A 57,671-nucleotide genomic window follows, 5' to 3' on the forward strand; every position below is an offset into this window, starting at 1 on the left:
CGAACCAGCGATAGTCGAAGACCAAGAATTCACCGCTGAAGCAGCGTGAGTGACTCCAAACAGCTTGACACCCCGCGAAAATGTCCGTTTGCGACCACCGCTTGAGCAAGACGCTGTCCTCGATGCAGCTTCGAGCAGCGCAGACACGAAGAGCGGCCGCCGACCCGATGGCGTCGACGGCCGCTGCTGCGACTGCTGGGGACTCTGAACACCGCTTGCGTGCCGGGTCCAGTCCGCTGCGGCGACTGCTGCCGATTCTGAGCTCACCTCGCCGAGGCTGCTCACCCGTGGGACGGCGCATCCGCTCCGTCCCACAGGTCCGCCCAGCTCACTGATTCATGCTGGTGCCGGCGGAACCGAGGTTCTGGCAGGCTTCGACGACGCGCTCGGCCATGGCCTGCTCCGCGGCCTTGCCGTAGGATCGCGGGTCGTAGAGCTTCTTGTTGCCGACCTCGCCGTCGATCTTGAGCACGCCGTCGTAGTTGCGGAACATGTGCTCGACGATCGGGCGGGTGAAGGCGTACTGGGTGTCCGTGTCGATGTTCATCTTCACCACGCCGTGGCGGACCGCCTCGGCGATCTCGGCCGGGCTCGAGCCCGATCCGCCGTGGAAGACGAGGTCGAACGGGGACTCCTTGCCGACCTCCTTGCCGACCTCGGCCTGGATCTCACCGAGAAGCTCTGGACGCAGCCTGACGTTGCCGGGCTTGTAGACGCCGTGGACGTTGCCGAAGGTCAGGGCGGTGAGATAGCGGCCCTTCTCGCCCGTGCCGAGCGCCCGCGCGGTGGCCAGACCGTCGGCGGCGGTGGTGTAGAGCTTCTCATTGATCTCGTTCTCGACACCGTCCTCTTCGCCGCCGACGACCCCGACCTCGATCTCGAGGATCGAGTGCGCGGCCGCCGAGAGCTCGAGCAGCTCCTCGGCGAGGACGAGGTTCTCCTCCAACGGAACAGCGGAGCCGTCCCACATATGCGACTGGAAGTAGGGTTCGCCGCCGTTCTTCACCCGCTCGGTCGAGGCGGCCAGGAGCGGCTTGACCCATTCCTCGACCTCCTTCTTCGGCGCGTGGTCGGTGTGCAGGGCGATATTGACGTCATAGCTCTTGGCCACCTCGGCGGCGAAGAGAGAGAAGGCGATGGCTCCGCGTACACGGTCCTTGACCGTCGGGCCGGAGATGTATTCGGCACCGCCGGTGGAGATCTGGACGATGCCGTCGGAACCGGCTTCGGCGAATCCGCGGATGGCGGCATTGATCGTCTGCGAGGACGTGCAGTTGATCGCCGGATACGCAAAGCCCTGGGTCTTTGCGCGGTCGATCATCTCGGCATACACTTCAGGGCTGGCGATGGGCATATGAGCTCCTTGGTCGTGGGGTCGGCCGTATCTGCTGTCACCAGCCTACTCGTTCGACCCCGGTCGCAGAAGCATGCCCGTGGTCTGCCATCCGGCCTCGTCACAGCTCGCGCCAGACGTGCACGAACGAGAGCAGGGGCGCCGCCGTCCGGATCATCCGAACAGCGGCGCCCCTGATGACGGCGAAACCGGATCAGTCGTCAGTGTCCGTGGGACCGTCGGCGCGCGAGGAGCCTTCGGTCGTCGACTGCGTCTGGGCAGTCGAGCCCTTGCGGCGGGCGGCCTTCGCCCTCTGCTTGCCCAGGATCCCCTGGCTGGCGGTGAGCCGGTAGTCGATGCGCTCGTCGACCTTCTCGCCGAGGTACTCGTCGAAGTCATCGGCCAGATGCTCACCGACCTGACGGAACCGGGCGGCCCGTTCGATCGCGGCAGTGCGCTTGGCCTCCTTGCCGAAGGCCTTGAGCGTGGAGACGCAGATGAGGATGAGCACGATGCTGAACGGCAGCGCGGTCATCAGCGATCCCGCCTGCAGGGCATCGAGCCCGCCGGCGACGAGGAGAGCGATGGCGATGGCGCCTTCGAGCAGGGCCCAGAGCACACGTGACCACATCGGCGGATTCGGATGGCCTCCGGAGGCGAGCATATCGACCACGAGCGAACCGGAGTCCGAGGACGTGATGAAGAAGATCGCCACGAGGATGATCGCGAGGACCGAGAGGATCGAGCCCAGCGGCAGCGCGCCGAGGACGTCGAAGAGGACCCGTTCGGCCACGACTCCCTCGTCCGGGTCGACGAGATCGCCGGCACCGAAGAGCTGGCGGTGGATGCCCGTGCCGCCGAGTACGGAGAACCAGAAGAATCCGACGATCGAGGGCACGAGCAGGACGCCGGCGATGAATTCGCGCACGGAGCGTCCGCGGGAGATGCGGGCGATGAAGACACCGACGAAGGGGGCCCAGGAGATCCACCAACCCCAGTAGAACAGGGTCCAGGTCGAGTTCCATTCATTGCCCTCGCTGCCTGAGTAGGCACCAATGTCGAAGGTCATGTTGAGCACATTGGCCAGCCAGACGCCGAGCGATTCGACGAAGTTCTGGAACAGGAAGAGCGTCGGCCCGAGCACGAGGACGGTGACGAGGAGGACACCGGCCATCGTGAGGTTGATGTTCGACAGCCACTTGATGCCTGCGCCCACACCCGAGACCACCGAGGCGGTGGCGAGGAAGGTGATGATGACGATGAGGATGATGAGGAAGGTGTTGTCGTAGTCGCCGACGACGCCGATGTGCTTGAGGCCGGCCGAGATCTGCTGCACACCGAGGCCCAGCGAGGTGGCGATGCCGAAGACGGTGCCGAAGATCGCGATGATGTCGATGAGGTCACCGGCCCAGCCCTTGACCTTGTTGCCCAGCAGCGGCTCGAGAGCCCAGCGGATCGACAGGGGGCGTCCGCGACGGTGGATGGCATAGGCAAGGGCCATGCCGAGGACAGCATAGAGGGCCCAGGGGTGCAGTCCCCAGTGGACGAAGGTCTGGGCCATACCCATCTGAGCGTTCTCGACCTCGCCGCCGGACCAGCCGGGCTTCGGCCCGGTAGTGGCGTAGGTCAGCGGTTCCGCCACTCCGTAGAAGACCAGGCCGATGCCCATGCCTGCGGCGAAGAGCATCGCGAACCACGACAGGACCCCGAACTCGGGCTCGTCGTCGTCCTTGCCGAGCTTGATCTTGCCGAACTTCGAGAAGCCGATGACGATCGCGAAGGCCACGAAGAGGCCGACCACGAGCATGTAGTACCAGCCGAGGTTGTCGACGATCCAGTTCTGGATGTTCGAGATGACGCTGCCCGTCCCCTCGGGGATCGCGACCGAGAGGACGACGATGCCGACGATGACGATGAGGGCCGGCCAGAAGACGCGCGGGGCGATCAGGCCCTTGCCGAGGTGCACGCCTTGGCGGCGCAGCTTCTCGGTGATCGCGTCATCAGAATCGCTCTCGCCGATGTGCAGCTTCTCCGGCAGGTGGAGCTCAACGGGGTCGGGCTCGCCGAACAGAAGCTGTTCGTCCGGCCCCAGCCCGAGGTCGCTCGTGGAGCTCTCGTCGGTGTGGGGGTCGCTCATTGCGTCTCCTCATCGGGTACAGATCCAGCTATCCACTCTGCCGCATTCCTCAGGCACCTTCAAACCGATTCCCAGCTCCACAGTTCCCCGACACCGGCAACCGGAGCTCTCCGGCCACCGGATTCAGTACAGTGAGCCTATGCCCTCACCGACGACGCAACAGCGCCTTCCAGGCCGGCTCCGCATCCTCAGCTGGGCCCTGTGGGACTGGGGTTCAGCTGCCTTCAACGCCGTCATCATCACCTTCGTCTTCGCCCCGTACCTGACGAAGTCCGTGGCCGCCACCGAGGAGGCCGGGTCCTCTGCCCTGGGCTGGGCGATGGCCGCGGCCGGCTTCATCATCGCCGTCATCGCCCCCGCCGCCGGCACCCGTGCCGATGCCGGAGGACGTCACCGGCTGTGGCTGGGTGTGCACACCTCCATCGTCGTGCTCACCATGTTCGGCCTCTTCTTCGTCCGCGACTCCCCCGACCATCTGTGGCTGGGTCTGCTGTTGCTCGCCGCAGGCAGCGTGTTCTTCGAATTCGCCGAGGTCTCCTACAACGGCATCATGGTGCGCATCACCCGCCCGGACAATGTCGGCAAGGTCTCCGGCTTCGGTTGGGGCATGGGCTATGTGGGCGGGCTGGTGCTCCTCGTCCTCCTGCTCGTGCTCGTCATCGAGCCCGAGGTCGGCTTCCTCGGCGCCAGCGATGAGGGCGGGCTGCGTTTCCGGATCGTCGCCGTGCTGGCCGCGGTGTGGTTCGCGATCTTCGCCCTCCCGGTCCTGTTCGCCGCGCCCGGAGCGAAGGTCAGGGGCACCTCGGGCGGTCATCCGATCAGGGCCTTCATCGCCGACTATGCGGGGCTCGTGCGGCGCTTGGTGCGGATGTGGTCGACCGAGCATCAGACTCTGCGCTTCTTCATCGCCTCGGCGGTCTTCCGCGACGGCCTGGCCGCGATCTTCTCCTTCGCCGGAGTGCTCGCCGCCGGCAGCTACGGCTTCTCCCCCTCGCAGATCATCGTCCTCGGCGTGGCCGCGAACGTCGCCGCCGGCGCCGGCGCGATGATCGCCGGCTGGTTCGACGACCGGCTCGGGCCGAAGCCCGTCATCATCGCCGGGCTCGTCATCATCATCGTCGGCGGACTGCCGATCCTCTTCAGCGCCGAGGCGGCCGTGTTCTGGGTCTGCGCCCTGATCCTGAGCTTCTGCGTCGGACCGGTGCAGTCCTCGAGCCGGTCCTTCCTCGCCCGGATCACCCCGCCCGAGTCCGCCGGGGAGAACTTCGGCCTCTACGCCACGACCGGTCGCGCGGTGAGCTTCCTGGGACCGGCCATGTTCGCCTTGGCCATCACGATCTTCGGCTTCCAGCGGGCCGGCACGCTCGGCATCCTGCTGGTGCTCGCCATCGGTCTCGTCCTCATCATCCCCGTCAGGCCCGACGCCCCGCGCCACTCCATGCAGGGATAGATGCCACCGCCGGCTTCCCATCAGCACCCCTTGACACCTACGATTGAACATGCGTTTAATATTAAACATGCGTTCAAAGAACTCGAGGCCGTCGCCCACCCGCTCACCGAACTCCTCGCCGGAGACGGCAGAGCGGATCCTCAGCGCGGCGGTGAGAGAATTCGCCGAACACGGCTTCACCAAGGCGACCGTGCGCGGCATCGCCACCGCTGCAGAGGTCTCCCCCGGTCTCGTCATCCATCATTTCGGGTCCAAGGAAGGACTGCGCAGCGCCTGCGATGACCACGTGTTCGAACTGATCACCGAGACGAAGGCACAGCACGCCGACTACGCCGTCGGGGCGATGCAGGTGATGTTCGACGACCCGAAGATGCGCACCGCCGTGGACTACCTCGTCAAATCACTGCTCGATCCCAGCGAGCACGGACAGCGCTACTTCGACCATTACGTCTCCCTTGTCGAGAGCTACATCACCGAGGGTTTCGCCGGCTACACCTTCCGCCAGAGCGAGGACACCCACGGTCAGGCCGCGACCATCGCGGTCATGGCCCTGGCGCCGTCGATCCTCGACCGCCGACTGCAGGCGCACCTCGGCACCGAGAACACCACCGGGACGATGACCAGGCTCGCCCCGCACCTGCTCGATCTCTACCTGCACGGTGTTCTCGAGACCGTACCGGAGACCGACTCCGCTCCGCCCGACCCGGACGACTCAGCACAATCTGGTCCAGGAGCCCCTGCTCAATCCGCCCCAGGAGAAGAGGAACCATGAGCACACTGACCCGCACCCGCCGTGCCCACGACCAGGGCGCACCCGGCTCACCGGCGATCTCGATGCGCGATGTCGTGAAGTCCTATGGCCGCGCCCGCGCCCTCGACGGTCTCGATCTCGAAGTCGCCCGGGGCGAGGTCCATGGCTTCCTCGGCCCCAACGGGGCCGGCAAGTCTACGACGATCCGGATCCTGCTCGGCATCCTGCGCCATGACGCGGGAATGGTGCGTCTCCTCGGCGAGGATCCCTGGGCGAAAGCGGTGCCCCTGCACCGCCGTCTGGCCTATGTCCCCGGCGATGTGGAACTGTGGCCGGGGCTGACCGGCGGCGAGGCGATCGACCTGTTCGCCCGGCTGCGCGGAGGGGTCGACAGACGCCGCCGCGATGAGCTCATCGAAGCCTTCGACCTCGATCCGCGGAAGAAGGGCCGGACCTATTCGAAGGGCAACCGGCAGAAGGTCGCGCTCATCTCCGCACTCGCCTCGGACGTCGAGCTGCTGCTCCTTGACGAACCGACGGCGGGCCTCGATCCGCTCATGGAAGCGGTGTTCCAGGACTGCATCCGAGAAGCGAAGGACGCCGGACGCACGGTGCTGCTCTCGAGCCATATCCTCGCCCAGGTGGAGGCGCTGGCCGACCGTGTGTCGATCATCCGCTCCGGGCGCATCGTCGAGACGGGGACCCTGTCCGAGCTGCGGCATTTGTCGCGGACGACGATCACCGTCGGACTCGAACACGATGTGCCCGCTCTGTCCGAGATGGCAGGAGTCCACGACCTCGTGCGCGAGGGTTCGCGGCTGCATTTCAGCGCTGACACCGCTCAGCTGCCCCAGATCATGCGGGTGCTCGGCGAACATGATGTCGAATCGCTCACGGCGACACCGCCGACGCTCGAACAGCTGCTGCTGCGCCACTACGGCAAGGAGGAATGAGCCATGAATCTGCTGGCTGCGCACACGGCAGACGGGGACGGCCCAGTTCGAGGCGGCGTTCCGCGAGCGCCGCGGGCCTGGCGACATGCACATGAACGACAACGGCGCGGCCGCCTCGGCGAGGGGAACCTGACGGGACTGGGCCATCTGCTGGTGTTCATGCTGCGGCGGGATCGGCTGTGGCTGCCGATCTGGCTGCTCAGCCTCAGCGCGCTCACCGCATATTTCGCGAATGCGATCGCCCTGGTCATGGACGGCGGCTCCCTGCAGGCGATGACGGTGCTGGCGAAGAATCCCGTCATGGCGCTCATCACCGGTCCGGGATACGGACTCGACGAGGTGACCGTTCCGAGGTTCATCGTCGGAATGTACGGGGTCTTCCTCATGCTGGGTGCGGCCCTGATGTCGATCCTCACGGTCTCACGCCACACTCGCGCCGAGGAGGAGACCGGTCGGGCCGAGCTCATCAGGGCCGGGGTGACCGGACGGCACACTCAGCTCATCGCCGCTCTGATCCTCACCGTGCTCATGAACGTGCTGCTCAGCTGCGGTATGGCCGCGGCATTCCAGTTCTCGCGGGCCGAGCCTGCTCCGCTGTCCTCGACTATGCTGTTCGCGATCAGCATCGGCGCCGTAGGCTGTGTCTTCGCCGCGGTCACCGCGGTGACGGCACAGCTGAGCGCGTTCGCCAGGGCAGCCTCGTCGATGGCCGGCGCGGTGCTCGGGCTCAGCTTCGTCCTGCGCGGCATCGGCGATATGTCGGACGTGTCCGGCGGCGGCCTCGCGTGGCTGTCGTGGCTCTCTCCTCTGGGGTGGGCGCAGCAGACGGCTGCGTTCACGCTCGATCGGTGGTGGCCGCTGCTGAACTCGGCCGGGCTGTTCGCTGTCCTCATCGTCGTAGCTCTGCTCCTGCAGTCGCGACGCGACCTCGGCGCCGGCATCGTCGCCGAACGACTCGGGCGGGCGAATGCGGGCCCGCTGCTGGCGACGCCTTTGGGTCTGGTGCTGAGGCTGCAGTCGAGGAACCTCGCGTGGTGGTCGGTGAGCATGCTCGTCATGGGCGCCGTGTTCGGTTCGTTCACCGGGGCGATGGATGAGAGCGCAGCCGATATGCCCGAGGAGATCCTGCAGATCATGGGCGGACGGTCCGGCATCGTCGACGGCTACCTCGGCTATATGGCTCTGTACTTCGCGATCATCGTTGCCGCGTATGCGGTCATCGCCGCAGGTGGGCTGCGGGCCGAGGAGACCGCATTCCACACGGAGCCGGTGCTCGCGACCGCGGTCTCCCGATCCGGTTGGCTGGCCTCATGGGCGGCGGTGACGCTGGTCGGTGCAGTCTGGCTGATGGCGATGGCCGGCCTCGGCGAGGGCCTCGGCGCTGCGGTATCGATGAACGATCGGTCCCTGCTGTGGCCGACGGTCCTCGGGCATCTCGCGCAGACGCCTGCCCTGTGGGCACTGCTCGGCTTCACATATCTGCTCTATGGGCTCGCCCCGCGTCTGATGAGCTTGAGCTGGGTCGTCTTCGCCGCCTCCGCGGTGCTCGCGCTCTTCGGTCAGCTGCTCGAACTCGACGATGCGGTGCTCGATCTGTCCCTGTTCACCCACGTCGGCCAATACCCGGCGCAGGATCTGTCCGCCGAGGCGATCGTATGGTTCGTCGTGACTGCTGCCGTTCTCGTCGGAGTCGGGATGATCGCGTTCCGGAGGCGGGATCTGGTGACGGCATGAAGGTGGGTGGGGCTGCGAAACCCGATGACGGCTTGAGGCGTCGCGGCGGGCTGGGTCATGTACGGAGCGAGGAATCGGAATGGATTCGTCACCTGAAATGACTCCGCGAAGAACTACGCTGGATACAGCTCGGGCCGTCCTCGACGGCTTCTCCCCCGTCGCATGAAATCCCTCGCATGCACTCGCACGCATGCGCTCTGCCGAATGCACCCCACCGAAGAGGCGCCCACCATGATGAGCAACTCAATCCCCTACATGACAGATATCGCGATCCTCGGCTCCGGTGCATCGGGGACTCACGGTCTCCTGGAGATCCTCTCGAGTCTGTCCGCCGAGAGAACAGCACTCCTCGAACCTGTGCGCATCACCGTCATCGATCGTGACGAGCAGTTCCACTCAGGCCTCCCCTACGGGCACCGCTCGGGACGCTCTTCGCTCCTGATCTCTGATCTCGAGCATTTCCTCCCCGACCCCGAACGCAGCGATTTCATCAACTGGCTGGAGGAACGGCGTGAGGCGATGCTGCTGTGGGCTGCAGATGGCAGGGCCCCTGATTCCCCTCTCTCCGAAGCCATGGAACTCGACTGGATCCTCCGCCACGAGCAGGACATACGAGAGAGCCGTTGGGAGCACCTCTACCTTCCCCGGCGTCTTTATGGCCAGCATCTTGCCGGCCTTGTCTCCGAGGCCGTCGAGGAGGCCCACGACGTCGCCGAGGTCGAATTCGCCCACGGAGACATCGACGAGATCACACACACCGTCGAGGACGGCGTCCTTCTGCGGGAGCACGACGACGCAGGCGGGGCTCGGTTCGAGCTGCGCGCTCGCTCTCTGCTCCTGGCGATCGGCTCGCCTCCTGTCAAAGAGCTCACCGTGATCGGCGGCGAGCGCGGCACGGCGACCGGCGGCACGGAGGAAGAGCTGAACTCAGGCATCATCGGAGACCTCCACGCACCGAATCTCGAACATGTGATAGAGCGGACCTGGGCACGGCTCGAGTCTCTGCCGATGGACCAGCGCGACATCCTCCTCGTCGGCGGCAACGCCGACGCCTTGGAATTCGTCCTCGCCTCGCAACGGCTCCGCCGCTCCACCGCGGCTCGCCTCCACATCCTGTGCTCTCACGGACGACCGCACTACTGGCACCACGACCGCCCAGGGGAAAGCGCCTCGACACCGCTCCTCGACCGACTGTTCGCCGCCGCCGAGGCGGGTGAACCGCTGCGCGCATCGGAGCTCAGCCGCACGGTCAAGGCAGAGCTTGCCGCCGCGATCCGGAAAGGCAACGTCAATTCGACGATTACGGTGCTCATCGGTGCAGTCGGCTCCTCTCTCGCCTATATGGACGACTACGAGAGATGCTCGATGGCCACCGAGCACGGTCTGATCATCAATGACCTGCTGCGCCGCGCAGGCGGCGATTCTCTCGACCTCCTCGTCGAGGGCATCGATGACAGCACCATCGATTTCGTCCCCGGACGCTTCCGCGAGGTCCGAATCTCTGCGGGCCGACTGGTCGTCACCGTGGATCCGCCGGCAGGCTCGTCCGGGGCAGCGGAGTCCTCGTCGACATCGACGGATCGAGACTATGCGGTCGTCGTCAACGGAACGGGGTTCGAACGTGTGACCGAGACCAGGTCCGCCCTGCTGCGACAGATGCTCGGATCCGGCATCGCCCGCGCCTCCGCTTCACGAACGGGCCTCGTCCTGGACTCGTCGTTCCGGGCCGCTTCGGGAATCTTCGTCCTCGGACCGCTCGTCGCCGGCCACACTCAGGGGGCAGCCGCCTACTGGCACATCGAGAGCGTGATCCGAATCCTCTCGCTGGCCCGTCAGGTCGCCGAGAAGCTCGTAGTCGACCTGCTCGATCGACAGACGATGGAAGCGCGTGTGCAGATCTCGGCACTGTGATCGCGGAAGAGTCGGTTCCTCCGCTAGACACCGCCGGCGTCGAGATAGCCGAGGCTCCGGGCACGGGCGACTGCCGCATCCCGGCTGTTGACGCCGAGCTTGCGATAGAGGGACGAGAGATTGTTCTTGACCGTGCCCTGAACCAACCTGAGATCGTGGGCGATTTCGGCAACGCTCGCTCCCCGTCCGAGACTTTCGAGCAGGACCATCTCGCGGTGACCGAGCGTAGGAAAGTCCACCACTCCGACGACGGCCGCACCGAGGCTGCCCAATCGTCCGATCAAGGCTTCCGGTGTGCTTTCGACGTTGAGCTCGTCGCCGGCTGACGGGGATATGATTCTCGCGATCTTCTGCCACACGGGCTTGTCTGCACTGGCGCGGAGGAGTTCGCGTCGTTCGACGATGGGCATCTGAACGACTGGCAGCAGCGACCCTACCAACACCGAGAGTTCCAGCAGTTCCGCGAAAGAATTCAGTGCCTCCTCCTTGTCGCCGAGGCGAAGCAGTGCGGCGGCTTTGATTCCCGTGAGCTCAGCCCTGTCCCGAGTGCAGATATGATTCTCGTAGTACTGTGCCTCAGCGATTCGGACAGCCGCTCCATTGCGTCCTGCCGCCAATTCGCCGCGAGCCTGGAGCACCTGCCCGATGCCATGAGGTCCGGAGACCGACTCCAGCAGAGTCTCCGCTCGATGCAGCTGTCCGAGACTGATGAGCATACCGATGCGTGAGGCGACCAGAGACTCGATCCGTCTGTCGGAAGCGGCCCTGTACGCGTGGACATTGATCGACTCCTCTGACCGCAGCAGAGCGGACCTTGAGGTTGCCACCAGCTGAAAGAGTTTCCGCTCGATGATCGGCACGTGATACCAGAGTTCGCCCATGTCCGGATAATCGCGCATCCGACGCACCACCGCTTCGACATCGACCAGATTCAAGGCGTCGAGACTGCGGTAGGCCTGAACGACGAGCGCCGCGGACCGGAAGGTCTGCTCCTGCACGAACGGAGGGTCGTCGAACAGCGCGAACTCAGCGAGCTCTGCATCGGCACGCTCTTGATCTCCCGCGAGATACGACGCCAGAGCAGACCACGCGATGACGGCCGGCGGAAGAAAGTCCCCCGGCGCAGCCTCCTCCTTCACCTCGTCCTCGATCGACCGCAGCAGTGCCAGAGCGCGACCGGGTTCCTCGGCCAATACGCTGTGAATCGATGCCTGCAGGCGGACGACTCGGCGGGAACGCCGAGCCACTCCGCTTGCGGTCCAGGAGGCTCCCGACTCGGCTGCGGTGCGGTGTTCCCCTGCGTTGCCGAGGCGTGCCATCTCATTCATCACTGCATGGAATCTCATGGAAGTTCCGATCTCTTCGATTTGCTGGGATTCGTCTTCTGAGTCGCCTTGATCCGGTTGCACCGTGTATTTGACGTGCGATGCCCCCGGCGCGGTCAAACGGGCCACGCAAGCACGGGCCGTTTCCGGGAAGCCCACTTCGGAGCCAGGGTCTCGGCTGAGCAGGGCGTCGTGTGCCATGGTCGCCACCGCTGTGATCTCTTCGAGCTCCGGAACAGCTCGCAGAGCCGGCGCCGGCAGGCGGGCGAACGCCGGGATGCTGGACCGGGGAAAGAGATAGAAGATCGGGTACCCGCAGGTGAGGAATAAACGATCGAGCAGCCTCCATTGACGTGTCCTGCGGGCTAAGACAACCGCGTTGTCCAACAGCAGAGCGTCCGTAGACCCCGACAGTTCCACCTGTGCGGTGAGAGCCTCGGCCAGAGAGCTTTCGGCTGTCTCAGCCTCGCCATCCGGCGTGCTCTCGGTGAGAGCTTTGCGGGCCCACGCCGCGACGAGGACGGGCACGTGCCATGGGGTGCCCCCCGGCCCAGAGATAACCGCCCCCGAGATCTGCAGGCGCAGAAGCACCGTGGGAACATCGGCCCGGAGTGGCTCCGGCCATTGTTCGAAAGCCACTTCCAGAGCGATCTCGGCCACATCGTCGTCGAATCCGTCGAGCAGCGACAGCACTCCGAGCGCACGTTGGTCCGCAGGTGAGAGTGACAGCGAGAACTCGTCCGTGTGCGCCACCACAAAATCTGCCAGAGCTGAGGAGCTCACGATTTCGAGCAGTCCCCGCCCACTGGACTCGACGGCGTCGATGGCCGCTCTGGCGAAGGACACCCAGCCACCGCTGGCGATCTGCAGCGCCGCAGCCTCGTCTTCGGCGAGATCGAACTGGTCCCGCATCTGAGCTGCGGTCAGTCGCAGTGCGGCTTGGTCGATCATCGGAGTCGCACCGTCGCTTCGGCAGCGTAGTCGCCGACGGAATCGGCAGCGATCGATCGTTTCAACTCTTCCACGTCATATCTGGCCGCTCGAAGCCGTCCGTCGTCCGTGGCATCATCGCCTGCGGCCGGTAAGGTGATGAAGTCGATATCGTCCTCACTGATTGCCCTCAGCTGCGAGCCGAGTCCCACGAGCGTGCTGGCGTCGAGCCCTGAGTCCACGCTCAGATAGGGACTGATCTCGGTGATGACGGCAGACATCTTCAATGGCTCGGACAGATGGCCCGTCGCCACCAGCTGAGAGCCGGCGGCACGGATGAATTCCTGTCGATTGTGTGTGCGCTGCAGCTTCCCTTCCGGCAACGCACCATGTCCGCTGAAGAAGGCGAGCGCGGAGGAGCTGTCGAGCAGGTTCGGCCCCGAGGTGAAATTGTGTCCATCGGATTCGAAGGCCACCGTCGACTCGACCTCGATTCCTCCGAGGAGCTCCGCCACGGTGTCGAGCATGGCCAGGTCGACGAGGACCACATGATCGATCCCCGTTCCGAGGAGATTCGACACGGTTCGCACTGCCATCGGCAGGCCGAGTGAGACAGCGGCCTCGATCGTGTCGTGGCCGCCTCCCGGCACACTCACCGAGGCATCATCCGGAATCGAGACGAGCTGGATTCCGCTCCGATCCGCGGGGATGTGGGCGAGCATTACGAGATCGGCGGCGATCTCGCTGGCAGCGGCGACTCCCGCTTCGTTCCGCGGCTCCCCGGTGCCGATGAGGAGTATGTCGACGGCCGAGGATTCCGCAGATGTCTCGGTCTCGGTCGGCACACTCAGCTGCGCCGCGAGATCGGAGTCGTCGATTGTCGTCACGCCCCTGTCCCAGGCCATTGCGAGATACCCGTTGTAGGCGCCGAGCCCTGCTCCGAGAACAAGCAGTGCGACGACCGTGAGCCCCGCGCAGAGGACTGCAGCCCGCTTTCTCATACCGTGACCGCCTCTCCGATGGCAGCACCGATCTCGGCAGCGACCATGTTTCTGTCGTCCGCAGTCAGGTCTGTGCTCGACGGCAATGCCAGACCGGTGCCGTACAGCGCTTCGGCGCGTCCGGTGATATAGCGCAGATCGCAACCGGTGTGGACGGGCTGCAAGTGCATCGGCTTGAACACCGGACGTGTTTCTATGCCGCGGTGCAGCAGGGTCTCTCCCAACGTCCACGCATCTGTGCCCGACTCCGGGCCGACGATGAGGACACTCATCCAGCAGTTGCCGTCAGCGGCGGAGAGCAGGTCCAGTCCTGCGATGCGGGCCAACGCCTGAGCATAGCCGTGGTGATGTTCGCGTTTCCTTTCCACGATCGCTTCGAGCCGCTCAAGCTGCGCAGTGCCCAGAGCAGCGAGGAGATTGGACAGGCGGTAGTTGTACCCCACCTCGGTGTGCTCATAGTGGAGCACCGGCTGCCTCGCCTGTGTCGAGAGATAGCGCACCCGTTCGGCAGTCTCCAGATCGGAACACAGAACCGCCCCACCCGAGGAGGTCGTGATGATCTTATTGCCGTTGAAAGACACCGCCGCGACGGCTCCGAAGGATCCGGCCGGGGCGTCGCAGGTTCCGGCGCCCAGCGATTCTGCAGCGTCGGAGATGACGACGGCTCCGTATGTCTCGGCGATTCGGACGATGCGCTGATAGTCGGCCGGCCTGCCGTAGAGATCGACAGGCAGCACCGCCCGGATCGGTCGGTCCGAGGGCAGCGCCTCAGAGCATGCAGCTTCGAGGACAGATGAGTCCATCAGACCCGCCTCGTCGCAGTCGATGAAGACCGGTTCGGCGCCTACATAGTGGACGGCGTTGACCGTCGCTGCGAAGGTGAGCGTCGGTACCGCCACACGGTCGCCGCGCCCGATCCCCTGCGAGAGCAGGGCGAGGTGCAGCGCCGCGGTTCCGGAGCTCACCGCCACCGCATGTTTACGGCCCGTGACGGCTGCCAGCCGCGACTCGAACTCGGCGAGCTGAGGTCCGGCCGGGGCGACCCAGCCTGAACGCAGAGCAGAGACGATCGCCTGTTCTTCCAGCTCTCCCACGGAGGGGAGGCAGAGGGGAATCCGTATCTCCATCATGCCCGTCCCTGTGCGGTCAGTCCGAGGGCCGCTGCGTCGCGGTCGTCGGCATCGATGCTGGGTTTCTCCCGGGAGGCGGGAGCCGCCGCTGCTGGTTCCCCGACGTCTGCGTCATCCGCCCGACCGGTTGCCGAAGCCGCTGCCAGAGGTGATTCCGCGGCATCGACCGTGAGGTGGTAGCAGCTCCGAATGTCCTCGAGCGACGCCGCCGCGTCAGGCACCGCATCAGGGTCCAGAGGCGGCACGTCGACGGTCCACGACACCCCATTTGCCGAGGTTCGGTCAAGCTCCTCCGGGGAGAAGAGCTCTTCATTCAGCTTCTCTCCAGCGCGCAGCCCTGTGTAGACGATGGGGCACGTTCGCCCCGTCACCGCCATCAGCCGCTTGGCGAGTTCGACGATGCGCACAGGTTCGCCCATGTCCAGCACCTGCGTCTGCCCGCTGCTGCCCAGAGCGGCGGCGCGCAGAACCAGCAGGCAAGCCTCGGGAATGGTCATGAAGAAACGTGTGACATCGGGATGGGTCACGGTCAGCGGTCCGCCGCGTCGGATCTGGTCGGCGAATGAGATGAGCACCGATCCACGCGAGCCGAGGACGTTTCCGAACCGCACTGAGACGTAGGGAAGACCGGTTGCCGCAGCAAAGTGGGCAGTGAATCGCTCCGCGACGAACTTCGACCGCCCGAGCTCGCTGCTGGGGTTCGCGGCCTTATCCGTGGAGATGTTCACGAAGCGCCCCACGCCGTGTTTCTGGGCCGCACGCAGCACATTGAGCGAACCGTGCACGTTGGTCTTCCACCCTTCGGCAGGGTAGCTCTCGAGCATCGGCAGGTGTTTGAGAGCGGCCGCGTGTACGACGATGTCCGGTTTGAGCTCGGTGAAGGCACGGTCAAGAGCCGGAAAATCGCGGATATCGGCGAGGACGAGGTCCGGAGAGTCCATCAGAGCGCGTCCTTCGAGGCTCATGCACAGAGAGTGCAGCTCGGACTCGTCACGGTCGAGCATGATCAGGCGACGGGGAGCATGCCGGGAAATGATCCGACACAGTTCCGAGCCGATCGATCCGCCTGCGCCGGTGACGAGGACGGTGCGTCCCTCGACGAGCCGGGAGATCTGCTCGCTCTCCGGCTCTGCCGCCGGTCTGCCGATGAGATCAGTGACGTCGAGGTCGCGGATGTCAGAGATGCCGACGTCTGAAGAGAGCATATCCAGCGGAGAGGGCACCGCCCTGACCCAGATCTGGTCCGAGTCGAGACGCCGCACCAGTGATGCGAACACCTTCGCAGGAGCGTCGGCGATGCCGACGATCACACCGGCTGCGTTGGAGGAAGCGACCACCTCGGCGATAGCGGAGGTCGTTCCTCGGACGGGGACCCCGTGGATGAGCTGCCGGAGCTTGCTGGAGTCATCGTCGACGATCGCCACGGGCCGATACGGACTGAGCGGGTCGGCCATCATCTGTGAGACCAGCGAAGCACCGAGGTCCCCGGCACCGACGATGACGACCGGTTCTCCGGACACGGGTACAAGGCGCAGTTGTCTGAGCACTCGGAGCAGCTGCCTGGCAAAGATCATAAGTGCCTGTGCGAAGAGGAGCGCCAGCAGCAGCCAGGGAATGTCCTCGCGGTATTCGGGGACTGCACCCGCCAGAGAAGTGCCGGCGAAGAGGATGGCCGCGACCATTCCCTGATTGCGCAGCTCGTGGTCGGACCCGAGCTGGTATCGGTTCCGGTAGAGCGAGAGCAGGTAGCCCAAGCCGAGCTGGCCGATGATCAGCATCGGCAGAAGCAGGAAGAACTCACCTCCCCAGACCCGCCCGAAGAGAGAGACGACGAGGAACCACGAAACGATGAGGGCTGCCGCGTCCATGCAGGCGAGCCCGACAGAGCTGGAGTAGAGCCGGCGGCGCTGGGTCTCACCGGGAGCTGACAGGGGTTCTGGGAGTTCATTGAGAGTTTTCACGAAGCCCAGAGTTCCCCAACGGAATCTCGGTCACTAGGGGGTCGACTCCGGACAGCTTCGCGTCATTACTCTGTCACCTTCAGGTCATCACTGGTACCCGATACTCAGCCACTCGGTTCGCTCGCGAGGTCAACCGAGGAGCAACGCAAAACAGCTGTTCAGAGACCTTCAGTCGGCTCTGTGGCCGGGCCCCGACGGTGAACCGCAGGGGGCTTGCGGGAATCCGTACTCCGCCCCGCTTCACCTGCTGCCTCCTGCTTCCGCCTCCTATTCTGAGGATGTCGATCAGTGCACAGACTCAAGGACGGTGGCACGAAGTGAGAATCGGACTGTTGGCCAGCACAGGCGGGATGTTGGACTCCTTCTTCATCGAGATCGCAGCATCATGGCGCTCACACGGTCATTACGTCAGCTTCGCAGCGGGATCGCCGATGGAGGCCGCCCGGGCGACAGTGATCCCCGGTCTCTCTCGTCGTCCCGACCTGCGGATGATCAAGGCTCTGACCGGACTGCGACGGTGGTCAGAACGCAAAGACCTCGACGTCGTCGTCACGAATTCGGCGACCGCCTCGGCGCTGGTGAGGCTGGCCGGCGGAACGGTCCCAGTCGTCTACTTCTGTCACGGTCTCCACTGGAATGACGCACGCTCGATCGGAGATCGTATCTGGCCCCTCGTCGAACGCGCACTCTTGGCGCGCACAGCCGGAGTCATCTCGCTGAACTCCGACGATCAGCGCTGGTTCGCTGCCCGGTTCGCCGGCCGTCCGCACCTGCATCTGCCGTCGGGAGTCGGACTCGATCTGCTCGACTACCCGGTGAGACCGTTGCCGGAGGGGCCCCTCCGTCTCTGCTGGATCGGAGAGTTCTCCTCTCGGAAACGCCCCCACCTCGCCCTCGACATCGCTGCTCATCTTCGCGAAAGCGGCGTCGTCTTCCGCTTGGAGATGCTCGGCGAAGGGGAATTCCGCAACGAGATCCGCGCAGATGTCGAGAGCCGGGGGCTGTCGGGCATCGTCACCGCGAACGGAGCCGGCGACGCCGCCGCCGCTCTGGAGCGCAGTCATGCCCTGGTGCACACCTCGCAATGGGAAGGGCTTCCCCGAGTCATGCTGGAGAGCCTGGCGATGGGATGCCCCAGTTATGCCTTCGATGTCAAAGGGGTGCGCGATATTCCCTTGGCACGTTTCGCCGCTGACGGCGAGGCTGGAGAACTGGCTGACCGGATCGCCGCTGACTGGACGTCAGGTCGGTTGCTGGAACCGATGTCTTTCGACCGCAGCACTCTCGACTACTCACATGCGGCCGATGGGATACGTCGTTTCCTGCCGTCCGTCAGCGGCAGTGAAACCGCCTCACCTGCAGCGGAGAAGAATCAGCATGTCGAATGAGCTGATCTCGGTCATCGTTCCCGTCTACAACGGAGAGAGATTCCTCGCGGACTGCCTCCGCTCGGTACTCGCCCAGTGCCATGAGGAACTCGAACTCATCGTCGTCGATGACGGCTCCACAGATTCCACGCCGGCGATCATCGAGGACTTCGCCATGGCCGATGACCGTGTGGTGCGTCTTCTCGCCGACCACGGCGGGGCGTCGAGGGCGCGCAACGCTGCGCTCGACGTCGCCCGAGGCGAATGGATCATGTTCGTCGATGCTGATGACGAGATTCTCAGTCCCTGTCTGCTCGCCGCCGTCGCCGGTGTCGACTGTTCAGGAGTCGATGTGGTCACGTTTGAGACCACTGGCGACTCGCTCGCCCTCGCCGAGGCGCGCGACCGGGCGTTGGTCCCCCGGCACCGGTGCACGAGCGAGAGGAGCATGGGCAGCCGACCCCGCCGAGTGCTCGATCCCGACTATCTGGTCCCGAGGATCGTCGACGAATCACTCAACACAGTCTGGAACAAGGCGTACCGCCGCCGGACCGTGGTGAGGTCCGGCGCACGTTTTCCCGCCGGAATCAGCCTCGGCGAAGATCTGCTGTTCAACCTCGCCGTCGCCCGCGGAGCAGTCTCCGCAGTCCATCTGCCTCTGCTCGGTTACTACTACCGGCAGGACAACTCGTCATCGGTGACTCTGCAGTTCCACCTCGGCAAACACGATGAGCTGATGAGCGTCAACGACGCACTCCAGGGATTCGCCGCCGAGTTGGGGTCGGCCAGATTGCGTGCCGCGGCCGGATACATCCGGGCCAAGAACGCTGTGTCCTCGACCAAGGACCTCCATCATCGGAAGTGTCCCCTCGCACTGCGGCAGAAGCTGACGACCGCCAGACGGTATCGAGAATCGGCACCTCATGTGAGCGTCAACGGTCTGGGCACGGTCCAGCAGACCTTCGGGACCGCCTACAATCTCGTCGGCCACCGCGCGCTGTTCGCCCTCACCTGGCTGCTGGCCGCGCAAGTTCGCCGAGCACGTACCACGGTGCGGTCGGACTGAGCCGCCACAAGGCGTGGGCCGCTGCACGGGCTGAGCCACAACGTTGTGAGACCGGCCCTGCAGGGGTGGATAATCGCGCTTCTCCCGCTCCTGCGAACGGCTTCAGACCCTGAGCAGGTTGTCCATGAGTCCGATGTACTCACTCCACCCGAGGAAGGCGGCCATGAGCGCCACACTGCTCCACCCCTGTTTCCACCCGGCGCGGGAGAGCGCCGGCACCGTCACGACCAGCGGGACGATCGACCAGGAATATGCCGCTATCCTGTCGCTGTAGTAGACGAATCCCAGTGCCAGATAGTACGCATTCAGCAGGATGAAAGTGTGAAACAAATGGCCGTACCAGACGGGCAGATTGTCGAATTTCCGCAGCACGACATAGCCGAACACCAGGACGCAGAAACCGAGGATCCAGAAGTCCAGCCTGTTCGTACCGCCTGTGTAGAGTTGGGCGTTCTCGGGGTCGGTGTAGGTCGCGAGCTCTTCGGATGACGATGCGAACGGCGCCAGCAGGGTCGCGTTCAACCCCGACAGGTACAGCAGTGAGAACAGCGCCCAGACTCCCAGGAGAAAGATTGTTCGCACCTTCGGCAGCAGGCGGACCACGAGGACGAGCAGCGCCGCAGGGATCGCCGACCAGTGAAAGAGCGACGCGACGACCAGAAGCACGAGTATCTTCCACAATCGGGCGTGCCGGTACAACGCGACGAGCCCGAGAATGATGAACACCAACGACAGCCCCTGCCGCAGGAGGTAGCTCGAATACCCGGTGAAGAAGCCGAAGCAGAAGGTGATGTAGTACACGAGCGTGACCTGCCACGCAGATCTGAGCAGCCACAGCAGCGCCAAGGCCATGATCGTCGATCCCAGCAGTGCGACGACGAAGAAATAGACCTTCGGATCATGGGTGAATAGGCCGATGAGCCAGTTGAGGAGAAGAAACGCCGGCTCCCGCCCCTCCGCCGCGTACGTGTATAGGACTTCGTCGGCCGGGGCGAAGCTGAGGATCTGAAACTCCGTCGAGTAGATCGACTTGTCAGAGATGTCGTAGTTGCTCACAGCAGCAACGATCGTGTTGATGAGCACGAGGGACACCAACGGAAGCAGCGCATTGCTCCAATGCCGCAGCTTCGGAATTCTCCAGCTGAGAACCAGCATGAGCACCCAGACCGTAGTCAGGGTGAACCAGATGGCGATCATGATGGGGAGACGCCGCCGTCGTCGCGGACCAACGGCATCGGGCTCGTCTCCAAGCCGTCCGACTCTTCCCCCGACGCCGGCACCGAGGTGAGCGGCCCACCCTGCTCGACCGGTTCTTCCGTCCCTTCCGGTCCGTCCGCCTCTTCCAGCTCTTCCGGAACCAGGGCGCGGATGCCGTAGGTTCTGTGGCGATCGATCTCTGCACTCGACATCTGCGACCTGTTGAGCACGAGCCCGATCGGGGCACCCAACTCATCGAGTGCTCGCACCGACTCGGCGACGGTCCGCGATTTCACTTGTCCGGCCGCAGCGACGAGGAGAGTCCTGTGGGCCAGTTTGGACAAGACGAGGCCGTCAGCAACCGGCAGCAGCGGGGGACCGTCGATGATGACGAGGTCGAATCTGCCGACGAGCTCGGAGACCAACTCAGTCATCGCCCGGGTCTCGAGCAGCTCCGTGGGATTGGGCGGAATCTCACCAGCGGCCAGCACGTGCAGCTCGTCATCGCCCCATGTCTGCAGCAGCTCATCGAGGCCCAGCCCGCTGACCAAGGCAGTCGTCAGTCCGACTGCGCCCTCGAGTCCCAGACGTGTTGCCACCGCGGGCCTGCGCAGGTCGGCATCGACGAGGACAACGCTCTGTCCTGCGCGCGCACTGGCGATGGCCAAGTCGATCCCGATCGTCGTCTTGCCTTCTCCCGGCCGCGACGACGAGACGAGCAGCACCGTGCTGACTTCGTCCACATGAGCGAAGCTGAGGTTGGTCCGCAGCCGCAGGATGGACTCGCCGCGGACACCGCAGATCGCGGGTCCATCCCTGTTCGAACGGTAGGTGATGTCGCGATCTGACGGAACAGCTGCCAAGAGAGGCGCCGAAGTGACCGCCGCCAGATCGTTCTTCGATCGAACCACATTGTCGTATGTCCCTCGCACCACTGCGGCGGCGATTCCCGCCGCCAGACCCAGCAGCGCACCGATGGGAATGAATAGCCCATGCGGAAGCCCGTCAGGTCGCGAAGGCGGCACCGCCTCGTTCGCCTCGATGAGGTCGATTGCCGAAGTATCGATCTTTCCTGGATTCTCCAGCATGCTGATCCGCTCCGTCAGGCTGCGGGAGACCGCAGTCGACAGCCGCGCCGCGCTGTCGGCATCCTCTGCACTGGCCTGGACGGTGATGAGCACTGTCTCCGGATCGCTGATCGCCTCCACTCGAGAGGCCAGCTCCCTCGGGGTCGTGTCGAGATCGAGGTCGGTGATCACCGGTTCGAGGACTGATTCACTGCCGACCATCCCCACATAGGTCTGAATCCTCTCCTTGATGAAGTCCGATGCCATGCGCATTTCATACGGATCACCCGAAGTCGGCACGGACACGAACAGTTCGGTCCGTGCCGAGTAGGACGGGGGCATCAAGGCAGAGATCCCGAATCCGGCTGCCCCACCGGCGATCAGCATGATGACGAGCAGGATGAGGTGCCTGCGGAGGATGCGGAAGAGCTGTGGGATTTTCATCAGACGTCATTTTCGGTCGGGCCGGAGAACCGGCAGGAGACGACATCGCAGCGATACTCGATGTCCAGGGCTCGTGCTCACGTACTCAGCCTAGTGAGAACCGATCTGTTCGTAACCGAGAATCGGAAGTCGCTACGGTTCTCCGCGCCGAATGCACGGTATGCCGCACTGCTCGCGCACACTCCCGCAAAGACGCTGCGCAGAGGGCCGATCGGCGGCTGACAGGCACCATACTGGAATTCGGTCCCGCCGATTCGGAGGGCCCCACCGTCGTGTACGGGCGGGAAGCAGGAGGTTACCGCAGGTGAATAGCTCTCGTTTGGCCTTCTTCCTGGTCACCGGGGGAAATATCGCCGTTGCCGGGGCGCAGTGGTACGTCGTCTGGCTCTTCGCCCAACAGAGCGGGCCCACCGCCGTCGGCCACTATTCCACTCTCATCGCGATGATGACTCCCGTCTTCATCGCCTCCCAGCTGGGGCTGCGCAATCTCTTCGTCACCCTGCAGCGGACGGTGCGGTGGCGGATCTATCTCGGCTGCCGCCTGTCGACTGTCGGGCTTTCCGTTCTCATCATCACCGGACTGGTCGTGTTCGGCCCGGATCAGATTCATGGTTCACTGGCGTGGCCTCTGCTGCTGATCAAGGTCAGCGACTCGATCGGAGACCTGTTCTACGCCCGGCTGCAGAAGACCGAACGCCTCTTCGTCTTCGGTCTCATTCTCATCAGCGTGGCTCTTGCCAGTACCGTCGCCGTGACCGTTGTGGTCCTGGCCACCGGATCACCGGTCGCGGCGTTGTGGGCAGCCGCCGTGGTCTCGGTCGGAGGAACGGCGGTCACGATGTGGATGGCCTCTGCCCGCCCCTCTGAGACGGCGGCCGAGCTGAAGTCGCGAACCACGGTCCGAGGTGAGATCACGATCCTCCTCTCCGCCGGTGTCCCGATGTCGCTGATGCAGGCAGTCTATTCCCTGCTGTCCTACGTCCCCCTGGCAGTCGTAGCCTGGTTCGGCTCACCGGAAGACGTCGGCCGCTATGCCTCGGCTGCCTACCTGGTCGTCTTCGCGAATCTTGTTGGGGCCTCGATCGAGACCGTCGTGCTGCCGCGCTTTCGCGGAATCTACGAATCCGACGGAGTTCTCTTCCTGCGCAGAAAGGTGAAGAGGCTGTGTGCGATCGGACTGCTCGCCCTCGTCCCATTCGTCATCCTCGCGCTCTTCATCGGCCCCTGGCTGCTGTCTGCCGTCTATGGCGCAGGCTTCGAGCTCACTCGAGTCTCCGTGCTCTATCTGAGCCTGGCGGCCATCTGCACCCTCCCGACATACTTGGCATCGGCGAACCTGCTGGTGCTCAACCGCTATTGGGCGACCTTCTTCGTCGGGGTCGCGGCTATCGCCGCAGTGCTGGCAGGAGGAGGTGTCGCCGGGACGATCGGGATGCCGGCGGTCGAGGCGGGCAGCCTCGCGGTGTTCCTCGGCTCGACGGTCCGACTGCTCGGCGAGATCTTCTGTTCTCGGTCCCGAGGCGATACGGCTCGTGTCGAGGTGTCTGCGAACGGTGCGCACCTCGGCAGCTGAACTCCGGGCACCGTGCATATGACGGGTACTCAGCTGTACGGTGAGCACACCGTGCTGCGGTACTCCCAATCGACGATGTCGAATACGCCCGGCACCATCTGTTCGATCATCGTCTCACACAGTCGCGACCAGTCTTGGTGCGGATCCACGACATCGTCGCATTCGGGCCGGTCGGCGTGCGGCATACGCGATCGCTGCGCCTGCGAGACCAGTTGCGTCCAACGCCTCCTCGAGGTGAGCCCTTCCGCAGCCGGCAACGGTCGGATGATCCTCGCGAACTCACGCAGGGTGAAGGACCGCTTGAGAGCGCTGGGCTCGAGGATCACGGCTTGACTGCGATGCCATCGTTCCATGCCGATGATGAGATCGGATTCGATGATGTCGGTGCTCTGCAGTCGTCTGGCCCGAAACCCGCTGAGGTCGAAACCCCATTCTGCTGCCAAAGACTTCACTTCATGCGTCACGGGCTCTGCGCTCACCCCTGCTGTTCCAGCGCTGTCGACGAGGAAACGGCCCGGCGCCACCTCGTCGAACCCCTGTTGGAGAAGGCCCGCAGCCAACGGCGAACGGAACAGGTTACCGGTGCAGATGACGAGGATCCTGAACTCAGGACGATCCTGATCAGCAGGTCTCAGCATCGGCTCGGTCGGTGATTCGGTCGAGATCCTCACGGCGCTCAGCTCCGAGTCCCGCGCCCGAACCGCCGATTCGACCTTCTGTCGGATCTTCTCGCGAGCGTCGCTGAGTGTTTGGGCGCCCTCTCGTCTTGCGTTCCTCCTGGTCCCGGGCCGGCTCCCGGCCAGGTCCGGGGAATATGGGCGGTTGACTCCGTGCCGTCCTGATCCGGCATCCAGCTGACTCGAGCTGCTCGCTCCGCAAGAATCAGATGTTCGTGCCTCAACCGGCCGCCGGCGGACACCAGTTGCGGCTCCGCCGGTGCTTCCTGAACAGCCGAGGTATAGGCCACCGAGTAACCGCTGAAGTCGGCGTGGGCGAGGGGGACCTTGTTGACGACGAGGCTGAGAGGGGTGTCGACTACGGACAGGTCCTGCAGAGCTTCGTCGAGTTCATTGCGGGAGACCTGGTTCACCGCAGCAACGTGGACGATCCGTCCGGCGGACTTCGCAAGCAGCAGACCGTCCGTGACCGGCAGCACCGGCGGGCAGTCGAGAAGGACCGTGTCGAAGTCATTGCCCAGGACCGCCATGAGTTTGGCCATCGACCTCGATTCGATGAGTTCGACGGGATTGGCAACGCTGTCTCCGGCGGTCAGCACATAGAGTTCGTCCTGGCCCCATGGCTGGAGCAGATCGTGGACGTCAGCGGCCCCGATCAAAGCCGTCGTCAGTCCGGCGGAGTTCTCCAGTCCGAGCCGATCCGCGACAGCCGGTTGACGCAGATCGACGTCGACGAGAGCGACCCGCTGCCCGGACTGAGCCAGAGATACAGCCAGCTCGATGCAGGTCGAGGTCTTCCCTTCGGACGGTATCGACGAGGTGACTGCCAGAATGTTGCTCGAGTCCTCGACCCGCGCGAAACGCAGATTCGTCCTCAGACGTCGTATCGCCTCGGCGTAGGGTGAGTCCTGATGATGTGCAGCCAGTTCCGTTCGGGGCGAGGAGTCGCTGCGCGTCGGCAACGACCCGAGGATCGGCGAGTTCGCAATCTCTCGGATGCCGGCGATATCGCGGATCTTCGAGTCCACAGCAGATCGGAACAGTGCGACAGCGATGCCGAATGCGGCCCCGAGCAGCATGCCGACGGCCACGTAGAGCCACCATGCAGGGCCATCAGGGGCAGCCGGGACGATCGCATCATTGGCGACCGCCAGACGAATGCCCGATTGTGCTTTGCCGTGTCGGGATTCGAGATCAGTGATCGTCTTCGTGAGATTGTTCGCCACCGACTCGGACAGCTGCGCCGCTCGGCCCGGCAAGGCGGCGGTCGCGTCGACTGTCAGCAGCACGGTCCCGTAATCGGATGAGGCTGAGACTTTCTCGGCCAGTTTCTCAGGGGTGACGTCGAGGCTCAGCTCGCGGATGACCGGTTCGAGCACTTTCCGGGAGTCCGCAAGGTCGACATAGGTGCGCAGCCGTTCTTGGACGAAAGCGGAGGCGATCTGCTTCTGGTCCGGATTCGCAGCTTCAGCTGTCGTGACGAACAGTTCGGTCTTCGACGTGTATTCACGCGACTGTACGAGGAACGCAGCCGCTGCACACAATCCGCCCGCCGCAATCAACACGATCAGCACAACGGCATTCTTGCGCAGGATCCGCACATAGTCGACGAAGCTCATCTCGGTTCCAATCGGGTCGAAGGACAGACAGCGGCGCTGCTGATCGTGCTCAACTCTACTTTCGCGAGGACGCGGACAGTCGGGGTCACGGCCGGGCTTGCGGCGTCCCGCAAGGAACCTGCGGCGGACGAATCCGCGGCTCGGCTGTCGGAGCTCAGCGTCGACTTCCGTGGACGAACTCCTGCGTTTCCCAATGGCCGATCACATCGACAGCCTTATCGATCTGAGCACCCATGCGTTCAAAAGTCCGCAAAGACCGATGCAGCGGGTCGATGACATCATCGCCGCTCCCGTCGCCACTCGGGGCGGTGCGATAGCGAGGAGCCAGCGCGGCCAGGGACTGCCACCTCCCGGCGGGAGTCGCCAGCTGCTCAGGACGGATCGTGGGGAGGACACGGGCGAATTCCCGCAGAGTGAACGTGATCCGCAAGACCTGGGGAACAAGATTGACGACTTCTCTGCGCACCGCCCGATCCATGACCAGAATGAGGTCTGCCTCGACGACAGCCGCCTCGTCGAGTTCACTGGCTACGCAGCCATGCAGTCTGATGTGGCGTCGTGCCGCCAATTCGAGCACCTCGACGGCCACAGGTCGTCCTGCGACAGCTTGTGTACCGGCGCTGGAGACGACGAACTCGCGTGGGGCTCTGTCGTCGAGTTCGTGCTGAAGAAGTCGCGCGGCCAAAGGAGAACGGCAGGTGTCTGTCGACCCGACCACGAGGATCCGAAACCCTGCGGGCATCACCCTCCAGTCTCCGTTCTTCTCTGTCCGTGTCATGAGGCCGTCTCCACAGCTGGGGCGGTCCGAGGCGTCCGCGTCCAACGCAGTATTCCGGTTGGTCTGCGCGAGTGCGGTGCGGCTCGGGGCGGAACGATTTCGTGTCCGGATTCTGGCCAAAGAGTGCACACGACGAAGAGCTGATCGGGGCTCGGGCTCTGCCCGAGTCTGGAAAGATCAGCAGGGTCGTCACAGTCTTCGAACCCGGCTTCGGTGAGAATCGCCTGGTCCTGACTGCCCATCGGCAGGATCCAGACCGCGAATGTCGCTTCGGTTGCCCGGGCACGATTCGTCATCAGTCGGATGACCTCGCGCCGGATCTCCACGTCGTTCTCGGCTTCCGAATGGGCATCGAATCGGATCACTACGGCATCATCAACGGCAGCCGAAATATCGCAGCGCCCAACCTCGTTGCCGGCAGTGCTTCTCACCGACCAGGTCTGCGCCCGCTTGGTGCGCACCTCGTCGGCGAACACCAGGAGGTCTGACTTCAGCGTTCCGCCGAAGTTGTCGGCGGTCGCCTCGCCGTCCTGACTGATCCCGTCGGCGGACAGCACGATGCCGATGGTTCGGAGGAAGATCCGCAGGTCGACAGCAGGACTCGCGGTGTCCACATATGCGACATCGAGATCGAACCTATCGTCCCAGCGCACTTGATTGCGGCCGTTGACCTGCGCCAACCCGGTCAGTCCACCACGGACCAGGTGCCTCCGCCGTTGCTGTGCAGAATAGTGTGGAAGGTAGCGAGTCGGCAGAGGCCGTGGGCCGATGAAGCTCATCTCCCCCCGCAGGATGTTCCACAAGCTCGGAAGTTCATCCAGACTGCTCGAGCGCAGCATTCGGCCGAACCGAGTCATTCTCTGGGCATCCGAGACCCTGCCGCGCGCAGGGTCGACACTGTGCATAGTACGAAACTTCCAGAGCCGAAAGACCTTTTCGCCCTTGGTCACTCTCTGCTGAGTGAAGAAGATCGGCCTTCCCAGAAAGACAAACACCAGCACGGCGACGACGAAGAAGACCGGCAGAAGAGCGACCAGAGCGACGAGGGCACCGACGAGGTCGAGAATCCTCTTGACTGTGTGATATCCGGTCATTGTCCGTTGTCCTCCGTTGAAACGACGATCCGAGTGGGGGTATCGGGTCGGAGGACACACGCATCGCTGCACCCATCCGTTTCGGTCGACGGCATAGTGACTCTCTCTCCTTCTGTCTCTGCTGATTCTCAGGCTAAGCACCCGTGCCCGCCTCGAACATCGGCATGCGGCGAACCTGCGGATTGCCGCTGATCTGATGTGGTTGTTCTCGGATTCATGCCACAGGGAGCTCGGGTTCCCTGGCCAGTCGGGCGATGAGTTCGGTGCGCGAGCTGACTTCGAGCTTGCGGTATACGGAAGTCAGCCTCAGCTCAACGGTGCGCAGGGAGACGAAGATCTGCGATGCGATCTCCCGATTCTTCAGTCCTTCGCTCACCAATCCGACCACTTCTCGCTCATCGGGGGTCAGCACGTCCAAGAGAGTGTTGCGCGCAGGCTGTGCGGGAGGTTCAGTGGGTTCGAGGCGCACTGCTGCGGCGAGAAGTTCGGATCCGACCTCCCGGAAAACGCCCACTGCCAAGCGGGATCTCTCCACGGCAGCCGCGGTGGCCCCTGATTCGGCAAGCTTTCGGACCATGACCAGCAGCGTCACCCCCTTCTCGAACTGAGAGTCTTCGGGACGCCATGAACCGAGCAGGCGTCCCATGGCTGCCAGCCCGTCGTCTGTGGGAAGCAGCAGGAAGCGGGACCGTTCCAGGGCCAGGGCGGCCCACCGTGACGGAGCCTTCTCGACCTTTCCGTGTAAGACTTGGACCAGCATTCCGGCGTGCTCCCGCCGACCGATCGCCAGTAGAGCTTCGATGAGATCGGGCTCGTACCGGATGATATTGGGATTGAGTTCATTCGAAGCGAGTTCTTCACATCGGTGGAGATGGCGCACCGCCTCGGCTGGGAGTCCGACACGAAGAAGATAGTTGCCCTGGAGCGCGTTGAGCTCAGCCAGCAGACTGCGATTCTGTGAAGCCATCGCATGAGCGGTGAGCTCGCACTCGACGCCCTCCGCGTCGCTGGCACGTCCTTGTGCAAGGAGGCTCCAACACCTTAGAAGCAGAAGCCGGTCACGGCGGATCGCCTGCTCGACGTCGACGGCTGAAGCACATCTGTCGATGAGCGCGATCGCAAGACCGATGTCACCGCGCCGAATCGCGATCTCGGCGCGCATGCACAGGGACTGAACGTCCCAGGCCTCTCCGCGGCCTTCACCGTCGTCAAGGCAGTCCAGGGTCGCCAGCGCAGAATCATAGTTCTCCGTCAGCATGAGCCCGAGGGACAGCAGAAGCAGACTGATGGGAGCAGCTTCGTCGGTGGCGTCGAGGTTCTGGAATGCCTCAATCGCACGTCCATCGAGTCCGCGCCCGCACTCGAGCAGAATGCCGAGGAAGACGGACAGCTCGCGAGACTGCTTGTCGAAATGGGCACCAAGGCTGCGCGCGGTCTCCAGCAACTCCTGGGCCTCGGCCGTTTCTCGTCGCAGCGCGTGGCACAGTCCGATGATCACCTGCAGGTGGGCGACCTCCATAGGCGCCTCTGCGACCTCGCTTCTGCTCCATTGATTCCGCAGACGAAGCGGAACCGACTGGTGGGAGAGGAACTCGGCCCAGATCCGAAGAGCCCGCGCTCGGAGCGAGTCCTTGACGGAGCCGCTGCGGGCGGCATAGTCGAGGTATCGAAGGGCGAAGCTGATCTGCCCGCGGTCTATCAGCCGCTCGGCCAGGTCGTTCAGAAGGGAGGAAGCACCCTCGGTCTCCGGGCCCAGGGCCATCGCCCGCTCCGCGAATTCGGCTCCCGCCCACACCATGCCCTGTTCCACCAGACGACGAGCATCGTCGATGAGGGTCAGCGGCGTCTCGTCGGTGGCTTCGAAGAAGGAACGGTGCCAATGCTGCAATTCCGGGTAGATTCCTTCGCAGCGCCGCGCCAGCAGCATATGCCCGCTCAGACGTGAATCTGCGTTCGACTGCCCGTGCCTGATGGCTCGAATCAGCTCCTGCGAACAGCGGCTGTATGCTCCGTCTCTTTCAACGAGGCCGCGAGATTCCAGTTCCGCGAACCACTCCAAGCTGTCGTGAGAGTTCACGAGAACGGCCGGCCGCGGAGACAGCGGGGCCAAAGACATCAGGCTCAAGAGTCCTTCCGCGCCTTCGCTGAGACCCCCCATCGCAGCTTTGACCATGCCCGCGGCGTCCGATCCGACTCGCAGAGGCAGGTCGAGAGCCTGGTCCCCCTCCATCTGGTTCCGCGGCAGACGCTCGATCATTCCATGCAGTGCGGAGGGACGGCCCGAAGCGGTGCGGACCACCGTCGCGGCGACTCCAGCGGCTATTCGACCACCCGTCAGTCTGTCCGCCAGAGCCGTCATCTGTCGATCGCTTGCGCGCTTGAGTGCCACGCTCGGGACGCCGGCAAGCAGGCTGCTCGGACTGAGCTCGCCGGTCGAAACCGCGAACCTCAGCCGACTTCCCGCGATGCGACGAAGCAGATGACCCAGAACCAGTTGTGACGACCGATCCATGGCGTCGGCATCGGGCACGATCGCCAGGGTCGTGTGCTCCAGATCCAGACTGCCGATCCGACGTGTTACCTCGTCGGCGATGTTCAGGACAGCTGTCGTGTCCTCGCCGGAGTCCATCCGCAGTCGGCTGTCGAGGAGGACAGACCCGAAGCTCTTCGGCTCCAGCGCTCTCAGTGCAGAGAAGATGATCTCCAGTCCCGCGTAGGGCCTCGCGTCTTCGGCCTGCCCGATCGGAACCCTGATGACGGGCCCATCGGCATCGGCCTCCAGTGTCGCGAGCATCTCTTCGCCGCCCATCCCCGGTGGACCGATGACGGCGACCGCACTATGCCTCTCCAACAGAGTGCGCATCTGATCGAGTTCGGCGCGACGGATCTGCACAGTCATCATGATCCCCGCTTCGTGTCCGAGTCTTCGTCGACGTGTGATCGCGCGCGCAGAGTCGTTGTGGTGTCCATGACCTCATGCTCGTGCGGCGGCCGAGCCGTGGACAGGTGGTCATGCCCGGACATGTTCGGGTCAGTACTCAGTAATGATCGGGACAGCACTGGCGCAGGTACTCAGTCACACTCAGCTGCTGGCCCGGACGTTCGTGCACCCGCACCTTGGGACCGCACAGTGAGAGTGATCAGCTCGCTGCGATTGCCGTCGATCCCGTCGAGGATGCCGGCAGGCTGTCCCTCCAGTGGTTCGACTGCAGGTAATCCTCGACCTCGCCGCGAGGCCGGATGAGTGAGAGCAGCCCATCATTGCGACGAAGGTACACGGCGGGAGGGTACTCGATGAATGAGGACCCGTAAGCCATGGTGTATGCCCCGACCCTTCGAAAGACGATGCGATCACCTTCGCTCAGAGTCGGATAGTCGGTGAGTACCATGAGCCGATCGTCTTCCATACAGGTGAAGCCGGCAATCACCTGCTCCGGATGAGTCTGCTGCACAGCCGCCTCAGCGCAGATGTCGAAAGGGGTGGACTTGCGGAAGAGCGGATCGAGATCAACCCTGCTTGTGTCGGTGATGACGAAGCGCTGCCGCCCGATGTCTTTGACGTCGAGCACCTTCGCGTGGAGTTCGACCGGAGCGGCGATCACCGACCCTCCCGGCTCAATGACTAACCGAATCTGCCCGGGATCGACGACACCGCTGAGGGTCGCACGGATGCTGGAGATGTACTGGTCGAACAGCTCGGTGTCATTCAGGCTGCCGAAGAATCCTCCACCGATGTCGAGCCAGTCCAGGTCGAGTCCAAGAGTTGAGATGATGTCAGAGGCGACTGCGGCAGAAGCCTGGAATACTTTCGGACTGCTCGTGCGGGAGTTGCGGTGCATATGGAGCCCGGCGACCCTCACACCGGCTTCGGTCAATTCGCCGATGGCCTCACCGAGGTTGCCGTTCTCGAAGTCGAAGCCGAAGCGACTCGCCTTATCGCCCACGGTGCTCTCCCCGGGACACAGCCGCTCAAGGTCCCAATTGACGCGCAGGCCCACTCGTACGTCCAAATCAGGTTTCTCTCTGGCCAGTTCTGCAGCCCACCTGACCTCCCTGCCGGAGTCCAGATTCGTCAGTGAGCCGCTGCACAGCGCACTGCGAAGAAGCGCGCGGCTTTTGACGGGACCGTTGTACACGATTCGTTCCGGCGCGAAGCCGAGGGCACGTGCCAGTTTGTATTCGGAATCGGAGACGACTTCTGCCCAGAGCCCCCGCTGCTTCATGTAGCTCAACAGCCACGGGAGCGAATTGGTCTTGACGGAATAGGACATGACGGAGTTCGGCCAATGCTGCGCCAATGCCTTTTGGAATCGCGTCACCAGAGTTCCGAGGGCAGCCTCATCGATGACGAAGGCAGGGGTCGGTGGGCCAGTGCTCGGTTGTTGTTCTGAGGAACTCATATCTGCCTTTCATCAATGCGCAGACGGGAGCTCACCGCCTCTGCGCTCTCCAGGGAGTCCGCGGTCTAAGCGACTTCGACGGCAGACCTTGTCGAATCGTCACTTTGCTGTCCACGAGCGGTCACACGGGTCTCCTGATATTTGGCAGCGACGACCCCGTATTCGTAGTCTCGCCAGGTCGAGTCGATCGTGAGCCCGAAGATCTGGCTCAGATAGTATCGAGGGACATCGGCCCCAGCGAGGTGCACGAAAGGGTAGCCTCCTCCGAACCGAGGATTGATGTCGATCACCGAAGCCATACCGACGTCGTCGAGGAAGATATCCATGTCGATGAGCCCAGACAATTCTGCAGCGCGAGCGATCTTCACCGCGGCTTCTGTGAAAGGTTCCGGGGCGACGGTCACGGCTTTGTCGGTCTCCCCCGCGCGCATCCGAAGCTTGCGTCGGGCGAACACCCCGGTCAGGCCTCCTTCGTCCACGAGACTCGCAACGATGTCCACTCCGTATTCGCTGCCCGGCACACGCGGCTGGACAATGACCTCATCGAGGGCATCAGCACCGTCAGCCCGGCGTCTGACGCTTCTCGCAGAACTGATGACCGCTTCCTCGAGGCGATTCGCGGTGACAACGGCCAACCCGGAGGAGCGAGAGCCGAATCGATGTTTGACCACGAACTCTCCGGATGAGCCCGTCATGTCCAGGAGCCGACCAAGTTCATTCCCCGTGACGGTTGTCGGGGTATTCACATCGATTTCTTCGAGCATGCGCGCCATGCGGAGCTTGTCTGCGCAACCCTTCTGCCAGGCGGGCGAGACCCCGGGGACGAAAATCCCCCTCTCCCGCAGACCAGTGGCGATATTCGTGTCCACGTGCAGATGCATCAGCTCGTAATCGTTCGCGGACAGGAAGAGCTTAGGTTCGAACTCATCGACGAGCCGTAGGAGCTCATCGGCGTAAGACGGATCGGTGTAGGGCGGCAGCAGACGCATCTCATCGCCGTAGGATGCCGCTGCGCTGGTGGGATCGTTCTCGGCGATGATGATTCGACCGTTGAGTCCGAGTGTCTCCAGCGCCGTTCGAAACCAGTCGATGAGATAGAGCCTTCGCCCGGCGGAGCCGATCACGATCGGCGCATCTTCAGCTCTCAATGATCTCTCCCGACACTCGCGGCTCCTGTTGGACGACTCATCGGGTACTCGCCTGCAGGTCGAAATCACCATGTCCGACAAGGAATTCTTCGACGAAGCACTCAGGCCATATCGCCTGGTATCAGCATTCGAAGCGGGAGTTCCCGATGCCTTTTCAGAATAGCTTCACAACAGCTCTCCACCGGCCGGTTGCAGGGATCTTTGCGGTTTACCGAAAGCACTGTGCGACGGCGTCTCCGCTTTCCAGTGAGCGCCACTCGCCTTCGAGGCACCGCTGAAGTGCCGGCTGCCCAGCTCACGCTGCGGCCGTGCGCCGAAACGCAGCAGATCACGAGCTGTCGGTCTTCTGCATCGTTCTTCCTGCGACGTCTATATTCAGCCGTGCAAAAGCCTCGGCGACTTGGTGTCGGCGAGTGATTCCCAACTTTCGGTAGAGGCGGTAGGCATGCCCTTCCACGGTACGAACGGCAGCTCCGAGCTGTTCGGCGATCTCGGCGTTCGATCGGCCCTTGACTATAAGTCCGCAGATCTCCCGTTCTCGTTCCGTCAGCTCGACCGGCAGCTCAGAGGAGACAATCGTCGACGGCACGCTGCCTCGATGTTTGAGACGGTCCTTCGCCAGTTGCACACATCGTGCGGCAACGTCAGGTGCCGACGAACGTTCCTCCTCGGCGATCTGCAGCAGGCTCGCCGCGTCTCTCTCCCGCAGCGCTGTTCCCACTGCTCCCAGGAATCGGAATTCCTGTCCCTCCCCCGATGCTGCGAGGCGACACATCGATTCCGAATCAGCCTCACCGAAGTGGCGAAAGAGCAGATAGCGGATCTGGGCGGCTATTCCGAAGACCTCTTCCCTCTCAGCATCTGCGAGCATCTGATTCAGCTCTCTCTCGGCTTCCGAATCGGAGTTGCGCAATCGGCGGGCGATGAGCGCATACACGGATGCTCGCCTGTATTCCATCTGGAAGCTGGGACGGACGAGGCGAACGAAGCGTACATCGAACTCAGCTGCCATCTGCGACTCTCCATTGAGCGTGGCGACGTACTGGGCCAGCCCCAGTGCGGCAGCGAGGACAGTCGACTGGTTCCAATAGTCCAGTGCCTCGACACCCGCGCGAGCGAATCGCAGCGACGATTCTATCTGGCCTTCACGCAGCAGAATCTCTGCTTGCATGATGTCGCCGGCCCCGCTCCGCGCTGCCAGCTGGGCGATGTCGTTCGTTCGCGGCGCCTGCAGTGAACGTCGGGCTGCGGCGAGGTCTCCCCGCTCCATCTGGGTGCGGGCGTCAAGCATTCCCAGGATCATGTTCTCCATACCCAATGAACGGAGCTCGCGCTTCACGAGGGTGAGCATCTCGACAGCTTTTCCAGGTCGGCCCCTCTCCAGCTCGAAGGAGCCGCAGACCAATCCCGCAGCCATTCGGTACATATCGGGAAGGGAATCGTCGAGAGCATGCCTGCGCAGCAGATCCCCGTCAGGGCGTCGAGAGAGCGACTCCTGATCATGTTGGCTGCCGGAGCCGACGACGGAACGAATCGTCTGGAGCAGACTTTTAGCTGCATCGGCGCTGAGACCATCGGCTGCGTACCATTTCGCCGCCTGGGTGCGCTCCGCGAAATGGGTGGCGCAGGTCCCTCCCGAGCAGCACTCACTCTCGTATCCGGCCATTCTGTCGAGTGCGGCTATGAAGTCCGTCGCTTCGAGAGCCACGGAACGATGCGTGGTCTGCCGGTTGCCCCAGACGACGGCAGCAGTGACCACGAGTCCAGGACAGCACGCTTTATGCAGGCAATGTGCGAGCAGGTCGAGTCCGAGCTCGACCTGCCCGACATTGCAGTAGAGGTACGCCAGCTCGAAGAGTTCCGCGGCGCTCAGGCTGCTCGTGGGGACATCGGCCATGATGCGCAGGGCACGATGCCACTCGGCTGATTCGATCGCGGTCGTCGCGGCAGCGATGATCTCCCGTTGGTCCAGGTCGATTCCGCAGCCCAATGCCCATTCTGTCCGGAGCATCTGAGATCTTTCGCTCGGACTGTCCGGATAGGCGCGGACGATGTCATACCACTTTCGGCTGCGTCCGATGGGAATGCTCACACGAATCGTCTCGGATGCGTGGTGCTCGCGCGCGACGTAGGCACGGCTGGTGTCACTGACGATCCGCAGGTCGCCGAGGTCGACGAGCCGATCGGCCGCCGCTCCGAGCCCGAGAGAAAGCATGAGTTCGATCTCGATCTCACCTGCCATGACCACAAGCTCGAGTGCGGTCCTCTCCTCGTCCGAGTACTCCTCCAGATCAATACGGGCGAAATCACGCGCCCGACTGTCGAAGTCCGTATCGAGTCCATCGAGTATGACGACGCCGTTCCGCAGCAGCAGTCGATTCTTCCGCTTGCAGTATGCGAGGAGTTCGAACAATTTGCCGGGATTGCATCCGGAGTGGAAATCGACGATGTCCAATACCGCCTGGGCTGCTATTCCTCCGAAGCTGTACTCGACCGCATTGCGCAGATCCTCAGCGGTCAGCGGGTCGAGAGTCATCTGGGCCATGGCCTGTTCGTCGACGAGTTCGGCGAATGGCCAAGAGTTCCTGACAGCGGAGTGGCGCGTCATCGCTACGATCCGAATCGTACCGTCAGAGGCCAGCTGCGTGAGGAGACGCAGACTGCGCGCATCGAGATGGTGGGCGTTGTCGACGAACACAGTCGGAGTCTGAGCACCTCCGGCCAACGCTTCGAGCACTCGCTTGGGCAGACCGACCGGATCGTCAAGGTCGACGATCATCGCAAACACGCCGAAGGGTGTCGCGCTCAGCACTCGATCCGCACGCAGCCAAGTCTCCTGCCCGCCTCGTCGCCGATGGATTTCCCTCGCCAAACGGGTCTTGCCCATTCCGGCATCACCGTTGATGAGGATGCCGACCACGGACGAGTCGGTCAACGACTGCTCGATGACCCGCAGCTCTTCCTCCCGACCCAGAAGAGGTGGGCGGTGCAGGTTCGCTTGACCGGTCATGTCGCCCTCCACGCAATCTGCTTGAGCTCCTGGCGATCGCTGACGTGCAGCCGCCGATAGATCCGACCGAGGTGCCATTCCACGGTGCGAACCGACAGATGCATCTGAGCACCGAGTTCTGCATTGCTGGATCCGTCGGCTACGCCGAGCACCAATCTCTTCTCAATATCAGTGAGCATTGCCGAGAGATCGGCACCGTCGGCGTCGAAGGTGATCGTGCGCAGACTGGAGTCCAACAGTGCGCGGGCACGCTTGACACCGACCGAGTCGCCTTTCTGAACCGCCTTGTCGCGCGCGTTGCGAGCGAGGTCTGCGGAGATCATGACCGCGCCGAAGTTCAGTGCCACTGCTGCAGCCTCGATCATCGCCGCGTCTCCCCCGTCGCCATATGCTCGTGCGACAGCTGCCGCCAATCGGCCCAGCTCTCCGTCGACGCAGCCGGCCACACGTTCGAGGTCCGGCTGTGCGGCCTTGCTGCCGTGCCGGATCGCCTCGGTCCAGGCGTAGACGGCGAGCGCGAGTGCGCCGAGTTCATCGGCTTCGGCGCCGAGCGCGTGGAGAGCATCAGCTGTATTCTCTGGGCTGGACAAGGCCAGCGCTTGGAGTTCGAGAAGATCAGTCGTGAACTCCTGCAGCCAGTTGTACTCGGAATTCGGCACACCGTGGACCGGTTCGGACTCTCTGCTGACCGAATGGAGACCGAATCGCACCCCACCGCTTCGACGCGAGTTTCGTCCTCCCTGCACCGTCTTCGTCGCACGGGACGACGACGCCTCACGAATTCGCAGATAGCCCTCTGCCAGGTGCAGTGCGGCGAGTCTGAGTGCCTGATCCGGCTCCGTCTCTTTCCGACCGCGGGGTGCTCTGTCCAAGCTCTGCTGGGCGCGCGTGATGTGTCCCGTCCACAGGTCGACGAGAGCCGCAGCCGTTGCGAGATCCATCCGCGGGGATGTGTACTTCAAAGCGGCCCTGGCTCCGTCCCAGGAGCCGGCAAGATAATGACCGGCGAAGATCTGGGGAGCCGAATCCTCGACTTCGAAACTTGTAGTGTCCGGAAGTCTGAACATCGCTTCGGCTTGGACCAGATATGTGAGTCCGCGTTCGACCCGCCCGTGTATCACCGACACACTCCCGAGGATCGAGCAGGCACGCTGTCGATGCCGAGGCAGGCAGCTGAAGTCGCGCAAGACGCGTTCAGAGATGATCTGTGCCTGTTCGAATCGCCCTCCCCGCATTTCGAACTGAGCTCTGGTGACGTCCAGCCGCCCGATGTCCACTGCATTGACGAGTCGATCCCGGACCCACTCAGTTCTCAGGCTCTGAGGTTCGCGGGGGTCGGTGACCCGCAATTCGAGACACGCCAGGCGTGAGAGGAACTCGTCGGATCTGTCTCCGTCAGTCGATGAGGAGATGAGACGATCGAGGATGACCTCGGCCTCGACGGTGTCTCCTCGGCCGTACTCCGCGCGCGCCAGTTCCAGCTGCAACTCTGGAATATCCGAATGCGAACTTCTCAGCAGTCCTGCTGCACCGGCAAAGTCCCCACGCCCATCGGCCCACAGTGCAGCTCGGAGAATTGTGTGTGGGTCGACGTGCACTCCCCACTGCTGCATCCAGCTGACTTTCCCGAAGAGCGCAGCGCCTTGGAGAGTCATGGTGGCCAACTCGGGGAGGACCTCCCGGAGCAGCTCCAGGGAGCGGGAAGACGGAACGCTGTCTCGCACAACCAGAGCCAAGGCCGGTTCGACCAACGACACTTCGGAGTATCTGTCCCTGCCGATGGCCAGAATCCCTCGCTCGACGAGGTTGTCAAGCAGATCGACGTCGCACATGGCCTGCAGAGCATCATACGGAAGCGCTCCGATCATGGCCACGAGTTCGAGTATCCGGCGCTGAGCCGGGAGAACGTTCCACAGGACTCGGTCTTCAGCACCTCGGCGCGCAAGCGGAGTCGACTTTCGGTCGACGAAGAGCCTGCTGAGAAGACGAGGATTGCCTCGTGACCTCGTGCGGAGATCGGCGATCACCTGTTCGTCGACTTCGTAACCGACTTCTCGGGCATAGGCCGCGATGGCCGAATTGTCCAGGCTCTCCAGGTCGAAACGGACGACCTTGCCGGAACCCCACAGAACGGCAAGGAGATCTACCGGGCGTCGGACCGATTCAGCGGCCGCCAAGACCTTGATACGACCTTCCGCTGCGAGTTGAGAGATGATCGACAGCGACTGTTCGTCTACCCGATCAGCGTTGTCGACAACGACAACGGGAGTATGCGCGCTCGCGGATCGCGCGAAGAACCGCGTCACGATCGAGAATGCGGCGCCCAATGAAATCTCATCGGGCGCTTCGCCCTCGGTGGTGAGTAGGATCTCAAAGATACCGAGATTCCTGTTAGCGATCAGGTTCGAGCCGCGGAACCGGAATACAGGGACTTCGGGCTCGAAGTTGGCCGCCACCGCATTGAGGACGGTGGTCTTTCCCATTCCCGTCGCTCCGATGACCAGCGCGCCGTCGGTAGTCGGATCTGCAAGGATAGTGGCGATATCAACGATTTCGGACCGCCGCGCCACTGCCGAGCCGACGACTGAAGAACGCATTGCTGCAGGGGTGGTCATTTCATCTCACCTACGCGTGCGGCTTCGTTCGCTCCGCCGAAGCAGCCTGAGGTGCCTCCGTTACACGATCGGGCTTTCGCAGTCCAGCACGCTCCGATCACGAAGCGGTTGAGCGCACCGACCTCGGCGCTCGCCTCAACCGATTCATCGCGGCGGCCGGTCCTGGCCGCGCGCGACACGTGATGTGCCGAAGCACGGATCTTGCAGGTTCCACAGCGGGGCGCTTCGCCACCCGCCGGAGAGCTCTGCTCCCGACGAGCCGAGCCGGCGCCGGATTCGAGGGGGTTCGTGCGCGCAATTTCACCAGCGATACGGCCGGTTTGGGATAGGGTAATCATCCCGTCCACTTCTCTCAGAGACTGCATTTCGAGCGACTTGGGGGGAATTCGCTTTTCCATGCTCCATATGTAGTTGCAATATCAGCCCCCTGGCCCGCAAGGGCGGAGGAGATTCTCCGATGGTAGGACGCAAACAGAGAGTTGAGCCCAGGGGAGATCGCAATGTTAAGAATTTGTAACTTGCAAAATGACCAAGTGTGACAAGATTGCAATACTTCACTTGTATTGCAAGTCGAGATAACAGATACTGCCTTCGGATGTCGGCGGCGCTCATTTATCGCCGGTCGCCTCCCGATGCATGCTTCTGCCCGCCGCCGACGCCAAATGCGATACTGTTCTATTCCCGGCCAGCACAAGCGTCCATCGCGCACCCTGCAGGCCCTCATCCACTTGTGACGCCGAACACCGGACCGTACCATTGGAGGTAAGTTACTGAACGATCTATAAGGAGTTCATATGGACACCCTACTGAATGCTGAAGAGCGCGAGTTCGCGCAGCAGATGCGTCAGTTCTACCGCACGGAGATCCCCGAGGAGCTGCGCTTCAAGGTCGCGACCGGCCAGGAGCTGAGCAAGGACGAAATGGTCACCTCGCAGCGGATCCTCAATCAGCACGGCTATGCGGTGCCGAACTGGCCCGTCGAGTGGGGCGGCCAGGATTGGACTCCGGTGCAGCGTCATATCTGGCTCGAGGAGATGCAGCTGGCCTGCGTCCCCCAGCCGCTGCCGTTCAACGTCTCGATGGTCGGCCCGGTCATCGCGACCTTCGGCAGCCAAGAGCTCAAGGAGCGTTTCCTGCCCGCGACCGCGAACATCGACATCTGGTGGTCGCAGGGCTTCTCCGAGCCCAATGCCGGCTCGGACCTCGCCTCGCTGAAGACCTCCGCCGTGCGTGACGGCGACAAATACATCGTCAATGGACAGAAGACCTGGACGACCCTCGGCCAGTACGGCGACTGGATGTTCAACCTGGTCCGCACTGATCCGAACGTGAAGAAGCAGGCCGGAATCTCCTTCCTCCTCATCGATATGAAGTCCCCGGGCGTCACCGTCCGCCCGATCCAGCTCATCGATGGCGGCCACGAGGTCAACGAGGTCTTCTTCGACAATGTCGAGGTCCCTGTCGAGAACCTCGTCGGCGAGGAGAACAAGGGCTGGACATACGCGAAGTTCCTGCTCGGCAACGAGCGCACGGGCATCGCCCGCATCGGCGGCTCGAAGGTCAACCTCGCCCGCGCCAAGGCCTACGCCGCGGTGACGAAGACTGCACGCGGCACACTGCTCGACGATCCCCTGTTCTCGGCCCGCCTGACGAAGATCGAAACCGAACTCACGGCGCTCGAGATGACCCAGCTGCGGATCCTGTCGACCCAAGCAGCGGGCTCGGACAAGCCCGACCCGCGCTCCTCCGTGCTCAAGCTCAAGGGCTCCCAGCTGCAGGAGGACATCTCCGAGCTCCTCGTCGATGTGCTCGGCCCGCAGGGACTCGACTTCGTCTCCGATCGGGTCCAGGGGCAGGGCCTGAGCGATCTGCCCCATGGTGCCGTCGACGCCCTCCCCGCCTACTTCAACACCCGCAAGGTCACGATCTACGGCGGTTCGTCCGAGGTGCAGCGCGGAATCATCTCGAAGGCACTGCTCGGTCTCTGAGATACCGACGCTCACACGATTTCTTAAAGAGGACAACAATGGATCTTGAACTCAACGACATTCAGCAGGAACTCGCCAGCACGCTCAGCAAGTACCTGCGCAGCGAATACGACGCCGCCAAGCGCGAAGAGATCCTTCGCAGCGAGGAAGGCATCTCCCGCGAGAAGTGGCAGGCGTTCGCCGAGATGGGCCTGCTGGGCCTGGCCGTGCCCGAGAGCTACGGCGGCGCGGATATGACCTTCAACGAGGTGGCCGTGGTCGCCGAGGCGTTCGGCCGCTCCCTGGTGCTCGAGCCCTTCCTCGCCAGCGCCGTGCTCGGGACGAACGCGGTTCTGCTCGCCGGCTCCGAAGAGCAGAAGCAGGCCATCCTGCCCGGCGTGTGCGAAGGCCAGACCTTCCTCGCCGTGGCCATGCTCGAGCCGAACCTCCGCTACGCCGTCGAAGCCCCTGAGACGACTGCCACGGCCGCGGCCGACGGCGGAGTCACCCTCAGCGGCGAGAAGAACAATGTGCTCGGAGGCGACGTCGCCGATCACTTCGTCGTCACCGCTGTCGAGAACGGCGATCTCGGACTGTACCTCGTCGCAGCCGATGCCGAGGGCCTGACTCGGGTCGCACAGCGTCAGGCCGATGGTCTCGGCAACGCGAACCTCAGGCTCGAGAACACTCCCGCTCAGCGGCTCGATGCCGCCGACGCCCGCGAGGTCCTCACCGAGGTCATCGACTTGGGCAACGCCGCGATCATGGCCGAGGCCGTGGGCGCTCTCGAGGCCTCCCTGACGATGACGGCCGACTACCTCAAGACACGTGAGCAGTTCGGTGCACCCATCGGCGTGAATCAGGCGCTTCAGCACCGTGCCGCGGACCTCTACGCCGAGCTCGAGTACGCCCGCAGCATGGCCCTGTACTCGCGTCTGGCCGTGACCTCCGAGGCCGTGGGCGCGGAGAAGGACCGGCACCGCGATGTCATCGCCGCGAAGATCGTCGTCGACCAGGCCGCCCGCAACATCAGCCAGGAGTCGATCCAGATGCACGGCGGCATCGGCATGACCATGGAGTACCCCATCGGTCACTACGCCAAGCGTCTGACGGTCATGACCCGCACCTTCGACGATGCGGACTCGCTGACCGCCGAGCTGGCCGAGCTCGGAGGACTCATCGAACCCCACGCAGCCGACCTCACCTGAGCTGCGGCCCGCGGCTGCTCGCCGAAATCGGGTGGGCCGCCTAAACGGGGTGGCCCGCCGAGGTGGGCCCGCGCGACGAGAAGCGCCGAGGCGGCACGAGATGATCGTGCCGCCTCGGCGCTTCTTCGTGTCCATGATATGGCGGCTTCCTCGTACCGGCCCCGTTGACAGCTGTGTCTCCTGCGGGTGGATCCATCGCGAAATCCGATCGCGAATCGTGGCGGATCCACCCGCAGGAGACAGAACGGGGACGAAAGCTCGGCCCCTTCAGCTCACCGTCTGGCCGTAGACGTGGCGGCGGATCCAGGAGTGCATGGTGATCGCGGCGGCGGCAGCGGCGTTCATCGACCTGGTCGAACCGTACTGGGCGATCGAGAGCACGTCACGGCTGGCCCGGTGCGCCTCCTCGCTCAGCCCCGGCCCCTCCTGCCCGAACAGCAGCAGACAGCGCTCGGGCAGATCATAGGTCTCCAGCGGCACGGAGTCGGGAAAGTTGTCGATGCCCAGCAGCGGCATCTCGTTGTCCGCGCACCAGGACAGCAGGTCGTCGACCGTGGGATGGTGGATGACGTGCTGGTACTTGTCGGTGACCATCGCCCCGCGCCGGTTCCAGCGGCGCTTGCCGACGATGTGCACGGCAGCGGCATTGAAGGCGTTGGCGGTGCGCACGACCGAACCGATGTTGAGATCGTGCTGCCAGTTCTCGACGCCGACGTGGAAGCCGTGCCGGCTGCAGTCGAGGTCGGCCACGATCGCGTCGTGCTTCCAGTACCGGTACCTGTCGACGACATTGCGCCGGTCGCCCTCGCGCAGCAGCTCCGGATCGAAGTGCTCCCCCACAGGCCAGGGGCCGGTCCAAGGACCGACCCCCACCTGCGGTTCAGCGCTGTCGGTCACTTCTCGTCGCGGGAATCATCCGCCGACTTCGCGTCCGTCTCATCCTGCGCGGCATCGGACCCCTTCACCGAGGCTGCCACCGACGCGGCATCGTCGTCCGCCTTCGAATCCGAACCGTCAGACTCCGCGTCGTCCGCATCCGCCGCAGAGCCCTTCTCGTCCTCGGCCGACGCGGCATCGTCCTTCTTCCCCTTCGCCGAGGCGGCGCCGACCTTCTTGGCCCGCTTGCTCATCTTCACGGTCTTGCCCGAGCGTCCGCCGCCGCTGAGCACCGAGCGCACATAGGCACCCGAAGCCAGAGCGTGGAGGACGACCGCGAGCACCAGGGCGATGCCGGCGGCGACGAGGCCCTCCCACCATTCGGTCTGGCCGGCGAAGGACCGTCCGGCGATGCCCAGCGGTGAGGTGAACGGAGTCCAGGACAGGACCTTCGCAGTCGTGCCCGAAGCTCCGATGATGACCGGAGCGAAGAAGCCGGCCACAGTGATGATCCCGATGATCGTGAGGAAGGTCGTCCGCGCCTTGGATCCGACCACGGTCGAAGCCCACACGAGAAGAGCGAAGACCGACCAGGCGGTCAGCAGCAGAGTCAGGGCGAACCAGCCCAGCCCCGGGAGCATGGCGAAGGCCAGAGAGGTCTTGCCCGACAGCGACAGCCCGAGCTCGGTCACGACTGCGGCCGCGACGATGTGGACGATCACCAAGGACAGAGTGCCGGTGATCCGGCCCGAGGCCGAAGCACGGGGCGGAATCGTGGCCGCGATGATCTCGGTGATCCGGTTGCGCTTCTCCAAGCGCAGGTTCTGATACATCGACGTGCCGAGGGTGGCCACGACGAGGAGCGCGAAGGCGACCATTCCCCACAGCAGGGGTGTGGCGACCGTGTCCTCGACGGCCGGCGTCTTGAGCAGCGTGGCCTCGGTCTTCGGTGCGAGCTTCTCCAGCAGCGCCTCCGGCTGCTCGTCGAGCGCGATGATCGTCGGCTGGCTCTGGCCGCTGGGGTCCTGGATGAACGCGGCGTCGACCTTGCCCTCGCGGACGAGCTTCTCGGCTTCGGTCGTGTCCTTGGCGTCGGTGATCTTCACACCCAGCTGCTGCTCGTACATCTGAGCCTGTTCGCCCACGCCGACCATGGCCATGCTCGGCGTGCCCGAGTCCTTCTGCGCCTCGCCGACGATGCCGGTGACGATCGCGGCGAGGACGCCGAGGATGATCACGGCGGCGGTGACGAGGAAGTAGGGGCTGCGCATCGCAGTGGTGCTCTCACGATTCGACACCAGCCATGCGGCCTGGCGGTTGCCGACATCGACGAACTCGGAGACCAGACCGGTCTCCGGCAGCTCATCGGGGTCAGGGGTGTCTTCGGCGAGCTCGAAAGGAACCTCGTCGAGGCCGGCGGTCGCGTCTGCCTTCGCAGACCCGTTCTTCGCCGACTCACTCTTCGCCGAGGCGGCCGAGTCCCTGGTCTTCCCCTCCGCGGTCTCGCCCTCGGCTGCCCCAGCCTCGGTGGCCGAGTCCTGACCGGTCTCGTCCTCGACCACGTTGAGGTCGTCGGCATCGGGGGCCCCGAGGTCGTCGATGCCCTCACCGGCCGTGCCCTTCGACACGAGCGGTTCCGGAGACTCCTCGTTCGCACCTTTGTCCTTGCGCGCCATTACAGAGCCTCCTTGTACTGCTCGGCCAGTGTCGGGCGGACACTTTCGAAGTTCTTCAATCCGTCGATCGCCGCCACACCGGCGGCGGCGGTCTTCGCGTCATCGGCGCGGAAGCTGATGACATCGCCAGCGCGGTCGGCCACGGTCACGGCGCTGATGCCGCTGCGGGACTCGAGCGCGCTTCTGGCCGCCTCGGCGTCGTTCGCCTCGACCCGGTAATGCGGGTCGCCGAGGAGTTCGTCGACGCTTCCCGAGGCGGTGACCCTGCCCTGGCTCAGGACGATGACGTCATCGGCGAAGGTCTGCGCGGCCTCCCAGTCATCGGTGGCCAGGATGACGGGCACTCCCGAGGACGCATGCGCACGCAGCAGGGACGTGACGAGCCTGAGCGAGGCGGCGTCGAGACCTGCGAAGGCGTCGTCGATGACCACGACATCGGGATCGGCGGCCAGGGTCGCGGCGATGTCGACGCGGGCGACCTCGGCGCCGGAGAGGTTCTTCAACGGCGCATAGCCGCGATCGGCGAGCTCGAGATGGGACAGCAGGGTCAGCGCGTTGCGTTCGGCAGCGCCCAGGGTGATCCCGTGCAGGCGCGCGAGGTAGACGATCTGATCGATCACGCGCATATTCGGGTACCCGCCGCGCTCAGCGGGGAGGTAGCCGAAGTTCTGGCGGTCACCGAAGTCGAGTTCGAAGTCCTCGAGTTCGACGGTGCCCTCATCTGCGGAGATCAGACCCATGATGACGCGGACAAGCTCAGTCCGGCCCGCCGAACGGGTCCCCACGATCGCGGTGATCCGGCCCGCCTCTGCGGTGAAACTCACCTCGTCCAGATACGTCCGCTTTCCCTTGCGCAGGGAAATCTCTTTCAGTGTGAGCACGCGTCATCCTTACTGTTGCATCAGGCAATACTGTGGGAGTGTCTCATCTATCGTGTTGAAATCAGAGACGTGTTTCAAACCACGGCCCTGGTTTCGACCGAATTGCCAGTCGAGTCCCAGGTCGTGATCGGTGGGCCCGGACCGCCGAGGCCGGGGACCGTCAGTCGAGTCCGAGATCGGCGGTCGTCAGCGCGGTCAGGTACGGGATCCCCGTAGCCTCGACCCTCTCCTTGGCGCCGGTGTCACGGTCCATGACCACGGCGACGGCGACCACCTCGGCGCCGGCTTCCTGGAGCGCCTCGACAGCGGTGAGCACGGAGCCTCCCGTCGTCGAGGTGTCCTCGACGGCGACGACCCGCTTGCCCTTGACGTCGGGACCTTCGACCCGGCGCGACATCCCGTGCTTCTTCGCCTCCTTGCGGACGACGAAGGAATCGAGCGGCGTCCCACGCACGACCGAGCGGTGCATGACCGCCGTGCCGACGGGATCGGCGCCCATGGTCAGTCCGCCGACGGCATCGATCCTCTCGAGCAGTCCCTCGGTTTCGAGGAGGTCGAGGACCACGTCGCCGATGAGCGGCGCCGAGCGATGGTCGAGGGTGACCCGGCGCAGGTCGAGATAGTAGTCGGCCTCCCTGCCGGAGGAGAGGGTCACCTTGCCGCGCACCACGGCAAGTTCGTCGATGAGGTCGAGCAGTTGTCGGCGAGTGTCTGCGCTGTCGGTCATGCTCTCCAGTCTAGTCGGAGGCAGCCGACCGGCCATTCAGCCCCGTCCCAGCTCTCCCCCATCCCGACGGGACCACAGTCGGCCACCCGCATCCGGGAACTTTCAACGTGGCTTGACCCAACTCCTGCCGGGCAAGCAGGGCGGGGGAATCTTCGCCACACTCATCCTCGGTGTCATCGGAGCCATGCTCGGCGGGTGGCTCGGAGGAGCCATCTTCGGCGCCGAGATGGACAAGTTCTTCTCATTGTCGACCTGGCTGTGCGCGATCGGCGGTTCGCTCATCGTGCTCATCGTCTGGGGCCTCATCACCGGACGATCGAAGAAGAAGGCCGACTGAGCCCTCGCCCTCGGACAGCAGGAAGCGGGTCCCCACCAGCGGTGCGGGCCCGCTTCTTCTGTCTGCTGTCGTGGTGCCTGGGCTCGCAGTCGGGCTCGGCTTCGGCCCGATCAGGTGTCAGCGACCACGGCTGACAACGCGCAGATCGATGTCGATCTCGCCGAGAGCCGCCTCGGTGCCGGCGCGGACATCGACCTCGATGACCGCGAAGAGCTCGTCGACGATCTCGGCCACCGCCCGGCTGTCATCGAGATGGGCCGCGACGCGCACACGGGCTCCGTCCCCGGCGCGACAGACGTCGACCGACAGCGGCTCCCCGCCGCCGCGGCGCAGCACTCGCGCCGCGGCCGTGGCCACCAGGTCGCGCAGTCCGGGCGCCAGAGCGGTGACGCCGGGAACCTCGAGAACCGATCGCGTGACCCGCGCCGAGGCGGCCTCGGCGTCGAACGCTCCCGGCGCGGTGCGAGAACTCAACCGCTCAGCCATCCTCAGTCTCCTCAGCTTCGTACACGTCTTCGACGGTGATGTCGATGGTCGTCGCGGGGATGCCCAGCTGCTCGATCAGCGCAGCGGCGACACTCTCACGGATCACCTCGGCGGTGGGGGCGAACGCGATGCCTGCGCGCATGGCCACGGTCACCTCCACCTCGGCGGCGGTGCCTTCGGGCTCTCCGGCAGGGGTGAGCGACACGCTGCGACCGCGGATCCCGTCGACGGCATCGACCGCATCGCGGACGATGGTCCGCACCGCGGCAGTTGCGATCGTGAACGGGTTGCCGCGTGGGGTGCTCAGCCGGGTGGAAGGGCCGCGGGCGAGATCCTCCCGGACGATGTCGAGGATGCGCTCCCGCAGGCCGACGGTCTCCGCGGGGTCGGGTTCGAAAGCGCCCATGTACTCATCGATGACCCCGCGCAGGTGGTCATCGGTCTCCCATGCCGCGTCGTCGCTCATACCCATCCTTGCATCCCTTCGGCGATGGCGGTCCGGGCACGGTGGATGCGACCGCGCACGCTGCCCTCGCTGATGCCGAGGGTCGTCGCGACCTCGGCGTAGCTCAGCCCCTCCATCTGATGGAGCACCCACGTTACACGCTGCTCCGAGGACAGTGTCTGCAGGACCTCTGTGAAATGGTCGAGTGCGGTGCGCGCCTCCACGGACCTCTCCACCGAGACGGCGCCGTCGGGATGATGTCCCATGTCGTCGGGATCGGAGGCATCGGAGGGGCGGGCCGCGCGCCTGCGCAGCACATCCGTGCAGCGGTTCGAGGCCATGCGGTAGATCCAGGTGCCGAACGCGGCGGGCTCGTTGAGAGCCGACAGCGACCTCCAGGCCTGCACGAGCGTGTCCTGGACGATGTCCTCGGCATCCTGCCGGTCGCCGAGTGTGCGCCATGCGAAGCGCAGCAGCTTGCGCTCGTACTCGTCGACGAGCGCTTCGAAAGCGGCGATGTCCCCTTCGCGGGCGCGCACCACCAGGGTGACGATGTCGAAGCGATCATCTCCCCTTGCCATATTCACATCGTAGGCCACCGGCGAGGATGCGAGCGCGAACCGCGTCCGGCCAGAGCCGTTCGGCGCCCGTTCGGGCAGGATCCGAGCGGGACGGCGATGATTCCCCAGATTTTCTGCGTCCCCGCGTGAGGATTGCCCGCAGCGTGCGTCTGTACCGGTGTCGGCATCCCCGAACGAAGAAGGAAGAGCAATGCCCGAACCCACGCAGTCCCCCTCGAACCCGCACCCTGCAGCCGATGACTCGGTCCGCAGCCCCCTCGTGACCGAACTGGGCACGACGACCATCGCCGAGAACGTCGTCGCGAAGCTCACCGGCATCGCCGCACGCGAAGTGCCCGGCGTCTTCGGCATGGGCAATGCCGCACGCCGAGCCTTCGATACGCTCACCGACCGCATCCCCGGCTCGCAGACGAACGTCTCCGGCGGAGTCTCCGTGGAGAAGGGCGAGAAGCAGACCGCCATCGATCTCACGATCGTCGTCGAATACGGCACCTCCATCGTCGAGGTCGCCGAGGCGATCCGCCGCAACGTCATCCGCGCCGTCGAGCAGGGCACCGGTCTCCAGGTCGTCGAGGTCAACATCGACGTCACCGACGTCCACCTGCCCGAGGACGACGAGGAGCAGCCGGCCAAGGACGCTCCCGAACTCAACTGATCCGCATCCACGCACCGCATCGGCGGAAGGACTGCCATGTCGAAAGCACTCATCGGACTCCTCGTCGGACTGACGCTGGGAATCATCGCCTACTTCGGCGGCTTCCTCGCGTTCCTGATCGTCGCGATCTGCGGCGGGCTCGGTCTGGTCGTTGGTCTCGTCCTCGACGGGCGAGTCGACCTGTCCGCGCTGAGCTCACGCTCGACCACGCGGAGGTAGCGCCGTGGCCCCGATACTCGACGACGCTCCAGCTCGCCGAGGCGGCCTGACGATCGCGGACAAGGTCGTGGAGCGCACCGCCGGGCAGGTGCTGAAAGACCTGCCCGGCGTCGGCGGCACGAGCTCGGGTCTCTTCGGAATCGGAGCGAGTTCCAGCTTGGGCACGCGCCCGTCCGTGGATGTCACCCTGTCCGGCCGCAGCTGCACGCTCGCCGTCCAGTTGGGCCTCGCCTACCCCACCCCCATCGCCGAGGCGACCGAACACGTCCGTTCCACCCTGAGTCACGAAGTGGAACGCCTCACCGGTGTCACCGTCCGCCAGGTCGACATCAGCGTGCGGTGGCTCGCCCCGGAATCCTCCGGTGCGAATCGAGGAAGGAATCGCCTGCAATGAGCACACGTCTGCTGCGCAAGCGGCCCTCCCGCATCGGTCCGGCCGTGGTCGTCGCTCTCATCCTGCTGCTCCTCGCCGTGGGGCTCGGTTGGGCCGGCATCGCCGCACTCGTCACTACCGGATCCGTCACTGCCGCTCTGACCGGGTCGTCCGGGGCACGCGTCACCGAGGCGGCCGGGAACCTGCATTGGAATTCCGCGGTCGTCATCGCGGTCGGCATCGTCTTGGCTCTGCTCGGACTCGTCGCCTTCATCCTCGGCATCTCCCCCGGGGCGCGCCGGATCCTCGGTGTGAGAGCCACAGGGTCAGAACACATCGGTGATCTCGAGGTCGCCCTGCCCACCTCGGCGCTGTCGCAGATCGCGGCCGCGGCCGCCGATGGGGTCGACGGTGTCAGCGGGGTCAAGGCCTCGTCGAACGCGAAGTCGACGATCGTGACGTTCTCAACGCCGATCCGCGACTTTGAGCCGATCCGCGCCGAGGTCGAAGCCGCCGTCAAGGACCGCTTCGCCTCGATCTCGTTCGGCCGCATCCCCACGGTGAAGGTCCAGGCCAGAAGGAGTCAGTCATGAGACGCACGGCCGCCGCTGCCAATCGCACGGGACTGATCATCCTCGGCCTCATCGCTCTGCTCGCCGGGCTGGCAGTGCTCGCCATCGGGTTCGGTGTCACCGCCTCGATCGGGCCTGCCGTGGAGGCGGGAGCGGATCTCGGTCCGGTCGCCTCGGTGCTGGCGCTGCCCTATTCGGCGCTCATCGCCGTGGTCGTGGCCCTCATCCTCGCGATCATCGGGCTCCGTTGGCTGAGCGTGCAGGTCCCGCGGAAGGACTTCGCGAAGCCCTTCCGAATGCAGGCCGATGCCCGCACGGGTCTGACCACGGTGAATGCGGAGGTCATCGCCGAGGCGGTCGCCGCCGACCTCGAGTCCACCGACGGAGTCTCCGATGCCCAGGTGATTCTGCGAGGCACCGCACGGAGTCCGGAGCTGCTCATCCACGTCGACGCCGATGAGCGCGCCGACATCGATGCTGTCATCGCCGAAGTCGCCGAGCGCGCCGCCGGCAATGCCTCAATGGCACTCGGTGGTCCGCTGAGCGCGGTGGCTCTGGAGATCGGCATCGCCCGCACTCGCTCACGACGCCAGCGCAGCGTCAGCATCCAATAGTGGTCCGCAGTCGGCAGAAGCCGGCAGCTTCAGTTTCAGCAGCAGGCAACGGCGGGCAGATTTGAGGTCACTTTCGGATACGGCCACCGAACATAGGTCACCATCGGATACTTTTCGCGCGCAGAAGTATCCGATAGTGACCTGGATTTGAGTTCGAATGTCCGATAGTGACCTGAAGTCAGACAGGCGTTCGCGAATCTCTCTGTGAATGACAAAGACCCCGGGGCGCGTGATCGCGACATCCCGGGGTCCTCGCAGCACTCCCCTCGAGTACCCGGACGCATCCCCATACGTCCGTTATGTTCACCCGATCCCCACCGGGCGAACATCATAATTTGACCACACTTCCGTGGCGCTTGTAAAGATTCTCACCAACCGTCTTAATTCCCGGGCAACCGTGTAGCACAGAATCGGCCGGAACAGAACCCCTGGTGACAGGCCCACAACAGGGTAATTCAACCGTCAACTGTCCGTGTCGGAGCCGTGGAAATTCCGTGGGTCGGATTCCGTCGCCGCGGTGGGTCAGCGCCCGCGTCGCCGTGCGAAGGAGAACCCGCTCGAACCCCAGCGCATGAACGGCCTGGGAACCAGCGGCGCGACGAGCGCGGCCAAGGAATAGAAGCAACCGGGCACCGAGACGACCTTGCCGGCTCGGGCATCGCGCAGCGACTCGCTCACGACCTGGTCGATGCTCAGCCAGATCCACCGCGGTCCGGGACGTTCCACGCCGAGGCGGTCGTGGAACTCCGTGCGGACGAAGCCCGGCAGGACCGCTGTGACGGTCACCGGACTGCCGCGCAACTCGCCGGCGAGCGCCTCGGTGAAGACCAGTGTCGAGGCCTTCGAGGCCGCGTACTGACCCATCGTCGTCACCGCGGCCAGGGATGAGACATTGACGATTCCGCCTCGGCCCCGCGCGTCCATCCTCTTTGCCGCCGCCAGCGACAGCTCTCGCACGGTCCCGGTGAGCACCTGGTCCTGGTCGTTGAGCTCGGCGATGTCCGTCTCGAGCAGAGACTCCCGCAGCCCGTAGCCGGCGTTGTTGATGAGCACATCGATCCGGTCGGTGTCGATGACTCCGAGGACGGCGTCGATTCCCTCACGGGCGGACAGATCCGCCGCGACCACCTCGGCGCGGGTGCCGTGAGAGGCATGCAGCTGCTCGGCCAGTTCCCGCAGACGCCTCTCGTCGCGGGCGACGAGCACGAGGTCGCAGCCATCGGCGGCGAGGGCGCGTGCATAGCCGCGCCCGAGGCCGGAGCTCGCCCCGGTGATGAGGGCTCGCGGCCGGGCGGTCGGGTCCTGCCTCGGCGAGACTCGGTCACGCGTGCGGGACCGAGCGGTTCGCTGTGAGGGCGGGACTCCGGAACTCATACGGCGCCGCGGCCCTTCCGCACCGTCAGCGACTGAGCTGCGGTGCCGATCGGGCCGTTCGCGTCACTGAGCACGCTGGTGGTCTCGCCCAGACCCGTCGGACCGAACGCGACCTTCGTGTCGAAGCCGATCCAGCCGGCCTCGGGCACGCGGGTGAGGTGGATGGACAGGTCGACGTTCGGGAAGAAGATCGTCCTCGGGTCCTCACGGACGGCCAGCCCGTTGGCGGTGTCGACGAATTTGACGAAGGCCGCGGTCGGGGGATCGATCTCCCCTTCGACGAGCGGGTAGGGGCTGCGCAGCCAGGACTGCGCGAAGCCGGGGCGGGCGTCAGCGCCCTGACGACCTTCGAGCGAGGCGATGTAGCCGCCGCCCCAGCGTTTCGTGAAGGGAGCCGCAGGCAGTTCGGACGCCGGCGGAAGCGACGCCCATTCGGAACCTGCGACGGACTCGGTGTCCGAGGCCTGCAGGCGCCACACCCGGGCGGTGACGCTCGTGCGGTCGGCGTGGCGCATATGCGCCTCGACGAGTTCGATGGTGCGGCCGGGACGGACGACTTCGACGTCGATGGTGAACTCACCGGAGTGGATGACGCCGAGGACGTCGAAGCTCGCCCGGGAGATGAGTTTGTCACTGGGCAGGCGACGTTCGATCTCGGCGAGCACCATGCCCGAGGCCGGGGCCAGGTGCTGCTCACCCGGCTGCCACGCTCCCTGGCTGTGCAGAGTCGAGACGAGGCGGTCCTCGGACAATCGCACGTAGTAGGAGTCGGGGCAGGCGGCGCCGTCGTGGCCGAGGTGGTTGTTGGGAGCGTCAGACATGTCCACCAGCCTAACGAGTCCATTCGGACGTGCGACGCCGGGGCGCGCTTTCTCCACCGGGGCCGACAGCTTAGGGTGGGAGGGTGAGAATCGCTACGTGGAATGTGAACTCGATCCGCGCCCGCCACGATCGCATCGGGGCCTGGCTGGATCGCTCAGATGTCGATGTCCTGGCCATCCAGGAGCTCAAGTGCAAGGACGCCCAGTTCCCCCAGGAGCTGTTCACCGAACGCGGCTATGAGGTGAGCTTCCATGGCCTCAACCAGTGGAACGGCGTGGCCATCGCCTCGCGCGTCGGCCTGTCCGACCCCGAGATCGGTTTCGCCGGCATTCCAGCATTCGGCGCGGATGAGCCCGTCGTCGAGGCCCGCGCGCTGTCGGCCACCTGCAATGGTGTGCGCGTCCACTCGCTCTACGTGCCCAACGGCCGCGAACTCGACCATCCCCACTATGACTACAAGCTCGAGTGGTATCGCGCGCTGACGGCCGAGATCGCCTCCCAGCTGGCCGCCGAACCGGAGAAGAAGCTCGTCCTCTGCGGGGACTTCAATGTCGCCCCTCTGGACGAGGACGTCTGGGACATGGCCGAGTTCGAGGGCGCCACACATGTCTCGGAGGCCGAGCGCAGGACCTTCGACGAGCTGCTCGGCGCGGGTCTGACCGAGGTCACTCGTCAGTTCACGCCCGGCCCCGGCGTCTTCACCTTCTGGGACTACCAGAAGCTGCGGTTCCCGAAGAAGCAGGGCATGCGCATCGACTTCCAGCTCGCCTCACAGGCGCTGGCGAAGACCGCGACCGCCGGGTCGATCGACCGGGAGGAGCGCAAGGGCAAGGGCGCATCCGACCACGCCCCGGTCATCGTCGACTACGACGTCTGAGGGCAACCGCCTCCGCGGAGCGCCCGAAGGGCCGGACGATGTCTCCCGAGCCGTCGGAGCGCCCGCTTTCGCCGCACCCGTCTCACCCTTCGTCGCTTCCCGGCAACATTAGCGTCGGAAGCATGGACATCTCCCCTCTCTTCTGGTGAAGTTGAATCAGGAGCTAGGAAGGTGACGAGGATGTCAGCAACTGTCCGTGAACTGGTCGACGAAGCCTACGATCGGCGGGAGTCCACGTGGAGGGCCGCCCTCGAGACGGTCAATGACTGGGTCGAGTCCGTCCGTGCCTCTTCCGCTCTGCTCTCCGGTGACCGCGTGCGGGTTGTCGATGGTCGGATCAAGGACCGGATGCGCACGGGCGAGAAGCTGCGCCGGAAGCTCGCCGACGCCAATGACGAGATCCACGACTCCGTCGAGGTCGAGAACCAGGTCATCGATGTCGTCGGCGCCCGCGTCGTGTGCCGCACCGAGCGCGAACAGACGGCCCTGTGGGACCTGCTCACCCAGGTCAGCGACAGCACGAACCTCTCCATCGCCGATGTCCGCGACTATTCCGCGACACCGAAGCCCTCCGGATACCGCGGCCGCCATCTCATCGTCGAGGTGCCCTTCGACTCCGAGCCCTCGGTCCTCGTCGAGCTCCAGCTGCGCACGATCATGCAGGACGCCTGGTGCGTGCTGGCCGAGGAGCACCTGTTCAAGCCGGGCCAGGCCCTGAAGTCCGATGCCCAGCAGGAGCGGCTCTCCGTGATCCTCGCCGGCCTCATGGCGCAGGCCGATTCGGTGGCCGGTTTCATCGCCGATGACGTCGGCGCCTACTTGGGCATGGGCAATGCCGCCCAGCCGCGTTCCTTCGCCGAGGTGGAGGAGCCGACCGATCCGGCCATCGAGGTGACGATCCGTGAGCTCAACCACTCCTATGTCCTTGCCGCCGACGAGGTGGGCCGGCACGGGATCATCCAGCTCGAGACCCTCGGACTGACCCCGGACAACCCGGAACGCTCGGCGCTGCCCCACCCCGGCGACAAGCTGCAGGTGCGTATGGACGAGTCGAACACCACCCGATACTTCATCCCGGTCTCCCGACAGGGGTGAACCGGTCCGCACCTGAAGGCGCCTCACCGACTAGACTTGCCTCCCATGGGAAAGAAGTCGAAGCGCTCCAAGGAAGAACTCATCGCCAAACGCCTCGCGCGGGCCCAGGCCACGGCCTTCGTCGCGCGTCCGTTCGCGGACCTGCCGTTCGAGGCCGACATCATCTGCCTGCGCGAACTCGTGCCCGCAGCCACGGCGACCGCGAAGCTGAGCGAAGCCTACGGCGGCCACGAGGTGACGATCGCCTCGCTCCTGCCCGCCGCCTGGCAGGCCTGGCGCCGCGACGACGGTGAGATCATGGCCGGCATGCAGGTGCCGGTGTCCTCGACCGACGCTTCCCGTGACGTCGCCCGTGGGATCCTCGCCGCCGCCGAGGCGGAGCCCGGCACTTCGATCGAAGCGACGACCGAACCCGGTGAGGGGCCGCGGCTGCAGGACATCCTCGACACCTCTCATCCCTTCGATGTCCGCGTGCTCGAGTCCTTCGACTACTGGGCGCTGCCCGAGGCCGAGACCGATCCCGACGTCGGCGCCGCCCTCCAGCAGGCCAACGACTCCGTCGCTCCGACGGAGAAGCTCGCCTCGGTCGACTCCGCCTACTGGACCGAGATGTCCGGCCGCACCTACGTCCGCTGGGCCCGCCCCGAGGGTGAGGACAGCATCGTCGACGCCATGGCCCGGCTGCAGGCCGAGAATGCCAACGACCTCGGCGGCATCGGCTACTTCCTCGGCTACTTCCGCGCCCACGGCATCATCATCCCGGTCTGGGAGCTCGAATTCGGCACCCGGCCCGACGACGTCGAAGAGCCCATCGCCGCCTTCGGCAAGCGCATGGACGAGGCGCTGAACACCACCGAGCCGATGAGCACCGAGGCCCGCCGCGTCCGCTCGGGCATCGTGTCCCGCCAGCTGACCATCCACTGACATCCGCGACTCGGCCGCCGGCGGAGCGGGCACGGTCCGGACCGTGCCCGCACCCGCCTCGGCGCCGGTGTCGGACAGGAGAATCCATGAGCGCACACCCGCACCCCGCCCCCGAGGCGATCGCCGCGATCATCCCCGCGATGAATGAGGCCCAGCGCATCGCTGCGACCGTCGCCGCGGCCAAGCAGATCCCCGGGGTCGACTTCGTCATGGTCGTCGACGACGGATCGGGCGATGACACGGGGGCCCTGGCCCGTCGGGCCGGGGCCGAGGTCATCACCCACCCGAAGAACAAGGGCAAGGCCGCGGCGATGATGACCGGGGCGTTCGCTCTGCGCAACCGGGAGATCTCCGATGCCGATCCCGGTGTCGAACCGAGCCATCGAGCGCTGCTGTTCATCGACGGCGACCTCGAGGACTCCGCTGTGAACACTGCGCCCCTGGCGGCCCCGGTGCTCGCGGGTCGTGCCGATATGACGATTGCGATCCTGCCCGCGCAGAAGCGCAGGGGCGGAGGGTTCGGCTTCGTCGTCGGGCTCGCGAAGAGGGGCATCGCCGAGCTCAGCGGCTTCGAGGCGACCCAGCCGCTGTCGGGGATGCGCTGCCTGTCCCGTGAGGCCTTCGATGCCGCACTGCCCTTCGCCGCCGGCTGGGGCGTCGAGGCGGCCATGACCATCGATGTCGTCAACGCCGGCCTGCGCGTGGCCGAGGTCGAATGCGACCTCCACCACCGGGTCACCGGCCGAGACTTCAAGGCACAGCTGCACCGTGCCGCCCAGTACCGCGATGTCGCCCGGGCCCTCCTCGTCCGCCGCCTGCGGGCCAAGCGCTCGGGCGCCGCGAAGGGATCCGGGAACGGTGCAGAGGCGAAGGGCTCCGGCGGCGGGACGGGTGCGAAGGGCTCCGGCGGCGCCGGCCACGATGGCAAGGAGGGCGGCAAGTGAGCCCGAGACGATTCGGCTACCTCGGTCCGGAGGCCACCTTCACCGAGGCGGCCCTGCTCAAGTACCTCGATTCCCAAGGGCTGCGGGAGACCGCCTCGACCGAGCCGATGCGCAATGCCGCCTCGGCGCTCGATGCGGTCGTCGAAGGTGACTGCGATGCCGCCGTCGTTCCGATCGAGAATTCGGTCGAGGGCGGGGTGCCGGCCACGATCGACGCGCTGACCGAACACGGACGCCTCCAGATCATCGCCGAGGTGCTCGTGCCCGTGCGCTTCGTCCTGGCCGTGAAGCCCGGGACCTCCCGCCAGGAGGTCACCTCCTTCGGCTCCCATCCTCATGGCGAGGCACAGGTGCGGGCCTTCATGTCCGAGAACTTCCCGTCAGCCGTCTACCTGCCCACGTCGTCGACGGCCGCGGCCGCCCGCGATCTGGCCAATGACGCCGGGGACCATGTCGCCGCCGTCTGCCCGGCCCTGGCCGCCGAGCGCTACGGCCTCGAGGTCGTCGCCGAGGACATCGGCGATCGCCAGGATGCCGTGACCCGCTTCGTCGTCGTCACGCGCCCGGGTCCCATCCCTGCTCCGACAGGTGCGGACAAGACGACCGTCGTGGCGGCTCTGCGCTCGGACCGGGCGGGTTCGCTGCTCGAACTGCTCGAACAGTTCTCCAGCCGCGGCATCAACATGTCCCGCATCGAATCCCGCCCCACCGGTGACGGGCTGGGTCTCTACCAGTTCTCGATCGACCTGCTCGGCCATATCCGCGAATCCCGCATGGCCGAGGCCCTGCAGGGCGTCCACCGGGCCGCGCTCAAACTCTCCTTCCTCGGCAGCTATCCGAGCGCCGACGGCGAACTCGTGCCGGTCGATCCGACGACGACGGACGAGTCCTTCGCATCAGCTGCGGACTGGCTGGAGCGCACGCTCCGCAGCTGACGTCCCCGCCGGTGCGGTCGGTGCACCCAGCCCCCGGCTGAGTCTGCGATACTGATGGCTACTGGAAGGTAGGCAGACGTCGGCTCACCGACCGACGGAGGCGACAGAGGAGTCGGCGATGAGTTCTTTCGGCAGCACGGACCGTGACAGCGGAAGCGATCCCTCCCCCGATGCGATCGTCGTCGGCGCCGGACTCGCCGGCCTCGTCGCCGCTCACGAACTCACGCAGGCCGGCAAGCGAGTCCTCATCCTCGACCAGGAGAATCGGGCGAACCTCGGTGGGCAGGCCTTCTGGTCGCTCGGCGGCCTCTTCCTCATCGACTCCCCCGAACAGCGACGCCTCGGAATCCGCGACTCCCTCGAACTCGCCAGAGCCGATTGGACCACCTCGGCGGGATTCGACCGGGACGAG

General features: G+C 64.8%; 48 protein-coding genes (1 of these 48 running past the window's edge). 22 read left to right on the plus strand and 26 right to left on the minus strand.

What is annotated here, in order from left to right; genetic code table 11:
* Window positions 1-328: 328 nt before the first annotated feature.
* Both fbaA and IIE29_RS05140 read right to left on the minus strand, forming a co-directional pair.
* Window positions 329-1,354, minus strand: coding sequence for a class II fructose-bisphosphate aldolase (gene fbaA, locus IIE29_RS05135; protein ID WP_209324172.1), 1,026 nt, complete (start codon window positions 1,352-1,354; stop codon window positions 329-331).
* 193 nt (window positions 1,355-1,547) lie between these two features.
* Entirely contained in the window at window positions 1,548-3,470 is a 1,923-nt protein-coding gene (locus IIE29_RS05140) for a BCCT family transporter (protein ID WP_209324173.1), read from the minus strand.
* Between the two features lie 139 nt (window positions 3,471-3,609).
* On the opposite strand from IIE29_RS05140, the gene IIE29_RS05145 reads away from it, so the two are divergent.
* The 5 genes from IIE29_RS05145 (at window position 3,610) to IIE29_RS05165 (ending at window position 10,269) form a co-directional block, all read left to right on the plus strand.
* On the plus strand, window positions 3,610-4,920 hold the full coding sequence (locus tag IIE29_RS05145; RefSeq protein WP_209324174.1) for an MFS transporter: 1,311 nt from the start codon (window positions 3,610-3,612) through the stop codon (window positions 4,918-4,920).
* Window positions 4,921-4,987: 67 nt separating this feature from the next.
* On the plus strand, window positions 4,988-5,692 hold the full coding sequence (locus IIE29_RS05150; protein ID WP_209324175.1) for a TetR/AcrR family transcriptional regulator: 705 nt from the start codon (window positions 4,988-4,990) through the stop codon (window positions 5,690-5,692).
* Entirely contained in the window at window positions 5,689-6,624 is a 936-nt protein-coding gene (locus IIE29_RS05155) for an ABC transporter ATP-binding protein (RefSeq protein ID WP_209324176.1), read from the plus strand. Before IIE29_RS05150 ends, IIE29_RS05155 begins: the two co-directional genes overlap by 4 nt.
* Window positions 6,625-6,627: 3 nt before the next feature.
* Window positions 6,628-8,358, plus strand: coding sequence for an ABC transporter permease (locus IIE29_RS05160; protein ID WP_209324177.1), 1,731 nt, complete (start codon window positions 6,628-6,630; stop codon window positions 8,356-8,358).
* A 231-nt stretch (window positions 8,359-8,589) separates the two neighbouring features.
* Window positions 8,590-10,269, plus strand: coding sequence for an FAD/NAD(P)-binding protein (locus IIE29_RS05165; protein WP_209324178.1), 1,680 nt, complete (start codon window positions 8,590-8,592; stop codon window positions 10,267-10,269).
* Window positions 10,270-10,292: 23 nt separating this feature from the next.
* Here IIE29_RS05165 and IIE29_RS05170 read toward each other — a convergent pair whose 3' ends face one another.
* The 4 genes from IIE29_RS05170 to IIE29_RS05185 are packed head-to-tail and all read right to left on the minus strand — an operon-like array spanning window position 10,293 to window position 16,616.
* Complete coding sequence (locus IIE29_RS05170) at window positions 10,293-12,545, minus strand: helix-turn-helix transcriptional regulator (protein WP_209324179.1); 2,253 nt, start codon at window positions 12,543-12,545, stop codon at window positions 10,293-10,295.
* Window positions 12,542-13,525 carry an LCP family protein gene (locus IIE29_RS05175; RefSeq protein WP_209324180.1) on the minus strand — a complete coding sequence of 328 codons (984 nt, stop codon included), beginning with the start codon at window positions 13,523-13,525 and terminating at the stop codon, window positions 12,542-12,544. The genes IIE29_RS05170 and IIE29_RS05175 overlap by 4 nt, the downstream gene beginning before the upstream one ends.
* Window positions 13,522-14,619 (minus strand): aminotransferase class I/II-fold pyridoxal phosphate-dependent enzyme, encoded by a 1,098-nt coding sequence (locus IIE29_RS05180; RefSeq protein WP_343071802.1) that lies wholly within the window; start codon window positions 14,617-14,619, stop codon window positions 13,522-13,524. The genes IIE29_RS05175 and IIE29_RS05180 overlap by 4 nt, the downstream gene beginning before the upstream one ends.
* 32 nt (window positions 14,620-14,651) lie before the next feature.
* Complete coding sequence (locus IIE29_RS05185; protein ID WP_343071803.1) at window positions 14,652-16,616, minus strand: SDR family NAD(P)-dependent oxidoreductase; 1,965 nt, start codon at window positions 16,614-16,616, stop codon at window positions 14,652-14,654.
* Window positions 16,617-16,933: 317 nt separating this feature from the next.
* Between IIE29_RS05185 and IIE29_RS05190 the strand changes: the two genes are divergently transcribed.
* Together IIE29_RS05190 and IIE29_RS05195 are read left to right on the plus strand one after the other, a co-directional pair.
* Window positions 16,934-18,004, plus strand: a complete 1,071-nt coding sequence (locus IIE29_RS05190) for a glycosyltransferase (protein WP_209324181.1) — start codon at window positions 16,934-16,936, stop codon at window positions 18,002-18,004.
* Window positions 17,994-19,049, plus strand: coding sequence for a glycosyltransferase family 2 protein (locus IIE29_RS05195; RefSeq protein ID WP_209324182.1), 1,056 nt, complete (start codon window positions 17,994-17,996; stop codon window positions 19,047-19,049). The genes IIE29_RS05190 and IIE29_RS05195 overlap by 11 nt, the downstream gene beginning before the upstream one ends.
* A 102-nt stretch (window positions 19,050-19,151) precedes the next feature.
* Here IIE29_RS05195 and IIE29_RS05200 read toward each other — a convergent pair whose 3' ends face one another.
* The gene (locus IIE29_RS05200) at window positions 19,152-20,246 is read right to left on the minus strand and encodes an EpsG family protein (RefSeq protein WP_209324183.1); all 1,095 of its coding nucleotides are present in this window, start codon (window positions 20,244-20,246) and stop codon (window positions 19,152-19,154) included.
* A complete protein-coding gene (locus IIE29_RS05205) occupies window positions 20,243-21,757 on the minus strand; it encodes a tyrosine-protein kinase domain-containing protein (protein ID WP_209324184.1) in 1,515 nt (504 codons plus the stop codon). Before IIE29_RS05205 ends, IIE29_RS05200 begins: the two co-directional genes overlap by 4 nt.
* Before the next feature lie 304 nt (window positions 21,758-22,061).
* Here IIE29_RS05205 and IIE29_RS05210 point away from each other — a divergent pair, with 304 nt between their 5' ends.
* Window positions 22,062-23,330, plus strand: coding sequence for a lipopolysaccharide biosynthesis protein (locus IIE29_RS05210; protein WP_209324185.1), 1,269 nt, complete (start codon window positions 22,062-22,064; stop codon window positions 23,328-23,330).
* A gap of 29 nt (window positions 23,331-23,359) precedes the next feature.
* Here IIE29_RS05210 and IIE29_RS05215 read toward each other — a convergent pair whose 3' ends face one another.
* The 9 genes from IIE29_RS05215 to IIE29_RS05255 form a co-directional block, all read right to left on the minus strand.
* Window positions 23,360-24,001: an arsenate-mycothiol transferase ArsC gene (locus IIE29_RS05215; RefSeq protein ID WP_209324186.1), complete on the minus strand. Its 642-nt coding sequence runs from the start codon at window positions 23,999-24,001 to the stop codon at window positions 23,360-23,362.
* A 5-nt stretch (window positions 24,002-24,006) separates the two neighbouring features.
* Window positions 24,007-25,626: a tyrosine-protein kinase domain-containing protein gene (locus tag IIE29_RS05220; protein ID WP_209324187.1), complete on the minus strand. Its 1,620-nt coding sequence runs from the start codon at window positions 25,624-25,626 to the stop codon at window positions 24,007-24,009.
* Between the two features lie 154 nt (window positions 25,627-25,780).
* Window positions 25,781-26,404: an arsenate reductase/protein-tyrosine-phosphatase family protein gene (locus IIE29_RS05225; RefSeq protein WP_209324188.1), complete on the minus strand. Its 624-nt coding sequence runs from the start codon at window positions 26,402-26,404 to the stop codon at window positions 25,781-25,783.
* Window positions 26,401-27,498, minus strand: a complete 1,098-nt coding sequence (locus IIE29_RS05230; RefSeq protein WP_209324189.1) for a sugar transferase — start codon at window positions 27,496-27,498, stop codon at window positions 26,401-26,403. Before IIE29_RS05230 ends, IIE29_RS05225 begins: the two co-directional genes overlap by 4 nt.
* 214 nt (window positions 27,499-27,712) lie before the next feature.
* Window positions 27,713-30,397 carry a helix-turn-helix transcriptional regulator gene (locus IIE29_RS05235; RefSeq protein WP_209324190.1) on the minus strand — a complete coding sequence of 895 codons (2,685 nt, stop codon included), beginning with the start codon at window positions 30,395-30,397 and terminating at the stop codon, window positions 27,713-27,715.
* 241 nt (window positions 30,398-30,638) lie between these two features.
* Window positions 30,639-31,898 (minus strand): type III PLP-dependent enzyme domain-containing protein, encoded by a 1,260-nt coding sequence (locus IIE29_RS05240; protein WP_209324191.1) that lies wholly within the window; start codon window positions 31,896-31,898, stop codon window positions 30,639-30,641.
* A 65-nt stretch (window positions 31,899-31,963) separates the two neighbouring features.
* Complete coding sequence (locus IIE29_RS05245; protein ID WP_209324192.1) at window positions 31,964-33,046, minus strand: ATP-grasp domain-containing protein; 1,083 nt, start codon at window positions 33,044-33,046, stop codon at window positions 31,964-31,966.
* A 328-nt stretch (window positions 33,047-33,374) separates the two neighbouring features.
* Window positions 33,375-36,056 carry a LuxR C-terminal-related transcriptional regulator gene (locus IIE29_RS17025; RefSeq protein ID WP_281389084.1) on the minus strand — a complete coding sequence of 894 codons (2,682 nt, stop codon included), beginning with the start codon at window positions 36,054-36,056 and terminating at the stop codon, window positions 33,375-33,377.
* Window positions 36,053-38,653: an AAA family ATPase gene (locus IIE29_RS05255; protein ID WP_209324193.1), complete on the minus strand. Its 2,601-nt coding sequence runs from the start codon at window positions 38,651-38,653 to the stop codon at window positions 36,053-36,055. Before IIE29_RS05255 ends, IIE29_RS17025 begins: the two co-directional genes overlap by 4 nt.
* Window positions 38,654-39,465: 812 nt before the next feature.
* Between IIE29_RS05255 and IIE29_RS05260 the strand changes: the two genes are divergently transcribed.
* Together IIE29_RS05260 and IIE29_RS05265 are read left to right on the plus strand one after the other, a co-directional pair.
* Window positions 39,466-40,659, plus strand: coding sequence for an acyl-CoA dehydrogenase family protein (locus IIE29_RS05260; protein WP_209324194.1), 1,194 nt, complete (start codon window positions 39,466-39,468; stop codon window positions 40,657-40,659).
* 38 nt (window positions 40,660-40,697) lie between these two features.
* Window positions 40,698-41,846 (plus strand): acyl-CoA dehydrogenase family protein, encoded by a 1,149-nt coding sequence (locus IIE29_RS05265; protein WP_209324195.1) that lies wholly within the window; start codon window positions 40,698-40,700, stop codon window positions 41,844-41,846.
* Window positions 41,847-42,113: 267 nt separating this feature from the next.
* On the opposite strand, the gene IIE29_RS05270 is transcribed toward IIE29_RS05265, so the two are convergent.
* The 4 genes from IIE29_RS05270 to pyrE all read right to left on the minus strand — a co-directional run bounded on the left by IIE29_RS05270 (window position 42,114) and on the right by pyrE (window position 46,006).
* On the minus strand, window positions 42,114-42,743 hold the full coding sequence (locus IIE29_RS05270) for a TrmH family RNA methyltransferase (protein WP_209324196.1): 630 nt from the start codon (window positions 42,741-42,743) through the stop codon (window positions 42,114-42,116).
* Window positions 42,740-44,398 carry an ABC transporter permease gene (locus IIE29_RS05275; protein ID WP_209324197.1) on the minus strand — a complete coding sequence of 553 codons (1,659 nt, stop codon included), beginning with the start codon at window positions 44,396-44,398 and terminating at the stop codon, window positions 42,740-42,742. Before IIE29_RS05275 ends, IIE29_RS05270 begins: the two co-directional genes overlap by 4 nt.
* The gene (locus IIE29_RS05280; RefSeq protein ID WP_209324198.1) at window positions 44,398-45,279 is read right to left on the minus strand and encodes an ABC transporter ATP-binding protein; all 882 of its coding nucleotides are present in this window, start codon (window positions 45,277-45,279) and stop codon (window positions 44,398-44,400) included. Before IIE29_RS05280 ends, IIE29_RS05275 begins: the two co-directional genes overlap by 1 nt.
* Window positions 45,280-45,439: 160 nt before the next feature.
* On the minus strand, window positions 45,440-46,006 hold the full coding sequence (gene pyrE / locus IIE29_RS05285; protein ID WP_209324199.1) for an orotate phosphoribosyltransferase: 567 nt from the start codon (window positions 46,004-46,006) through the stop codon (window positions 45,440-45,442).
* A 112-nt stretch (window positions 46,007-46,118) separates the two neighbouring features.
* On the opposite strand from pyrE, the gene IIE29_RS05290 reads away from it, so the two are divergent.
* Window positions 46,119-46,343, plus strand: a complete 225-nt coding sequence (locus IIE29_RS05290) for a GlsB/YeaQ/YmgE family stress response membrane protein (protein ID WP_246475762.1) — start codon at window positions 46,119-46,121, stop codon at window positions 46,341-46,343.
* A gap of 117 nt (window positions 46,344-46,460) precedes the next feature.
* Here the strand turns inward: IIE29_RS05290 and IIE29_RS05295 are convergent, their stop codons facing one another.
* From IIE29_RS05295 to IIE29_RS05305, 3 genes are read right to left on the minus strand one after another with little or no spacing between them, the layout of a single operon-like run.
* A complete protein-coding gene (locus IIE29_RS05295; protein ID WP_209324201.1) occupies window positions 46,461-46,829 on the minus strand; it encodes a hypothetical protein in 369 nt (122 codons plus the stop codon).
* Window positions 46,822-47,295 (minus strand): alkaline shock response membrane anchor protein AmaP, encoded by a 474-nt coding sequence (locus tag IIE29_RS05300; RefSeq protein ID WP_246475763.1) that lies wholly within the window; start codon window positions 47,293-47,295, stop codon window positions 46,822-46,824. Before IIE29_RS05300 ends, IIE29_RS05295 begins: the two co-directional genes overlap by 8 nt.
* Complete coding sequence (locus IIE29_RS05305) at window positions 47,292-47,855, minus strand: RNA polymerase sigma factor (protein ID WP_209324203.1); 564 nt, start codon at window positions 47,853-47,855, stop codon at window positions 47,292-47,294. Before IIE29_RS05305 ends, IIE29_RS05300 begins: the two co-directional genes overlap by 4 nt.
* Window positions 47,856-48,045: 190 nt before the next feature.
* Here IIE29_RS05305 and IIE29_RS05310 point away from each other — a divergent pair, with 190 nt between their 5' ends.
* From IIE29_RS05310 to IIE29_RS05330, 5 genes are read left to right on the plus strand one after another with little or no spacing between them, the layout of a single operon-like run.
* Window positions 48,046-48,510 carry an Asp23/Gls24 family envelope stress response protein gene (locus tag IIE29_RS05310; protein WP_209324204.1) on the plus strand — a complete coding sequence of 155 codons (465 nt, stop codon included), beginning with the start codon at window positions 48,046-48,048 and terminating at the stop codon, window positions 48,508-48,510.
* Between the two features lie 36 nt (window positions 48,511-48,546).
* Window positions 48,547-48,729 (plus strand): hypothetical protein, encoded by a 183-nt coding sequence (locus IIE29_RS05315; protein ID WP_209324205.1) that lies wholly within the window; start codon window positions 48,547-48,549, stop codon window positions 48,727-48,729.
* Between the two features lie 4 nt (window positions 48,730-48,733).
* A complete protein-coding gene (locus IIE29_RS05320) occupies window positions 48,734-49,123 on the plus strand; it encodes an Asp23/Gls24 family envelope stress response protein (RefSeq protein ID WP_343071804.1) in 390 nt (129 codons plus the stop codon).
* The gene (locus IIE29_RS05325; RefSeq protein ID WP_209324206.1) at window positions 49,120-49,695 is read left to right on the plus strand and encodes a DUF6286 domain-containing protein; all 576 of its coding nucleotides are present in this window, start codon (window positions 49,120-49,122) and stop codon (window positions 49,693-49,695) included. The genes IIE29_RS05320 and IIE29_RS05325 overlap by 4 nt, the downstream gene beginning before the upstream one ends.
* Window positions 49,692-50,288: an alkaline shock response membrane anchor protein AmaP gene (locus IIE29_RS05330; protein WP_209324207.1), complete on the plus strand. Its 597-nt coding sequence runs from the start codon at window positions 49,692-49,694 to the stop codon at window positions 50,286-50,288. Before IIE29_RS05325 ends, IIE29_RS05330 begins: the two co-directional genes overlap by 4 nt.
* A gap of 522 nt (window positions 50,289-50,810) precedes the next feature.
* Here the strand turns inward: IIE29_RS05330 and IIE29_RS05335 are convergent.
* Both IIE29_RS05335 and IIE29_RS05340 read right to left on the minus strand, forming a co-directional pair.
* On the minus strand, window positions 50,811-51,662 hold the full coding sequence (locus IIE29_RS05335) for an SDR family NAD(P)-dependent oxidoreductase (RefSeq protein ID WP_209324208.1): 852 nt from the start codon (window positions 51,660-51,662) through the stop codon (window positions 50,811-50,813).
* Entirely contained in the window at window positions 51,659-52,483 is an 825-nt protein-coding gene (locus IIE29_RS05340; RefSeq protein ID WP_209324209.1) for a thioesterase family protein, read from the minus strand. The genes IIE29_RS05335 and IIE29_RS05340 overlap by 4 nt, the downstream gene beginning before the upstream one ends.
* 83 nt (window positions 52,484-52,566) lie before the next feature.
* On the opposite strand from IIE29_RS05340, the gene IIE29_RS05345 reads away from it, so the two are divergent.
* From IIE29_RS05345 to IIE29_RS05370, 6 genes are all read left to right on the plus strand, one after another.
* A complete protein-coding gene (locus IIE29_RS05345) occupies window positions 52,567-53,361 on the plus strand; it encodes an exodeoxyribonuclease III (RefSeq protein WP_209324210.1) in 795 nt (264 codons plus the stop codon).
* 180 nt (window positions 53,362-53,541) lie between these two features.
* Window positions 53,542-54,456, plus strand: coding sequence for a GTP pyrophosphokinase (locus tag IIE29_RS05350; protein WP_209324211.1), 915 nt, complete (start codon window positions 53,542-53,544; stop codon window positions 54,454-54,456).
* 45 nt (window positions 54,457-54,501) lie between these two features.
* On the plus strand, window positions 54,502-55,380 hold the full coding sequence (locus IIE29_RS05355; RefSeq protein ID WP_209324212.1) for a DUF5926 family protein: 879 nt from the start codon (window positions 54,502-54,504) through the stop codon (window positions 55,378-55,380).
* Window positions 55,381-55,466: 86 nt separating this feature from the next.
* On the plus strand, window positions 55,467-56,324 hold the full coding sequence (locus IIE29_RS05360) for a glycosyltransferase family 2 protein (RefSeq protein ID WP_209324213.1): 858 nt from the start codon (window positions 55,467-55,469) through the stop codon (window positions 56,322-56,324).
* Window positions 56,321-57,259, plus strand: a complete 939-nt coding sequence (gene pheA, locus IIE29_RS05365; RefSeq protein ID WP_209324214.1) for a prephenate dehydratase — start codon at window positions 56,321-56,323, stop codon at window positions 57,257-57,259. Before IIE29_RS05360 ends, pheA begins: the two co-directional genes overlap by 4 nt.
* A gap of 118 nt (window positions 57,260-57,377) precedes the next feature.
* A protein-coding gene (locus IIE29_RS05370) for an FAD-binding dehydrogenase (RefSeq protein ID WP_209324215.1) crosses the window boundary here: on the plus strand, window positions 57,378-57,671 show its start. Its footprint extends 1,431 nt past the window's final position; only the first 294 of its 1,725 coding nucleotides appear in the window; it begins with the start codon at window positions 57,378-57,380; its stop codon lies beyond the right edge, outside the window.

Origin of the sequence: Brevibacterium renqingii (assembly GCF_017808095.1) — a bacterium.
GTDB lineage: Bacteria > Actinomycetota > Actinomycetes > Actinomycetales > Brevibacteriaceae > Brevibacterium > Brevibacterium renqingii.

Excerpts from the sequence above, each read along its gene's own strand:
- IIE29_RS05325 (WP_209324206.1), top strand. The coding sequence starts at position 49,120 with ATGAGCACACGTCTGCTGCGCAAGCGGCCCTCCCGCATCGGTCCGGCC.
- IIE29_RS17025 (WP_281389084.1), bottom strand. The coding sequence starts at position 36,056 with ATGACCGGTCAAGCGAACCTGCACCGCCCACCTCTTCTGGGTCGGGAG.
- IIE29_RS05175 (WP_209324180.1), bottom strand. The coding sequence starts at position 13,525 with ATGAGAAAGCGGGCTGCAGTCCTCTGCGCGGGGCTCACGGTCGTCGCA.
- IIE29_RS05150 (WP_209324175.1), top strand. The coding sequence starts at position 4,988 with ATGCGTTCAAAGAACTCGAGGCCGTCGCCCACCCGCTCACCGAACTCC.
- IIE29_RS05260 (WP_209324194.1), top strand. The coding sequence starts at position 39,466 with ATGGACACCCTACTGAATGCTGAAGAGCGCGAGTTCGCGCAGCAGATG.
- pyrE (WP_209324199.1), bottom strand. The coding sequence starts at position 46,006 with ATGACCGACAGCGCAGACACTCGCCGACAACTGCTCGACCTCATCGAC.
- IIE29_RS05220 (WP_209324187.1), bottom strand. The coding sequence starts at position 25,626 with ATGAGCTTCGTCGACTATGTGCGGATCCTGCGCAAGAATGCCGTTGTG.
- IIE29_RS05305 (WP_209324203.1), bottom strand. The coding sequence starts at position 47,855 with ATGGCAAGGGGAGATGATCGCTTCGACATCGTCACCCTGGTGGTGCGC.
- IIE29_RS05350 (WP_209324211.1), top strand. The coding sequence starts at position 53,542 with ATGTCAGCAACTGTCCGTGAACTGGTCGACGAAGCCTACGATCGGCGG.
- IIE29_RS05235 (WP_209324190.1), bottom strand. The coding sequence starts at position 30,397 with ATGACTGTGCAGATCCGTCGCGCCGAACTCGATCAGATGCGCACTCTG.
- IIE29_RS05340 (WP_209324209.1), bottom strand. The coding sequence starts at position 52,483 with ATGTCTGACGCTCCCAACAACCACCTCGGCCACGACGGCGCCGCCTGC.
- IIE29_RS05355 (WP_209324212.1), top strand. The coding sequence starts at position 54,502 with ATGGGAAAGAAGTCGAAGCGCTCCAAGGAAGAACTCATCGCCAAACGC.
- IIE29_RS05225 (WP_209324188.1), bottom strand. The coding sequence starts at position 26,404 with ATGACACGGACAGAGAAGAACGGAGACTGGAGGGTGATGCCCGCAGGG.
- IIE29_RS05170 (WP_209324179.1), bottom strand. The coding sequence starts at position 12,545 with ATGATCGACCAAGCCGCACTGCGACTGACCGCAGCTCAGATGCGGGAC.
- IIE29_RS05240 (WP_209324191.1), bottom strand. The coding sequence starts at position 31,898 with ATGAGTTCCTCAGAACAACAACCGAGCACTGGCCCACCGACCCCTGCC.
- IIE29_RS05140 (WP_209324173.1), bottom strand. The coding sequence starts at position 3,470 with ATGAGCGACCCCCACACCGACGAGAGCTCCACGAGCGACCTCGGGCTG.
- IIE29_RS05330 (WP_209324207.1), top strand. The coding sequence starts at position 49,692 with ATGAGACGCACGGCCGCCGCTGCCAATCGCACGGGACTGATCATCCTC.
- IIE29_RS05195 (WP_209324182.1), top strand. The coding sequence starts at position 17,994 with ATGTCGAATGAGCTGATCTCGGTCATCGTTCCCGTCTACAACGGAGAG.
- IIE29_RS05300 (WP_246475763.1), bottom strand. The coding sequence starts at position 47,295 with ATGAGCGACGACGCGGCATGGGAGACCGATGACCACCTGCGCGGGGTC.
- IIE29_RS05160 (WP_209324177.1), top strand. The coding sequence starts at position 6,628 with ATGAATCTGCTGGCTGCGCACACGGCAGACGGGGACGGCCCAGTTCGA.
- IIE29_RS05275 (WP_209324197.1), bottom strand. The coding sequence starts at position 44,398 with ATGGCGCGCAAGGACAAAGGTGCGAACGAGGAGTCTCCGGAACCGCTC.
- IIE29_RS05335 (WP_209324208.1), bottom strand. The coding sequence starts at position 51,662 with ATGAGTTCCGGAGTCCCGCCCTCACAGCGAACCGCTCGGTCCCGCACG.
- IIE29_RS05230 (WP_209324189.1), bottom strand. The coding sequence starts at position 27,498 with ATGACCGGATATCACACAGTCAAGAGGATTCTCGACCTCGTCGGTGCC.
- IIE29_RS05295 (WP_209324201.1), bottom strand. The coding sequence starts at position 46,829 with ATGGCTGAGCGGTTGAGTTCTCGCACCGCGCCGGGAGCGTTCGACGCC.
- fbaA (WP_209324172.1), bottom strand. The coding sequence starts at position 1,354 with ATGCCCATCGCCAGCCCTGAAGTGTATGCCGAGATGATCGACCGCGCA.
- IIE29_RS05155 (WP_209324176.1), top strand. The coding sequence starts at position 5,689 with ATGAGCACACTGACCCGCACCCGCCGTGCCCACGACCAGGGCGCACCC.
- IIE29_RS05310 (WP_209324204.1), top strand. The coding sequence starts at position 48,046 with ATGCCCGAACCCACGCAGTCCCCCTCGAACCCGCACCCTGCAGCCGAT.
- IIE29_RS05360 (WP_209324213.1), top strand. The coding sequence starts at position 55,467 with ATGAGCGCACACCCGCACCCCGCCCCCGAGGCGATCGCCGCGATCATC.
- IIE29_RS05200 (WP_209324183.1), bottom strand. The coding sequence starts at position 20,246 with ATGATCGCCATCTGGTTCACCCTGACTACGGTCTGGGTGCTCATGCTG.
- IIE29_RS05315 (WP_209324205.1), top strand. The coding sequence starts at position 48,547 with ATGTCGAAAGCACTCATCGGACTCCTCGTCGGACTGACGCTGGGAATC.
- IIE29_RS05255 (WP_209324193.1), bottom strand. The coding sequence starts at position 38,653 with ATGCGTTCTTCAGTCGTCGGCTCGGCAGTGGCGCGGCGGTCCGAAATC.
- IIE29_RS05205 (WP_209324184.1), bottom strand. The coding sequence starts at position 21,757 with ATGAAAATCCCACAGCTCTTCCGCATCCTCCGCAGGCACCTCATCCTG.
- IIE29_RS05145 (WP_209324174.1), top strand. The coding sequence starts at position 3,610 with ATGCCCTCACCGACGACGCAACAGCGCCTTCCAGGCCGGCTCCGCATC.
- IIE29_RS05265 (WP_209324195.1), top strand. The coding sequence starts at position 40,698 with ATGGATCTTGAACTCAACGACATTCAGCAGGAACTCGCCAGCACGCTC.
- IIE29_RS05165 (WP_209324178.1), top strand. The coding sequence starts at position 8,590 with ATGATGAGCAACTCAATCCCCTACATGACAGATATCGCGATCCTCGGC.